Source organism: Aliivibrio finisterrensis (genome assembly GCF_008933155.1).
Taxonomy (GTDB): Bacteria; Pseudomonadota; Gammaproteobacteria; order Enterobacterales; family Vibrionaceae; genus Aliivibrio; species Aliivibrio finisterrensis.
Map to the genome: position 1 here is coordinate 57672 of NZ_WBVP01000010.1, position 57671 is coordinate 115342.

Sequence of the window (57671 nt, forward strand, 5' to 3'; positions counted from 1 at the left end):
GTTGAGCGTTTTGGTATTTTACGTCCCTTCAATAACATAACAACACGTTCAATTTCCGTTTGTTTTTCTGGGTAATACTCTAAAAATTTTCTTGCACATAATATAGGGTGATCATACCAACCTTTATCCTTATGCATAACCAAAGAATAACAACTACGTAATAGCTTTTTAGCGATCGTTTTTTGCAGCTCAACTTGAAGTTCAATGTCTTGGCTAGCTAAGATTTTTTTCGTGTAAGCATCTAACCACTCTTCAATATCCATATTCATATTCTTAGCAATTTCCCAACTTGGTTCAAAATCACCAAATCGAGTCGATAAATCATCGCCAAAAATACATACACAGCAATGACGAAGCCAAAAACCCCAACTAAAAATAGATTCAAGTTGTAATACATCGTTTGTTTCACCGATATTAAATGTCACGCCAGTAATTTGTGGATATTTAGATTGAAAACGTATTTTTATTGTATTTATTAAGGTTTGCTCTTTATTTGTTAATGGTACGGTAGTTATTAAGGTTACGTCTAAATTTGAACGCGTTGGAATTGCTTCACGTCGTGCCACACTGCCATATAGGTAAATACTATGAACCGATTTAGGGGCTGCTGAGCGAATATGCAGAATGAGATCTCGAATGACAGGTTCAAACTCTATTTGAAAAGGAGAATGTTTATCAATAATAGGTAAAGTATAACGAGACACAAAGAACTCCAATCATAAATAACTTAATGTAATGATCGCGACTTCATGAATAAAAAGCAATAAAAAGCAATAAAAAGCAATAAAAAACCGGCCATATAGACCGGTTTGTTTATATAATAATTAACACTATGCTGTAACTGCACGTTTTTTGGACAGAACCATTAAGCCACCACATACACAGATGAATGCGGCTGTTGCTGCTATAAAGGCAATTAACACAGAAGCGGTAAAGCCAAGAGCAATATAACCAACAGCAGAAACCCCTGCAATTGAAAGCGCATAAGGTAATTGTGTAGCTACGTGGTCAATATGGCTACAACGAGCACCAGTAGAAGACAGAATCGTTGTATCTGAAATTGGAGAACAATGATCACCAAATACAGAACCCGCTAATACCGCACCTAGCATTGGTAAAATAAGAGCAATGTCTGTCGCACCAGCCATGTCACCTGCAATTGGTAACATGATACCGAATGTGCCCCATGATGTACCTGTACTAAATGCCATCAAACCTGATAGTAAAAATAGGATAACTGGGATCCAGTGAATACCAATGCTGCCCTGCGCTAGACTAGATAAGTAAGAACCAGTTTGCATATCACCAATTACAGAACCAATTGTCCATGCAAAGAAAAGGATCAAAATAGCACCGAACATTGACTTCGCACCAATCCACATTGTCATACCAATGTCTCTTAGAGCGATACCTTGACGGAAAACAGTAATAAGCGCAGAGCCTAGACCGATTAATCCACCGTAACACAATGACGCGCCAACATTCGTATTTTCAAAAGCACCAAGAATATTAAATTCTTTACCGTCAGCAATTAATGCTTGTCCGCCGGTATAAATCATAAAGAATACCGTTGCGACAATTAACGTAATGATAGGGAAAATAAGATCAGACACTTTACCCGTTTCACTTTCCGTAATATTCAGCTCTTCGTTTAAACCTTTAGATTCTTTATTAACTGTTTCATCATCAAAACCATTACCGCGAGCGGCTTCATTTTCATGATCGCGCATTGGTCCTACATCTAGTTGGAACCAAACTACCGCAAATACCATCAATAAAGCAAAGACTGCATAGAAGTTCATTGGAATTAAACGAACATACGCACCTAGTGCTGAGTATTCAGTGACACCATGCGACACCAAAATACCACCAATAATAGTAATGATGTACGCACCCCAACTTGATGCTGGCATTAATACACACATAGGGGCAGCAGTTGAGTCAAGGATATAAGCTAGCTTTGCTCTTGATACATAAAAACGGTCAGTTACAGGGCGAGATATTGAACCAACAGCTAAACTATTAAAATAATCATCAACAAAAATGAAAACACCAAGGAAAGCGGCAAGAAGTTTCGCACCACGCTTGCTTTTAATTCTAGTCTGAGCCCACTCAGCAAAAGCGCGAGTACCACCAGAAAGAGTCAGAAGCGCTGTTGTCATTCCCAATAAAATAAGGAAAGCAACGATACTCATGTTCCAGCTATTAATTGCGCCATCATCGATGAATACGCCTTTAACAGAAGTAAATACATAAGAAGCAGTACCAGAAATAGAATAATTAGACAACAAAATTGCGCCTAAGACGATACCAACTCCAAGAGAAAGTAAAACTCGGCGAGTTAAAATTGCTAAACCTAATGCGATTAATGGGGGCAATATTGATATCGGAGAATTTGAAAAATCAGCTAAGTTCATGATCTACAACAACCAGTTTGGTTGGAGATCTACTGTTGATACGGCAATGCCGTTAAAGGAAGTGAATGTTAAAACAATTCCCCACAGTAGCGCTCCATAGTTAAAAAATAAAATTGACTATGGCAGTGTTATTCCTTTTCGAAATAACCCCAGCTAACACGTCTGATTAACGTAATTAACTTCGGCACTGACTCCTTTCGATTGCTGTCATCAGAATCACCCTCTAACAATCTACTCTTAGGCAATGCGCCTCTACCCGTTTAGGTGAATGTCATTGTACGGACTGAACACAATTATGCAATACTATATTTGAGTATTTTAACATTAACCCATCGCCACAATAAAAATGAGATACTCTATCTTGGCAAATAGTCTACAAATGTATTATTCAATCTTGCTATTAATATTCCTATCATTATCAAATTCTTATTTATTTATTATAAAGTTTGTTATATTATTTTCTTGTTATATAATAAATTTATTATCAAAATAATTATGGAATCAATCATGTCTGATACAATTAAAACACTATTAAACCTACGTAGCCTTCGTGTATTATCTCGTGAAATGACACTAGAGCAACTAGAAGAAGCTCTTGAGAAATTACAATCAGTTGTTACTGAACGCCAAGAATCTGAAGCTGAAGAACGTTCTCAAATTGCTGAAAAACAAGCGAAACTTGAAGAGTTTCGTCAAATGATGCTTGAAAGTGGTATCGCTCCAGAAGACCTACTAGAGACTATGTCTTCTACTCCTATTAAAACAAAACAAAAACGTGCACCTCGCCCTGCAAAATACAAATTCTTAGATCATGCTGGCGCAGAAAAAACGTGGACAGGCCAAGGTCGTACTCCATCAGCACTACAAACTCAACTAGATGCAGGTAAAGCACTAGAAGATTTCTTAATCTAAAATTAATATACTTTTGATTCAAAAAAGCCACTTATTGAAGTGGCTTTTTTTATTACTACTTACTTTTTTCATAAAAGCATTCGATTAAATTGTTTCAAAATTTTAATCATATTAATACTTTTAATTAAAATACTTCGTTATTGGTATTTAACATGTTACTTACTCTAAAATACATACGCGATACCAACATTACCCGTCGTACTTGCCGTATGCTCTATCATTGAACTCTTTTCTAAATTACCTTCTAGATTTACATATCTAAGACCACCAGTCACACGAATATTCGGTGTTAGATGGAAGTAAGTAGATAAACCGACAAAAAATTGCCCATCCCAATCAGCATCAAACTCGCTAATTACTCCCTTAGTTCTCAGTGATTCTTCAGCAGACACACCATATAAATGGTTATTTAAACGCTCACTATTATATGAGTAACCTATTGACGGAGTTATTGCCCAGCCTTTTCTACGAATTGGTAATTTCCAAACCGCTTCAGCATATAAGCCATTATGTGTATTACCAATATCTGTACCACCGCCAATTTCAAATAAACCAATATGCGTAATGGCTTGGTAAGTCACACCACCTAATATTGAAGCTTTACGTTCATCCAACTGTTGCATTGCTGCATTATCGGAATCTTCAGGTTTAAATGTTCGAGGATCATAAATAAAACGGAAAATGATATTCTGTGGTGTTCCTACTGGATATAAACGATAACCACCGCTAAAGCCACGTAAGAAGAGGTGCTCACCTTCGTAACCAACTGCTGGTATAACCGTAGTATTTGAGGGTGTTTCTTTATAAAAAGAAGGTGAATAGGCAGCTGCAGCACCAATCGACCATTGAGAAATATTTGCACTTACGTTGTTAGCAGCCACTAATGCCGCTCCAACAATCAATCCATTTACGAGTTTATTCACGATAAAAACCTTTTTTCTTTGTATATTTTAAACACTCTAGAACATAACAAAGATACCATACAGCATGACGTACTATTTTGACAGTTTTTTAGGTTTCTTTTGCGTATTAATCGTCAAAAGTCTAATGGCTGAGTTCAAATAAAATATCTATCCGCATTAATTATTCCTTCATTTACCTTAAAATTTCAGATATAAAAAAAGCAGGCTTTTATGGCCTGCTTTTATTTATTTTTAGCGAATAAATTAATTATCATCTTCTCTAAAGTTACTTGGTAAATTCAGTTTCATCTCATTCCAAATAAGATTACCGTCCATACCATATTGACGCATTCTTGGCATTACTGCATCTTTTCTTTCTTCTTCACAAATTTGTTTTAAATCACGGTAAAATTGTAAAGCAAGTTGACGTGCTTCTGGGTTTGAAAAGTAATAACTACCAACCCGAGCATATAGCTTTTTAAGTCCGTTAAAAATTAGCCCATAAATTTGGTTTCCTGATTTAAAAGCCACGCCTTGAAATAACATGTAGTCATAATAGTTAAACGTTTTCGCAATTAATATCTCTTCGCGTTTTTCTGGATCTTTTTCATTATCTTCTTTTACTTCAGCCTTAATTTTAACGCCAAAAGGAGACTCTTCAATAAATGCATTCCAACTTTCAGCCGCTAAAAGTTGCTCGCATGAATCAATAACACGGTCAAGAGTACGCAATGAACCTTCTTTATTAGCTTTAAAGGCTTGTCTCATGAATATACAACTAATATTAGTTCGAGCGGCTAATAAGTCTTCTACGATTGACGTCGCATTGTTTGCATCAACCAATGTCATTAACGTATCTAAAATATGAAGACCCGATGTCTCCATATAATTATTTACCTTCGTTGGCTTACCATGTTGAATTGTTAACCAACCATCACGAGCTAAACGCTGAAGAACTTCACGCAATGTTGTTCTAGTCACACCTATAAGCTCAGAAAGCTCACGCTCAGCGGGCAAAATCGACCCTGGTGGGAAACGACCGTTCCAAATACTTTCAATAATGTATTTTTCAGCAAATGCTGCTGGACTTTTAGCCTTAATAACCATACAAGTTTACAATCCAATCTTTATATAAAATAACTTCACTCATCATACCACCAGTTCAATAAATTCTTAACCACTTATTAATTTAACTCTCAATGTAGAAACATTTGCTCTATTTCTTAACCCTTACTTACCTTGAACAATCAAGCAGTAGCTATCTTTTTTTTATCGCTTTCTATCAGTTTTACTCATAAAACCGAGCAAAGGCACATTTTGATCAATTTACCTCTTTTCGAATATTGACTATTAATGATTTAAGAGTAAAGTTCAGGCGTTTGGTATAAGGGCGGATTTATATAGGTAGTTATTTGGCAAAGCAGTAAGGTATTTTTTGTTGTTTTTCTAAATAGTTGTTTATCTTTCAAAAAAAATAATACGTTAGGCGATTATTATCAACTTCCTACACCTCCTTATGTTTATAGAATCAATGTAATAATCTAGAGAGCATCACATGTCTATTTCACTAGGGAATGCATTTATCAAAAACTTTCTTGGTAAAGCCCCCGACTGGTACAAAATTGCAATACTGTCATTTTTAGTTATTAACCCTTTTGTATTTTTCCTAATCGACCCATTTACTGCTGGTTGGTTATTGGTTATTGAGTTCATTTTCACACTGGCAATGGCTCTTAAATGTTACCCATTACAGCCAGGTGGTCTACTTGCCATCGAAGCGATTGCAATAGGAATGACAAGCCCTGAACAAGTAAAACATGAACTTGTGGCTAATATTGAAGTATTACTTTTACTTGTCTTTATGGTTGCTGGTATTTATTTCATGAAGCAATTGCTTCTATTTATCTTTACCAAAATTTTGATTGGCATAAAATCGAAAGCAGCTCTTTCTGTTGCATTCTGCTTTACTGCTGCTTTCTTATCCGCGTTCCTTGATGCTTTAACCGTTATTGCTGTTGTTATCAGTGTTGCTGTTGGCTTCTATGCTATTTATCACCGAGTGGCTTCTGGTCAAGGTGGTACTCCAAGCCACGATCATACATGTGATTCAAATGTAACCGATGAACTGACTCGTGATGATCTTGAAAACTACCGTGCTTTTTTACGAAGTCTTCTTATGCATGCAGGTGTGGGTACTGCACTTGGTGGCGTAATGACCATGGTAGGCGAACCTCAAAACTTAATCATTGCCGATCAAGCCGGTTGGATGTTTGGTGAATTCATTATTCGCATGCTACCAATCACTGCCCCTGTATTTATTTGTGGTATGTTAACGTGTTTTGTTGTCGAGAAATTAGGCATCTGTGGTTACGGTGCAAAACTGCCAGCAAATGTTCGTAATATTCTTGAAGAATATGAAGCGGAAGAACGTAAAAACCGTACTAATATTGATAATGCAAAACTTATCATCCAAGCACTAATTGCGGTATGGTTAATTGTTGGTCTTGCTATGCATCTTGCTGCAGTAGGACTTATTGGCCTTTCTGTTATTATTCTTGCAACAGCATTTACGGGGGTTATCGAAGAACACTCAATGGGTAAGGCCTTTGAAGAAGCACTTCCATTTACCGCTCTACTGGCTGTATTCTTTGCCGTTGTTGCCGTAATTATTGACCAAGAATTATTCAAACCAATTATTGATGCTGTACTTGCCGTAGAAGATAAAGGCTCACAATTGGCTTTATTCTATGTCGCAAATGGCTTGCTATCTATGGTTTCTGATAACGTATTCGTTGGTACCGTTTATATTAATGAAGTAAAAACAGCACTATTAGATGGCGTAATTACTCGTGACCAATTCGACTTACTGGCTGTTGCAATCAATACAGGTACAAACTTACCATCTGTAGCAACACCTAATGGGCAAGCTGCCTTCCTATTCTTATTAACCTCAGCATTGGCGCCGTTAATTCAATTATCATACGGCCGTATGGTATGGATGGCATTGCCATACACGATTGTCTTGGCTCTTGTTGGCTTATTCGGTATTGTATTCTTCCTTGAACCAATGACTGCAATGTTCTACGATTTAGGCTGGATCACACCAGGTGTCATTGAAAATGCAACTTCTGCGATTTCTAGTGGTCATTAAGAAGGTATAAACACTTTTGATATGAAAGGCTCTGTTTATACGGAGCCTTTCTTTTTTTATTAAGGAATAATTAATGCAAGCCCTCAACCATTTTTCCTGCATTCGCTTATCTTGGCTGCTATTGCTTCTTTGTATCGCTGCTTTTGAAGCTGCAGCTCTTACTTTTCAACACGTCATGAAATTACCACCTTGTGTAATGTGTATTTATGAACGTGTTGCCATGATGGGAATTGGTGGTGCCGCAATTATTGGATTATTAAACCCAAATAATCTCATTATTCGCTGGTGTGGTTTTGTTGCTTGGGGGATCAGTGCAGGATGGGGATTAAAGCTCGCTCTTCAACATGTGGATTTCCAATTAAACCCATCACCTTTCGCTACCTGCGATTTATTCGTCACCTTCCCTTCATGGGCACCACTCAACAAATGGGCACCCTGGATGTTTGAAGCGTATGGTGACTGCAGTAAGATTGTATGGCAATTCTTAACGCTAACGATGCCTCAATGGTTAGTTATTATCTTTGCTGGTAACTTAATGGCTTTGGCTATTTTTGTTGTTGCTCAATTTTTTAATAAGAAATCAGCCTAACAACCTTTTGATTTAACACAAAAAAGCCATCAATCAGTTGATGGCTTTTTTATTCTATTTTTACTAAGAAATAGCTTCGTGTTTATTTACCACAACACTTCTTAAACTTCTTACCGCTTTCGCACGGGCAAGCATCATTACGGCCCACATCTTTATATGGATTTACCTTTTGGCCTTTATAGCCAATTTGGTATTCATCCGCAGCCATTGCTACTTCTTGTATCATAAAATCAATTTTCGGCAACATCTGCTCTAGCGTTGGTGGCGTATCAATTCCTGTTTCAGCCATTTGACGATGAGTTTCTTTTTCATCAACGGCAAGCATCATAGTCGTCAGTAATGCAGACAGCATTCGCATCGTGCCATCCGCTACTTGAAGGTCAGCCCATAACTCTTCAACCGTTGGCCATAGCGTCATAAAGCCTTCGGCAAATTCTGCTACATCATCAAGATTATCAAAATTTACAACCTCAGTGACTTCATATTCATGGCGCTTAAGTAACGTATATTGATGTTCAATTTGTTGAGAAACTGGTTTTATCATTTCAAGCGCACTATCATTACCTAGAAGATCTTTTAACCATACTTCAGGATCTAACGGTTTGGTTGCCATGTTAGCAGCAAGAATAGCCCCTTCTAAAAAGAGGCTAGAACAAGGTAATTCGACGCCATTTGATCCAATTAATTGATACTTCATGATTTATTCACTTCTGAAATTAAGTTTCAGCGTAGTATAGCGTAAATAATTATTAGAACCTAAGTGCCGTTATTATTAATTTTTTGCTGTCGAGAAATATTATGGAAAAAAACCGAGGATTTACCCTAATTGAATTAATTGTTGTTATTGTTATTTTAGGAATTTTAGCTGTAACAGCCGCGCCAAAGTTTTTAAACCTGCAAGATGATGCTCATGAGTCTAGAATTGCTGGTGTTTTTTCTGCCTTTACTGCCGCAGTGACTATGTACCATGGTGCTTGGATATTACAAGGAGAACCTTCTGCAAGCTCAGGTGTTGGCGTTATTTTTTCTGATGAAACTATTTATCCATCAAATGAAGGATTTCCATTAGGTACAACTTATCATGGTAAAATTACAGGTGAAGGTTGTGGTGAGCTTTGGAATGCATTATTAAATCAAGACTTAACTATCGAACCTTATAATTCTTTTACTAATATTAACGCTGATATTCAATATGGCTATACAGCCTCTGATGAATGTTTCTATTCATATGTTAGTGATTATAATAATGGAACCTCTACCGGAAATGAGCTTTTCTATTCTCCAAGTACAGGGGAAACATATGTCAAACCATATAACAAATCAAAATAAGTGACATAGTTCCCCTTTCCCCCTACAATCCAACCTCCAATAAAAGAGGTGGGATATGCAAGTAATACTAGGCCCGATGGAGGGCGTACTCGATCATTTAATGCGTGAACTATTAACTGAAATTAATGACTATGATTTCTGCGTTACAGAGTTTGTTCGCATCGTAGACCAGTTGTTACCTCCACACGTATTCCACCGTATCAGTCCAGAACTACTCAATGGCAGTAAAACACAATCAGGCACTCCTATCCGCGTACAACTATTAGGACAAGAGCCTAATTGGATGGCAGAAAATGCCGTACGTGCTATTGAACTCGGCTCTGATGGTATTGATCTTAACTTTGGTTGCCCAGCAAAAGCGGTAAACAAAAGTCGAGGTGGTGCTGCGCTATTAAAAGATCCTGAATTAATTTATCAGATCGTAAAATCGTGTCGTGATGCCGTTCCAAGTGATAAAAAAGTCACAGCGAAGATCCGCTTAGGCTGGGAAAACCCAGAAGAGTGCTTTGCTATTTCTGATGCGATAAAACAAGCTGGCGCAAGCGAACTAACCATTCATGCCAGAACTAAAGTTGATGGTTACCGCGCAGAAGAAATAAAGTGGGATTACATTAACCAAGTTCGTCAAAAAGTTGATATCCCAATTATCGCAAACGGTGAGATTTGGAACTATGAAGATGGACAACGTTGTATTGCAGCAACAGGTATTGATTCATTAATGGTGTGTCGTGGCGCATTCAACATTCCTAACTTAGGTAATGTTGTAAAACACAATCACACTAAGATGCCATGGCCAGAAGTGATCGCACTTTTAATTCATTATTCAAAATTACAAATGGCAGGTGACAAAGGCCAGTATTATTCAAACCGAGTAAAACAATGGTTAGTTTATCTTCGCCAAGAATACACTGAGGCAAAGGACATTTTTATGGATATTCGAAGCCATAAAAAATCAGACCCTATCGTTGCAAGACTACACCAAGAGCTAGAAAAAGTAAGCTAACTCTTTAAAACAAATATAAACCGAGTTTATGAAAAATACACTCGGTTTTTACCATCTTGTTTTGCTTTATAAAGAAGATCATCTGCTTTTTTGATGACATGCTCAAATGAGAAGTCTTGTTGAGAATCAATTACTGCAACACCACCAGAGACAGTAAAGCCACCTTTCACCACTTTACCAGAAGAGTCTTGAATAGATTTTCTCACTCTCTCGCAAATATTTTCCAAACTGGCTCTTGATTCTGCATTAATACAAATCACAAACTCTTCACCGCCAAATCGTGAAACAATGTCGCTATCACGCACACTTTTATTCAGAATTTTGGCGACATATATAATCGCCTCATCGCCCACATCATGACCAAATACATCATTAATTTGTTTAAAATCATCAATATCATACAAAGCAAAACCAACATACTTCTTAACCACCCGATCTTGTAAGCTCATTTCAAAGCCTCGACGGTTGTACAAGCCCGTCATTGGATCTTGCTTTGCTAAGTCGCGATAATAGCGCTGAGATAAATGAGTTTGATAATAAAACATCGATAAAACAGCAAGAATATAGGTTACAAATATCAAGGTTAACAATTTAATATCGTGGGTCAAAAAACTAATTAGTTCTTCTTTTATTGAGCTTTTGTAATATAGAAAGTAGGTAAAATTAGTATCCGCAAGTGTCACTGGCTGCATAAAACGATACTGTTCAAATCGTTCATATTGATCACTCTCTAATAGCTGAATATGCTTTGAAACATCATTATTTGAACGTAACAACTCCTCAACCGACAAATCAATAGCTAATACCCCCTTAAAGAAGTCTTTATAGTAGATCGGTGTAGAAAAAGTGAGAACTTCTAAACCATCAAAAAAAGCATCGGTATAAGGTGGTGTAAAGGTGACATACTTTTGATTTTTATTCTTCATACTGTTTTTCCAGTATGGTCGAGAATAGATAGTGTCTAATGTTTGTTTCGTTAAATTTTCTGCGATTTGCTTTGGTGAAGAAATAATATAATCGAACTTAGAGATAAAGTAGATACCATGAAGGTACTTTTCATAATCATGGATAAAAGAAATAACGGGGGCAAGAATCACTTTCTTAGAGGCAATCTCATGAAGCTCAGAGTCTGGCTCACACAATGCTTCAGAACCTGCAATACTGTAATCTAAACGGCTATTTGGTACAGAAACATCTTGATTCGCCATTACTGCACTTTGATCATTACTCGGACGAATAACACAAAGACCAGCCTGTTCATCTAATTCAAAATTATGATTATAAAAACCACCTGAGCTTTGTTTGTAAAGCTGAGATAAGTTGTAATCAAGCGAAATCATTACTTTAATTGAACGCTGTAGAGAATCAATAATACGATCATACTCTCGGTTTACTTGTCGTTGAACCGACCCAATATGATTATCTAAAACAATGCTTAGCAACAACACTAAAAATAGTGTTGGTATAATAAAGATATGTTTTAAATTAGATTTCGGCATATATAAATTATTTAACAGAAAATGAACAGACCATATTACCTATTTCTTTGCTGAATATCTCGCAAAAACACTTCTTTTTACATTTAACTGACAGTGATACCAATACCAATAATTAGATGATTTATTTATGCTTGGTATTGGAATTAATTTCCAAAAGAAACATTCAGTTACTAACGAACCATTTGAGAAAGTACAGAAATGCCAGACTTAGAAAATGCTTTTGAAGTCACCATATTTTCAATCTCTTGTGAGCCATAGCGTTCACCGTCATAAACAATAACAATACTTTCATCTCCTGATTGTAAGAAGTTAGTTTCGCCAAACTCCGTGTATCGTGTCGCTCCAATACTAATAATCGCTTGTTCTGGATAATTTGCATTAAATAAATATAAAGCTAGATTTTCAGCGGGACCTTCATCTTTCTGGTTATTCATTCGGTCAATCATCCACTCACTCAATTGTTCATGAAAATAGCTGTAATCAATCGCAGCGCTGTCTTCTCCATATCGATTCATTTGACCGTTACGAATATGAAAACTTGCAATACGGTAGGAGTCTAGCTCACATCCTTTAGTAAACGAAGTTAACTCAATAAAATCGTGCGAGATCCCTTTGGTATTTTCACCCCAGTTTTTCTTCTCACTTATCTTTTTTGCATTGGGCTTTCTAATTGAACAATCATTGTATGCCGCAAACTTCACCGGAGTTAACGCCACGACTTTGTTGTCTTGATAAGTGATATCAAACACAATCGCAACTTCTGGTTCAATTTGCAGGTTATCAGCATCATTAGGTGGGATAATAGAGTCAGACGACAAAGGATATTGAGATAAGAATCCTGCTTGTTGTGATGGGATATAAAATGGAAACAGTGCTTTGGGTTGAATGGCATTTTCAACTTTTACACTTAAAAAGTCAGTCGCTTCCCCTGCTTGCTCCAGATGCCCAGCAAAGTTACCTGCTACACCAAAACCCACTGCATGTTTAAATGTCATATTGCCTTCTTAATTATTCTAAAAGTAACGTTAAGAAGGCACCTTAATTTATTCTTTAATTCTGTTCGATGATACGGATCTAATTTTATGATTTCTTTGCTTTTCTACGACGTTTAAATTGCGGTTTTGTCGGGCTTTTCAACGTTTTTAATGATTCTGGTACCGGACCTTGTTGAACTCTTTGCATAAAATTTAGGACTTTGGTTTCTAATTCAGACATAAAGGGACGATATGCGCAGGTTCTTTCTGTCATTCCTTGTAGCTGAAACTCCCAATGTGCCGTCATATCTGGGTAAGTCGCCTCATTCGGTAACGCATGAATCAAGCCTTTACCTGCCTCACTGGCATGAATGTTTTTACCATTTCGAGTTAATAGTTGGCGTTTAAATAAAGTATCTAATATCCCTGCTCGCGTGGCTTCTGTTCCTAATCCATCGGTATCTCTTAATATCTTTTTTAACTCTTTATCTTCAACAAAGCGTGCAATACCCGTCATGGCTTGCAGCAACGTAGCCTCAGTAAAATACTTAGGAGGCTCCGTCATCTTGTGTTTTATTTCACCTTCACGGCACGTATGTACTTCGCCTTTTTTAAGCGGAGGAACTTTATTCGCTACATCATCATCGCTATTTTGTGCTTGAGCTTTGCCCAGTAATACTCGCCAGCCTGCAAACAACATCTGCTTGCCTTTGGCTGCAAAGCCCCCCCCTGCAATATCAAACACCAACTCAGCTTCGGCGTAAACAGCAGCAGGATAAAACTGCATTAAATACTGACGGGCAATTAAGTGATAAACCTTCTCTTCAAACCCAGAAAGCCCTGCCGAACCACTCGATTTTGGGGTTGGAATAATCGCATGGTGAGCATCTACTTTACTGTCATTCCAAGCGCGTGATTTCAACGTTAAGTCGGCATTGGTTACTGCGCTAGATAATTGCTTATCGTTATTACCAATTGCAGCGCATACTTGTTCACGCTGCTTATAATGATCTTTGGGTAAGTGACGACTGTCTGAGCGTGGATAAGTGATTAATTTGTGCTTTTCATACAACGCCTGACACGCATCTAATACTTGCTGTGCACTTAGGTTGTAACGTTTTGAAGCATCTATTTGTAATGACGATAACGAATAAGGCAAAGGCGCATTTTGCTTGGTTTCTTTATTTTCAGCTTTAGTGACGGTTGCTGGTTGATTCGCAATTCTTTGAGCCACGTTTTCTACCAATTTCAGACTGAGCACGCGCCCTTCTTCGTCTTGCCACTGCTGACACGCTTCACTTGGCTTCCACTTCGCTCGAATATCAAACGCTTGTCCGTCATTCAACTGAGGATTTTGATAAGGAATTAATGCTTCTAAGGTGAAATACGCTTTAGGAATAAAATTAGCAATCTCTTCATCACGGCGAGTCACTAAACCTAATACAGGCGTTTGTACACGGCCTACAGATAATACACCTTGATAACCACCACGTTGACCTAATAAGGTATAAGCGCGTGTCATGTTCATGCCATACAGCCAATCGGCACGAGAGCGCGCTAAAGCTGAAATAGAGAGAGGAATAAACTCTTGGTTACTTCGCATTGACGTTAATGCACGTTTTACTGCCGGTAAATTTAAATCGCTAATTAATAACCGTTGAGTCGCCGCTTTTTTCGTTTTTGACAGTTTTAAATAATCCAAAACTTCATCAACTAACAGCTGCCCTTCTCTATCAGGATCACCCGCGTGAACCACTTGAGAAGCGGTTTTCAGTAACTTTCGGATCACCGTTAATTGTTTGCTCGACGACTTTCTTGGACGAAGTTGCCACTGCTCAGGAACAATAGGTAAATGCTCCATACGCCACGATTTGTATTTATCATCATATGCATCAGGCTCAACTTGCTCTAATAGGTGACCAATACACCAAGTTACAATGTCGCCATTGCCACATTCTATGTAGCCTTGTTGATTCTTCTGTGGCTTTGCTAGACCGGCGGCAATCGCTCGACCTAAACTCGGTTTTTCTGCAATAAATAATCGTGACATAAAAAAGTGCTGATGTTGTGAATAACATCAGCACTATACCTGTATGAATAGACAGTTATCAAGTTTTGTTGCCTAACTTGTTGGAATTTTAGCTTAAAGTTTGGCGGCTAGTTCAACCCCTTGACGAATTGCTCGCTTCGCATCTAATTCACCTGCATGTTCTGCACCGCCAATAACGTGATGTTCAATCTTCGCTAAGGTTAGCGTTTCAACTAAGTCATTGACTGATACTTGGCCTGCACACATTAAGACATGATCAACATCCAGCAGCTTAACTTCTTCATTTTGACGAATGTATAGACCTTCATCATTCACTTTTAAGTATTCAACACCCGCTAGCATATGTACTCCACGTTTTTGTAATATCCGTTTATGGATCCAGCCCGTAGTTTTCCCTGGGCCTTTCCCTATGCTGCCCTTCCTACGCTGCATCAACCATACTTCGCGGGTGGTTTGATATGTTTCTTGTGGCTTTAAACCGCCTTCGAACTCAATATTTTTATCGATATCCCAATCTTTTAGCCATGCATCAAGAGTGTGATCTTCTGGCTCGGTGATCATGGTTGCGACATCAACGCCAATACCACCAGCACCAATCACCGCCACTTTTTGACCAAGCTTAGGTTGATTCTTAATGTAAGTTTGATAATCAATTACTTTTGGATGATCACTGCCTTCTAGCTGTACTGCTCTTGGCTTAACGCCTGTCGCCACAACCACCTCATCAAACTGGCGTAGTTCATCCATTTCAACGGTATAATTCAGCTTAACGATAATATTCTTATGATCTAATTTATTGGAGAAATAACGAATGGTTTCTTTAAACTCTTCTTTTCCTGGGATCTGCATGGCTAAATTAAACTGCCCACCAATGCGATCACTTCGCTCAAATACCGTTACTTGATAACCACGCTCAGCCGCTGAGGTAGCACAAGACAAACCAGCCATTCCCGCGCCAATTATCGCAATGGTTTTCTTTTTCTCAGCAGGTGTAATTACTAATTCGGTTTCATAACACGCCTGAGGGTTAACCAAACACGTGGCTCGCTTAGCTTTAAATACATGATCCAAACAGGCTTGATTACAGCCAATACAGGTATTAATTAATTTTGATTTGCCTTGTTCTGCTTTATTTACAAATTCTGCATCTGCTAAAAATGGTCGTGCCATCGATACCATATCAGCTTGTCCTGATGCCAATATATCTTCAGCGACTTCGGGGGTATTTATACGGTTACAAGTAACTAATGGGATAGATACTTTACCTTTTAGTTTTTCAGTTACCCAACTAAAGGCCGCTCGCGGTACTTGAGTCGCTATGGTTGGTATTCTTGCTTCATGCCAACCAATTCCTGTATTTAGTATCGTGACTCCTGCTTTTTCTAATGCTTGAGCAAGCTCCACCACCTCATCAAACGTGCTGCCTTGCTCAACTAAATCAAGCATAGATAAGCGGAAGATAATAATAAAATCTGAACCTACTTTTTCACGAATGGCTTTAATTATCTCTACTGGAAAACGCATACGGTTTTGATAATTCCCACCCCAATCGTCATACCTCATGTTTGTTCTAGCACAGATAAATTGATTAATGAGGTATCCCTCAGAACCCATCACTTCAATGCCATCATAATTAGCTTGTTTTGCATAATGAGCACTATTAGCAAAATCATGGATAGTTTTTTGAATTTGACGCTCACTCATTTGGCTTGGAGTAAACATACCTATCGGTGCTCTAATGTCAGAAGCACTCACCGCTAAAGGATGCATCGCATAACGACCCGCATGAAGAAGTTGAAGTGCAATTTTTCCGCCATTATCATGCACAGCACGAGTTAACGCTTTATGTTTATCCGCTGCACGAGAAGAGCTAAATTGCGCACTAAATGGTGTTAAACGCCCACGAAAATTAGGCGCAAATCCACCAGTTACAATAAGCCCAACCCCACCTTTTGCCCGCGCAGCATAAAAGGCTGAGAGTTTTTTAAATCCATCATTACTCTCTTCTAATCCAGTATGCATAGAGCCCATTAATACTCGATTTTTTAATTGGGTAAATCCCAAATCTAACGGCTGAAAAAGGTGTGGGTACGTCATAACAATCCATCGCTTTGTAATTATTGTGGTCTGACCAGAATAGTAGTTATAAGCTTATGCCACAATTAACCATTTACAAATATGCAACATCCGTCAATGTTTTTATTAAAACTCAGTAATAAAAATAATTCTCATTTAGACTAATTTAGTCTAGTTACTTTCTAGCTCAGTTAGCGTAGGATAGTGACAGAGTTCAAACTAATAATAAGGTACAATATGAAAGGGTTATTCCACTTCATAGGAAATTTTTTTAAAGCTATATGGAAGTTACTTTCCTTTACCCGTCAACTGGTATTAAACCTATTTTTTCTTGCTTTTGTTGGAGTGATTGCATTCACTTTCCTAGCCAGTGATGAGTCTAACGTTGAAACTCAACAAGTTGAGAAGAAGGCGTTAATCCTTAATTTATCAGGTCCCATTGTTGAAGAGAGTAAATTTCGCGAGCCATTAGAGCGTGTTAGCTCTGATTTATTAGGCAGCCAAAAATCACAAGCAAATGTCTTATTTGATATTGTCGATACTATTCGCTTTGCGGCTCATGATGACAATGTTTCGGGCTTAGTACTTCATTTAAAAGAAATGAATGAAACCAGCTTAACTAAACTCCGTTATATCGCTAAAGCCATCAATACCTTCAAAGCCGCAGGTAAACCGGTTTATGCCATTGGTGATTACTACAATCAAAGCCAATACTATTTAGCAAGTTACGCTGATAAAGTTTTCATGGCACCTGATGGTACGGTTCTATTACGTGGCTACGGCGCTTATACGCTGTACTACAAAGACCTACTTGAAAACCTGAATGTCTCTACGCATGTTTTCCGTGTTGGAACCTATAAATCGGCGGTAGAACCGTATCTTAGAAATGACATGTCTGATGCTGCAAAAGAATCAACGTCAGTATGGTTAACTCAATTATGGGATGCCTATTTAGATGATGTTGCTACTAACCGTCAAATTGATGCAAAAACGTTAACCATGCCAATAGAGCAATTCATTGCAAAATTGAAGACGGTTAATGGTGATTTATCACAAATGACAGTAGAGCTCGGTTTGGTGGATAAACTGGCTACACGACAGGAAGTTCGTAAAGATCTCATTGAGCAATTTGGTTCAAATGGCTACGACAGCTTTAAACAGATCAGCTATTACGATTATCGCCCGCAAGTTCGCCCTGCGATCATTCCTAATGCTCAAGATATTGCGGTTGTTGTCGCAAGTGGAGCTATCATGGATGGCACGCAACGCCAAGGGACTGTTGGTGGAGACTCTACAGCAGCGCTACTTCGTCAGGCTCGTGGTGATAACAACGTAAAAGCCGTCGTTCTTCGTGTTGATAGCCCTGGTGGCAGTGCTTTTGCTTCTGAAGTGATCCGCAATGAAGTCGACGCACTAAAAGAAGCAGGTAAACCGGTGGTTGTTTCAATGTCGAGTGTTGCTGCCTCTGGTGGCTATTGGATCTCTGCAAGTGCTGATAAAATCATTGCTCAACCAACCACTATTACGGGTTCAATTGGTATCTTTGGTATTTTAACCACCTTTGAAAAAGGCTTAAATAGGATGGGGATCCACAGCGATGGGATATCAACATCTCCATTTAATGGCGTTGGCTTAACTCGCCCGTTAAATGATGATGTTGCTCAAGTAATGCAGTTAGGTATCGAACATGGCTATCACCGCTTTATTAAACTGGTGAGTGATCATCGTGATCTATCCTTAGAAGCGGTTGATAACGTAGCACAAGGTCGTGTTTGGACAGGTAAAGATGCGCTAAAGCATGGTTTAGTTGACCAATTAGGTGATTTTGATGATGCAGTACAAGCCGCAGCTCAATTAGCCAATATGGAGTCATATAACCTCTACTGGGTTAAAGAGCCTCTATCTCCAATGGAACAATTGCTTGAAGAGTTAAGTATGAGCTTTAACGCTAATATCAAGACAGAATTATTTTCACTTGCTCCTGAAGCATTGCAACCAACCATCCGCAAAGTTGCAACAGACATCAACATGTTGAATAACTTTAATGATCCAAAAGGGCAATATCTCTTCTGTTTGAACTGTAGTAATCTTTAAAAGCATGACGAGCCCGACACATGTCGGGCTTTCTTTATGTCAAATGCACAGTATAATCGCACCACCTCCCATAACTCTGTACCGTTGTTATTATGGAAAGAAAACACATTTACATCGCCTACACTGGCGGCACAATCGGCATGTTAAAATCAGATGATCATGGCTATGTTCCTGCCGCAGGGTTCATGCAACATCAATTAAAACAAATGCCTGAGTTCCATCGTGCAGAAATGCCTATTTTCACCATTCACGAATATGAGCCACTGATTGACTCATCTGATATGACGCCTGAAGATTGGCAACGCATTGCGGATGATATTCGTGCTAACTACGATAAATACGACGGATTTGTAATACTTCATGGTACGGATACCATGGCCTATACTGCCTCAGCACTGTCATTTATGCTTGAGAACCTTGGAAAACCAGTGATCGTAACTGGCTCTCAAATTCCTCTTGCTGAGCTACGCTCTGATGGCCAAAGCAACTTATTAAATGCCTTACACATTGCAGCTAATTACCCAATTAACGAAGTCACTTTATTCTTTAATAACAAGTTAATTCGTGGCAATCGCAGTACAAAATCACATGCTGATGGCTTTGATGCCTTTTCATCACCAAACCTGCCACCACTATTGGAAGCGGGCATTAATATTCAAATCAATGGTGCCGAAATAAATAAACAGCCTGAAGGTGCATTCACGGTTAATGACATTACCCCACAGCCTATTGGTGTAGTAACCATGTATCCAGGAATTTCAGCGGAAGTGATTAAAAACACATTACGCCAGCCAGTTAATGCCATGATCCTTCTGACTTTTGGGGTAGGTAATGCACCACAAAACCCAGAGCTTCTTGCGCAATTAAAAGAGGCTTCTGAGCGTGGTGTTGTGGTTGTTAATTTAACTCAATGTCTATCAGGAAAGGTAAACATGGGAGGGTATGCAACAGGCTGTGCACTTGCTGAAGCCGGCGTTATCAGTGGTTATGATATGACTCCTGAAGCGGCTTTAGCGAAGCTGCATTATATTTTAAGTAAAGATCTGCCTTATGAGACCATGCGTACCATGATGCAGCAAAATTTACGTGGTGAGTTAACTCACTGATCTTCTAGTAACAATGATTGATTCTAATAAAAAGGCTTCCCTGATATTCTCATGGGAAGCTTTTTTTGTTCTATTAACTAATGCAATTAACGCTATTTCTTTTCGTTAAGAATTATACGTAATGTACGACGAAGTGGCTCTGCGGCACCCCACAGTAATTGGTCACCAACCGTAAAGGCATTTAAGAAATCATTACCCATCGACATTTTACGTAAACGACCAACAGGAACAGATAGCGTACCGGTCACTTTTGCAGGTGTTAGCTCTTGTGCCGTAATATCACGCTCATTTGGGATCACTTTAACCCAATCATTGTGCGTAGCGATGATCTCTTCAATCTCATCCATTGGCACATCTTGTTTCAGCTTAATCGTTAATGCTTGTGAATGGCAACGCATTGCCCCAATACGCACACAAGTACCATCAATCGCAATTGGAGAATCTTGTAGGCCTAGGATCTTATTGGTTTCAACCGTTGCTTTCCATTCTTCTTTGCTTTGACCATTTTCACGCTTCACATCGATCCAAGGGATCAGTGAACCGGCCAATGGCGCTCCAAATTCCGACGTTGGGAATGAATCAGAACGAATTGTTTCTGCTACTTTTCTATCAATATCTAAAATAGAGCTAGAAGGGTTTGCCAATTCAGACGTTACACAGTCATTTACTACACCCATTTGAGAAATCAGTTCACGCATATTCTTCGCACCAGCACCAGAGGCTGCTTGATACGTCATTGCACTCACCCACTCAACTAAGCCAGCTTTATATAGCCCGCCCAAGCCCATTAACATTAAGCTAACCGTACAGTTACCACCAACATAAGTATTTGTGCCTGCATGAATGCCTTGTTGAATTTGCTCAAAGTTCACTGGATCAAGCGTAATAATCGCATCCTCTTTCATACGTAATGTAGATGCAGCATCAATCCAATAGCCTTTCCAACCTGCTTGACGAAGTGCTGGGTATACTTTTTCAGTATAGCTACCACCTTGACAGGTAATAATTGCATCTAATTTTAGTAAAGATTGAATATCAAATGCATCTTGCAGTAAACCGGCATCCTTTCCAAGGTTTGGTGCTGGGATACCTACTTGTGATGTGGTGTAAAATACAGGCTCAATGTGGTCAAAATCACGTTCTTCAACCATACGTTGCATTAAAACTGAACCAACCATTCCACGCCAGCCGACTAAACCTACTCTCATTATACTCTCCCTGTTAATACTAAAAATATGAAATCTCTACCCCATCTATATGATGAACAGAAGAAAATCTCAAGCACTATTTGCCTTACTCTCTCCATTTTACGCTGAAAATTTCATTTACATTTTAATTTATCCTTCAAGATAAAAGTGCAAAAAAACAGCACATTTAAAATTAACTTCTCTAGTCATCAAATTAAAACTTAACATAAATAATACTTTTAATTACTTGAGTTAACTTAACAACCTAACACCTTATAAATCAACAATTAATAAAATTTACATCGCGTTACACTTCGCAAAGCTTCATGAATTAACCATTAAGCAAACGAATACCCTAAATTTATGTTAAATATCCCGAATCAAATCATTACAGTAGCTAAATTTACAATATAAAATAAAAAATTCAATTGATTGGAAATAAAAACAAAGATAAATTAAAACGTAAATTTAACCATTAAATTACCTTTAACTTAGTCCAGTAACATAGCTAGAGATAAGAATCACAAATAAGCCAGAGTTAATCGACCTCTTGTTGATCATAAGGTAAAGTGCACCTCGTTTAGAAAACACAATCCCTGATCGTATGAATATTATTCATACATACAAAAAAGAGGCTTTTTACATGAAGCAAGCAACGACAAAGTTACCTTCGCTGACGCAGGTAATTATATCTTTAGGGCTATTTCTACTACTTGCCTTTTCTTTCACGGCACAACTTGATCTACCTATCCAATTAGCACTTTATATTGGTTGGTTCATTATCATTACTTTAGGTATCAAGTTAGGTCATGATTATAAATCTTTAGAAAAAGCAGCTCTAAACGGCATCTCCAATGGACTAGGAGCGGTATTAATTCTCTTGGCTGTAGGTGCTTTAGTAGGTACTTGGATTTCTGGTGGTATTGTTCCAACCATTATTTATTATGGTTTGAAAGCCATTCATCCTTCTATCTTCCTTCTTGCAACAATGATCATCTGTTCATTAACCGCTCTTGCTACAGGTACCTCATGGGGTGCTGCTGGTACTGCTGGTATTGCCATGATGGGGATTGGACAAGGTCTTGGGGTTCCTGCACCAATTACTGCTGGTGCGGTTCTGTCTGGTTGTTACTTCGGTGATAAAATGTCACCGCTTTCAGATTCGGTAATCCTTGCTTCTTCAATGTCTAACGTTGAAGTAATGGAACACATTAAGGGCATGCTTCCAGTTGCACTTATCAGTTACATCATTACTGGTATCATGTTTACCGCTTTTGGTTTCCACTTTGCTGGTAACGTTGACATGAGCCAAGTAGATTCTGTTATCTTAGCAATGGAAAAGCAATTTGTTATCTCTCCATTCTCATTTGTTCCTGTGGTTATTGTTCTTGGCCTACTGGCAATGCGTATGCCTTCTTTCCCAGTAATCAGCTTTGGTTCACTGCTGGGTATTATTTGGGCGGTAATGGTTCAAGACATTGACTTCTTAACAGCATTTAACACAGCATGGGCTCCGTACTCAATTTCATCAGGTGTTGAGTTTATTGATGCGATCCTAAATCGCGGCGGTATGTCTTCAATGCTTGGGTCTGTAGCTGTTATCGTATTTGGTTTAGGTTTTGGTGGTTTGCTAGATAAAGTTGGCGTACTAGAAACGGTTGCGAAACTATTCGAAAAACGCGTTCAAGGTCCTGGTTCTCTAGCAACAAGTACTATTACTACCGCTTTCTTTGGTAACATCTTTGGCTCTGCGATGTATGTGTCACTTATTCTTACTCCAAAAATCTGTGCGAAAAACTACGACCGTTTAGGCTACAAACGTAAGAACCTTTCTCGTAACGCGGAATTTGGTGGTACGTTAACCTCGGGTATGGTTCCCTGGAGTGATAACGGTATTTATATGGCAAGTATCCTAGGCGTTGCTACCTTGTCTTACGCACCATTCATGTGGTTAAGCTTCGTATGTATCATCGTAACGATTGTGACATCTTACATGGGCTGGTTTGTTGATAAATGTGAACCTACTATCACAGCAGAAGACACAGATGAAGCCATTGCTGTAGAAACAAAAACAGCATAATTACCTCATCTCGCTCCAATAAAAAATGCCAGTGATTACGTCACTGGCATTTTTGTATCTAACGGTTTAATTCTTATGTAGCTAATTAATGATGCTTATTGAAATTGATGTAATTAAATAACCGTTTTCTTTATTGCAGCTCGTTTACCAAGGAAATAACCCAGACCTAAAGGGGCAAAGAAAATCGCTAAGATAAACAAGATAAAGTAAATGATGGTACTTTTAATCAAATCAATCACTTTATCTACCGCCAATGTCAGCACATCTTGTGATACTTTATCTAGGTCTTGAGTAAATTTTTCACGCTCTTGAGACACAATAATGGCAATAGCCTTACGCTCTCTCTCAACCATATTTACGAGCTCTTGGCGTTCACGAGCGACCATAATTTCTAAAGCAACACGTTCTGCACTAAGCTGATTTAATTTGTCATCAGTTTTCATGTCTAAATCATCAAGCAGTGGTTGTAATTGCACACTCATTTGTTCTACTAGATTTTGCATATACTCAGGATTATTTTTCACAAAGTCTTGGAATGACTCAGAGGTATGACGCAAACTCTCCATCGTTTTATTTATATCATTCGCATTCACATTACTATTTATGGCGATTAATTGTGCTTTCCATGTCATTATCTTTGGCATTTGCTCAGAAACTAAACCTAAACGATCAGACACATCACCTAATGCCTCTGGCATTGTTCCTAACGTTGCTACCGCTTCTGTTTCATCGATATTTTGATGTGCTAACCATGCTTTTAAAGCGGGTGTTCTACGCATCATTAAGCTATCAAAAGGGTGCTCTGCAACGAACCCTTTAATAAAATCTTGAGCATCACTAAACTCTGAACTCGGCAATAACTTTTCTGCCATATTCTCTATGTCATTGTTCAATAATTGGCTTGTTTGAAAATCCACATCCCCCTCAAATAAACCCGAACCTTTTCCTTGTGGTGAGAAGAATTGTTTCATTTGTGCCGCAAAGATCCAAGTATCGATTAACGCAATTTTTGGAGAGACTTGATATGCAGCTTGTTGAAGCCCTTCTTCTGCATGGATTTTCCATAACAAAACATACGATTGATGCAAGCTGTCCTCTTTAGGGTACGTCGCTGAGATTTCATCCGCAGCTGATTCCACCTCACTAAAGAAGTGTTTACTGTACTCACGGGTTAAAATACGAGTATTAAGTTCTACCGTTGTTAACGGTTCTGATTGAGACTCTATTTTAAGCTCAAGTAGAGAACACCCATTAAGTAGCAAAAGAGACAAAACGATAGAAAAGAATTTAGAAGCAAAAAGCTGAGAGGTGTATTTCATGGACAACCCTACCTAAACCAAAATTTTATAACTAAAGGATAGATAGGGTATCATCTTACAAAAATCAAGTTATCAAATATTTGAGAACAAATCGCCAATTATGATTCAGAAGAACCTAAACGTCGTGTTAATTGATCTTTTAAGTTAGGTGGCGTGCCCTTAATGGTCAAAGTATCTGTTTCTGGATCATAAAAAACACGCTCACCCAGTAACATCGCGTCAAAGTTTAATGATAAACCGCCACCGGCACCAACAAACTTCGTTAACTTACGCATTGCAGTACGATCAACAGGGAAAGACTCTTCAAGTTCATACCCTTGCTCTTCCGCAAATTGATAAAAGTTAGCGCCTGATTCAGACGTTGGTAACTCGCCTGATAATTCTTTAAGTGTTAACTCTTCACCAGCTTGAAGTTGACCATTACAGTAATCATAAACTTGTTTGCGGTATTGTTGTTTTTCGTCTTTTTCTAAACGTTCGTCAGCACAGAAATCTTCAACCGCTTGCATTAATACTTGGTTTTGAACCTTAGTATCCATACCTACATCAGCTTGTAAAAAATCTAAGAAGAAATCAGAAACTTTACGCCCAACACGTCCTTTAATGAACGTCAGGTAACGATTAGAATCCGCATTAGTTTCCCACGTTGATAAATCAATACGCGCTGCAATATCCATTTTCGCGATATCAAGGTAATCCGTAGAACTAATGTCTAGTTGTTCCGTTACCTTCATACTTTCGTTTGATGGTAATACCGCAACAAATAGATACTCTGTTGCCAATGATTGATACTCTGCAATCACTAAAATACCTTCTTCAGCAAATGGGTATTTAATCAGCTCTGATTTTAATTTTTCTGCCGATTTATTGCTGAATTCTAAAAATGGCATTTCATTCTTACGAACGGAACCTAGCCAATGCCCAAACTCGCTCTCAGTCTTGAATACACCGAAGCCTTTGCCTGCTTTAGAGTTAAAAACACGATGCAACTCAGAAACTAATGCTTCAGTGAACTCTTCGTTCTCAAGAATTTGATTTCGTAGACAAACTTCGAGTTCATCTTGCTCATTTTTTACTAATTTATGTAAAATTACGTTTGAAAGGGTTAAACTCATAATAGAAAAGGTTTTTAGTTGACGTACATAGTAGGTTATCATAAGCCGCTTTCACTATCATTAACTGAAAAGACTTATGGCTATTAATACTTCGAAATACAGCAACAAACAAATTGAACAAATGTTAACAGAGATGGTCGATGTACTTGATAAACATCGTGCACCAGCAGATCTATCTCTAATGTTAGTTGGTAACATTGCGACAAATGTTCTAAACCAAGAAGTGCCTGCAGAACAGCGTAAAATTATCGCTGAAAAATTTGCTCAAGCACTACTTAGCTCATTAGATATACCAAAAACTCACTAAGAGCGGGAATTCAATTATCATGGTTGATAGCGGAAATACCTACGGCGAAAAAGTCTCCAAGTTAATTACTTGGGGTCACTGGTTTAGCTTTTTCAATATCATTGCTGCAATGCTTATTGGCTCTCGTTATATCGCGCAATCACCATGGCCTGAAACGCTACTTGGACAGACCTATCTGGTATTAAACTGGGTAGGTCACTTTGGCTTTTTGGTCTTTGGGTTTTACATTCTTGTACTCTTCCCTCTGACCTTTATTACACCATCCCAACGCTTAATGCGAATTTTAAGTGTCATTATAGCAACTGCCGGTATGACATTACTGCTGCTAGATACTTACGCCTATCAAACTCTTCACTTGCATATTACCCCACTGGTTTGGGATATGCTGTTGAACAACGATAAATCCAATTTAAACACCCAATGGCAATATTTGTTCATTCTGGTTCCCGTAATTTTCCTACTTCAACTCTCTCTCTCTGAATGGGTATGGAATAAATTACGCAAACTTGCACATAAACATGTTGGTCGCCCTTTTGCGATCACCTTTGCTATTGCGTTTATTGGTAGTCATTTAATTCATACATGGGCTGACGCTTCAGCTTATGGACCAGTAACGGCTCAACGCGCGACATTTCCACTCTCTTATCCAATGACCGCTCGTTCGTTTTTAGAAAAACACGGTTTTATTGATCGCGATGCATTGGCGAAACAAATTCAAGAAGAAGGAACTGGCGGCGCAAAAGAAGCAATCCGTTACCCACTTGAACCAATTAGATTCAAAACAAAACAAACGGGGTATAACTTACAAATCATTATGATCGATAGCCTTCGTGGGGACACTTTAAATCATATAGATACCCCAAACCTGACTCGCTTTGCTCAAAACAATCTAAATTACAACAATCATTACAGTGCCAGTAACAACCCAAGCAGTTTATTTGGCTTATTTTATGGTTTACCTGGTAATTACGTTGATAACTTTAGAAACTCAGAAATTGAATCACCAATATTAACAGAATTACATAAACGTAATTATCAGTTTGGCTTGTTCAGTGGTGATGATTTTACTTCATCAATCTATCAACAAATTATCTTTACTAAAGGTGAGATTGGCAAATCTAAAGAAAAAATGTCGGATAGCAAAGCTATTACTCAGTGGCATGATTGGTTTAGAGCTCAAACGCCTAATAAACCATGGTTTAGCTATTTAGAATTAACGTCAGTCTCTGAATATGATGCGACCAGCCCAATTTCAACAGAAAACTCAGATCAAAGTGCTTTTGAAGTTAACTACCGTAAAGCGGTTAAAAAAACTGATCAGCAACTTAAAACAGTATTGAGCGCATTAAAACAATCTCCTGATTGGGAAAAGACCATTGTTATCATTACATCAAATCACGGTATGGAATTTGATGAGACCAATACTAATAGCTGGGGCTCAAGCACTAACTTCAGTCAATATCAGCTTCGTGTTCCTATGTTAATTCACTGGCCAAACGTTGAGCCTGAATTAATTATGTCTCGTTCAAGTCACTTAGATTTAGCGCCAACATTGATGGAGTCGTTTTTAAAAACAACAACATCACCAGAGAGCTACAGCAGTGGTTTAAATTTATTAAATCAAGACAATGAGCGTAATTGGTTATTAGCTGGCGACAGAAAGAATATCGCCTTAATAACAGATACAAACACTGTCGTTATCGATACGTTTGGTAATTATAAAGTCTATGACGAAAACTATAATCGCCTAACAGATGAGAAACCAAAGCTCTCCTTACTCATGCAAGGTATTTCAGAGTTGAAGCGGTTTTACCATCCTAAAAAATAAATAATAAAAAATCCCTTTCCCATAAAGGGATTTTTTATATCTGCCATTTAAGAAAAATAGCGTCTAATGCCCACTGTTTTAAATAGAAAAAACAACTTAATGAGTTAAAAACAAAGCACAATGCACAAAAATAACGCAGTCAGTCGTTTTTTTTAATTTTATCCTTTACAAGAAGTAAGGATATTACTATTATTCACCGCACTGGAGGGATGGCTGAGTGGTCGAAAGCACCGGTCTTGAAAACCGGCAACCGTTAATAGCGGTTCTAGGGTTCAAATCCCTATCCCTCCACCACTTTTGAAAATTCAGATAGAGTCTGGGTTTTAAAAATTGGAGCGGTAGTTCAGTTGGTTAGAATACCGGCCTGTCACGCCGGGGGTCGCGGGTTCGAGTCCCGTCCGCTCCGCCAACATCAACGAAGCCTCGTCAGAAATGACGAGGCTTTTTTGTATCTGTTGAATATCAGATCCCCGTAAATTTCATTAAACTACTAACTCTAGAATTCAAACCCTTATCACTACACCACTTTTTAAAATTCAGATAAAGTCTGGGTTTTAAAAATTGGAGCGGTAGTTCAGTTATACCATTCTGGATAAGTAGTTGTTCAAATAATTGCGCAGGAAAAATCGATTAGATCAAGGCATAAATTACAGTAACTAGTGGTTCTAATTACAAAATTTATAACGCAGATATAATCGATTTTAACGAGCAAGAATGATCAAATACTTATGTAGATTGGTATTACCCTTTATGTGTTATCTAATTTACTCACCATTATTTCTACCTATATCTAGCTACAGTATACTTATTTTAATGACTAAACCTTCAACATTGCTTTAAATGCCCTCAAATTGTTTAAAATTAAATCAAAAAGAATCTTTTTTAAAATTAGTACTTTACAATAAAAGTGGTTCAGCATATTATGCTCGGCATTGGAGGGATGGCTGAGTGGTCGAAAGCACCGGTCTTGAAAACCGGCAACCGTTAATAGCGGTTCTAGGGTTCAAATCCCTATCCCTCCACCACTTTTCAAAATTCAGATAGAGTCTGGGTTTTAAAAATTGGAGCGGTAGTTCAGTTGGTTAGAATACCGGCCTGTCACGCCGGGGGTCGCGGGTTCGAGTCCCGTCCGCTCCGCCAACATCAACGAAGCCTTGTCAGAAATGATGAGGCTTTTTTGTATCTGTTGAATATGAGTTCCCAATACATTTCATTAAACTACTAACTCTAGAATTCAAACCCTTATCACTACACCACTTTTCAAAATTCAGATAGAGTCTGGGTTTTAAAAATTGGAGCGGTAGTTCTGTTGGTTAGACTTTTTATTGGAGAGCTTAGCGGCCTGACACACCGGGGGACGTGCTGCTCTCAAGGTGAGATAGAAAGTCCCGTCCGCTCCGCCAACATCAACGAAGCCTCGTCAGAAATGACGAGGCTTTTTTGTATCTATGGAATATGAGATCTCATCAAACGACTAACTCTAGAATTCAAACCCTATCCCCCCACCACTTTTCAAAATTCAGATAGAGTCTGTTTTTTAAAAATTGGAACGGTAGTTCTGTTGCGCTATCTCATAATTTCCAGCAATAATATCTTAGAAATAAAACATATTTTTAAAGATTTTTTGATTAAAACTCATCTGCCCTAGTCTAATGTCATATTTTATAAAACAAAAAAACTAGAAAACATGTCACTTCTTACAACTTTATTTCCATGGCCCAAGAGAAAACCTGACTGCAGGTCATTCATATCCATTAGAAATGCATTTAGTGCATGCTGATAAAGATGGAAACCTAGCAGTGGTCGGCGTGATGTTTAAAGAGGGTAAAGCAAATCCTGAATTAACAAAATTTTGGGCTCAAATGCCAAGCTCAGGAGAAGTAGCACTTAATAATAAGTTACGCCTTATCGACTTACTTCCTAGCGATCAAGCTTATTACCGATTCAATGGCTCGCTAACAACTCCACCATGTACAGAAGGGGTTACATGGTTAGTAATGAAAAAACCTATTACTATATCAACAGAGCAACTGACTCAATTTAGATCGTTATACAAAGGCAATAATCGCCCAGTTCAGTCAATTAATGCTCGCCCTGTATTAAAATAAACAGCTACACCGCCAGCTCTGCTCTAACTTTCATCAACATGATCAAATTTAGAGCAAACGGTTTTTATATTAGAAAGAATCCTTTACAAGTAGAAGGGTTACCCCTATTATACGCGGCATCGGAGGGATGGCTGAGTGGTCGAAAGCACCGGTCTTGAAAACCGGCAACCGTTAATAGCGGTTCTAGGGTTCAAATCCCTATCCCTCCACCAAATTAAAAGATTAAACCGCTGTTTTTACAGCGGTTTTTTTGTATCTGTACTATCGAAAATCACCTTGCACAGAAAGGTGGCACAGATGTACTTATTAAGACTCCCCAATAGCGTGTACTATACTCGTATCGCTACTCCCTTACCTGTTATTACCTCAGTTACGCTCACTAATTTTATTCAATCTAAAAAATTAGAAGGAGTCACGCAGCTCACTCTTAATCAATTAGAGCAACGATGTAATGATTTTCTAGGCTATCTAAAAGAGCTAAATACAGATAAGCCCACCAATAGTATTGCAATGCACTATCGAGACCGATTACTCAAACGTAAATTAAGCAGTAAGACCTTAAAAGATTATATTGCGGCAAATAGACAGTTTTTTAATTGGTGTTTAGCTCATGAGCTTATTACGGCTAATCCATTTGCTGTCGTCAAAACATCCTCTAAAAATGCAAAGAGTGCTCAAGAGCAACGACAACGTTGGAAAAATGAGGATTTACAGAAGCTATTCTCAAGCGACGCTTATCGCAAACAAAACACAGACTTTAAGTGGATAACCTTATTGATGCTTTATCAAGGCTTTAGACCATCAGAAGCTTGTCAGCTTCAAGTTCGGGATATCAAGCAAGGCGAACTACCTTGCATCCAGTTCTCGGACTCAGGTGACGCTCATGAAGCTGAAAAACCAGTTATCCAATCGAACCGTACCCATTCATCAAACATTGTTAGATATGGGCTTCTTAGCCTTTGTGAAAGCTCGCCAGTGAGCAAAAGAGACGCAGCTCTTTATGTAACGCCTCGCGGTGCAGATAATGATTAGTCAAAGGATTATAGAGAGACCTTCGGCAACATTCTTAATGACGTGGGCTTTAAAGCAGGACAACGAGCTACTGCCTATTCATTCCGTCATACCTTTATTGATGAGTTAAAATGAGCGAATATCGAAGAACATATGATTTCTGAAATTGTAGGCCATAAGCATCAAAACATGACCTACGGAAAATATGGTAAACGATTGGAGCCTAAGCAGCTTGTAGAGGCTGTAAATTTATTCCGCTTAGACGACATAGATATCACCTTAAGTGCATAGACAAGTATTGAGGACAACCTCGAAATAGGCGTTCACTGAAAGTGTGATGACAATGCAACCCGCAGCTAACGCCTTGCAGGAGCTAACTATGTCGCATTAAGCCCCCTTATTTGTTTGTAATGTTTGTTACTAACAAACAAACTCCAATAACTATAAAAATAATCATACTTATCCCAAAATGAAGTCGACGATAATCTAAACTACGTCCAAAAAGAGCTAGACGATATAAGAAAGACCAAGTAAGTATTAGAAAAATCATCTTGAAGCCTTAAATGTTTATGTAACTATCCCGCCGAATTTTAAGGCTACCCAATGTGCCGTTAGCTTCGACGTACCAAACCTAATCAATTACGAATACGTTTCTTGAATAAAACTCACATAACTGTCTTTTGTTGAGATCTTTCTACTTTACTTTTTTTCTTTATTCTTCAAAATCAGCCACTTATTAGATATTCAAATGCCCTACACAATAGCATATTCATTAACTGTAACTTACCTACTGTTTAATGCACGGCTAATAACCTAAACAAGATTAATAACAAAGGATATTCCATGAAAAAAATATTAGGATCAACATTGCTTCTTGTCGCGGGGTTTAGTTTAAGCCCTGTTGCTGCAGCTATTGCTGAAACTGTAAATATTGAGACTTCAGCAAATGAAAGTCAGTGGTGGAGCACTTATAGCGTTGAAATTCAAAATACTTCAAATCAAGCTATTGATATGAAAGGGTCTACCATTGAGTTTCTACTACCTAATGCTATCAACGATGTGAATTTTGTCTCTTCAGCGCTCTCATATCCGAGCTGGACGATTGAACATGAATTCACATCGGAAGGTGTTTATCACACTATCACTTATAAATTTGATGACGATGTATGGGTTAAAAATACACTTCCTCATGATGGTTCATTCAGTTTCACCTTTGGACTAAATAGCCAACTTCCAGATTTCCAATCGTTTGAAAATTCCATCAAATTCAATGGTTCAGGTGGTGGACAACCGCCAACACCAGAGCCAGAATTAGAATTGTCAATTCTTTCTCCTGTTGATGGACAAAAATTGGTATCCAATGAAGTAACCGATATTACGATTTCTATTGCTGGAGAAACCGCGTCTAAAATCGAATTCTGGGTCGATGGCAGTAAAATTGCAGAACAGAATGTCGAGCAAGATAAAACAGATTACTCGCAATCTTGGACACCAAGTGAACTCGGTTCTGCAACCATCAACGTGCTTGTGTTTGATGAGAAAAACCAACAACTCAAACAGCAATCTGTTACGGTTGAAGTGGAATCTGATCATAATTTCTCAGCACCAGAAGTTCGTTTCATTACACCAGAAAATGACGCCATTTTTAATAAAACAGAAACAGTATCAATCTCTATTGATGCGTTCGATTCTGATGATGACTTAACCTCTGTTGTCATCAAAGCCAATAACGCTCAAATTTGTGAATTTGATGCTAAGCAAACCGATCAATTTGCTTGTGATTGGCAACCATCACAAGCAGGCTCAGTGACACTGAGCGCGATTGCCACCGATGAACAGAACCTAACGAACACGACAAGTGTACAAATCACCGTTACCGAATCGAGCAACAGCTGTGGTGATGTTGCACCTTATCAAGATGGGATCAGCTACCAAGTTGGCGATCGCGTTTCGAATATTGGTGAAATATTCTCATGTACAGTATCTGGTTGGTGTGGTAACCCAGTATGGGCACCAGGAACTGGACATCCTAGCTACCCTGATGCTTGGAAAGACGCTTGGCAATCAGAGGGAGAATGTGATCCAAACGCGTTACCTAAAATTGGTTTAGAAACACCTTCTAACGGTGACCGCCTATCTCCGAATAAACCTTTTGACGTCATTATCAATGCGATTGATGAAGATGGCGAAATCGTAAAACTAGAAGCTCTGCTTAACGGTAAGGTTGTCGCAACAGCTACGCAACCAACATCAAGCAATCAATATAAACTAACAGTTCCAGGTCAGGCAGAAGGTGCTTATGAATTAGTCACAGCAGCTTATGACGACAAAGGTGCATCAGCGGCAACTGCACCAATTACATTGGCGATTACCGATCAAGATCTTGTCGTCGGACTGACATCTCCAGTTGATGGTTCAAAATTCACGCAGGGGCGTAGCATTAAACTTGCCGCTGACGCAGAAAGCTTCGTTGGCTCAATTCAGTCAGTGACTTTCAAAGTAAATGGAACGGAGTTAATCACACTCAATAAAGCACCATACGAATATGAGTGGGTTGGTGCACAAGAAGGAACCCACACTATTGAAGCTATTGCCATCAATACTGAAGGTGACACGCTAGCAAGCCCAGTGTCGACGATTGAAGTACAGGAAGCGAAACCAGAAACAGGTTTACGTGATAACCCTGACCGTTCAATTACTTATTTGACGTCGTGGGGACTGACTAATATTGAAGAACTACAAAAATCTCAAGGTGATGCATACTTCTTGTCTTTTGGTAAGTGGGACTCGAACGGAAACATTCAAGTAACGGATTCAATGATTGAACCAAGTTACAACGACTCTTGGATGGCTCCAGGCTACCAATCATGGACAGAGCTAAAACATAGCCACCCAAATAAAACCATGATGGTTGCATTTGGTGGTCAAACACATGAAAGTATGTGGGCTTATATGGCCTCTCCTGCTGCACGCGAGTCGATTGCCAATGGTCTTGTTGAAATGATGAACAAGCCTTATCCAGTGTATAAGAAAAACCTTAAACCAGAAGAAATGGTTGGAGAATGTCTTGCGACGAACTGGTCTGGCGAGTGTGATTACAGCAAGTATCAACTGGCTGGCTATGTAAGTCTTGATGGCATCGATTTCGACTACGAAAAAGCGGCGCGCCTTACTGAACAAGAGAACCGTAACCTAGAAGCGTTGATTGAACTGATTCGCACCAAAGTCAGTAAGAGCAAGATTATCTCTTTGACAACTTACCATGTAGGTGCTGACCCTGTAGAATGTGCAAATCCAAGCGTTACTGAAAACTGTTCATTCATCGAACCCGATCGTTCTAGCCACCATGGTGAAGTTATAACACTACTTCAAAATACGAAAGATAGTGTTGATTTCTTCAACGTAATGACATACGACGCAGGTAAAAACTTCAAGTACGATGTTGCTATGGCAAACTATGCTAAACACGTAGGTGACCCATCAAAAATTGTGCTTGGTGCAACCATCAATAGCCAATGGGGGCCAGATGGTCGTTTTGTTGAAACTCGTGAAAATAATATTGAACGAGCAAAATGGCAGAAAGCTCAAGGATACGGCGGTTTCTTTATTTGGACGTTAGGCTCAAATACTGAAAGCCTTTCTATGCAAGAGCAAGTTGAATACTTCAACGACATGATTTCTCATAACTAAACCATCACTAAGAGGCGCTGTCTAAACGCAGTGCCTCGTCTTTGCTACTCGCTGGACACATTGCTAATGTGAAATTAAGCATAAACTTCGTTGTAGTGATCGATTCAAAGCAATTGCATATTGTGTACGAATTTAAGAGGTCTGAATCGTCAGCTTCTTTTTCATTATCTAACGCGCAACTAAGGGTCCCTTACTTTTTTTAGCACATTTCAGCGTAAATCTATGTTACATTTTTATATAACTATAGCCATTACTATGACTCACTTTCTTTTTTAGTCAGTAAAAGCTTCCATCTTCGTTCTGAATCCAAATGGCGCTATCGCCAGCCTGCCAGTCAAGTTCCGCTATATACTCATCTGGAATTTCGAAGTAATGCTCACCTTGGTTGGTAACTTTAATTGGGTTCTGTCGTTTCATGGTTGATTTTGATATTTTCTTTAGTAGCTATTATCAGATCATAAATGAAGCTTTTTTTCTATCTAAAATAAGCACTTATTGCTTAAATTCCTGTCTATGCTCAGGAAGTAATTGATGATATAAAGGCTCAAGGTTTGAGGTTATTACTCTTGAACAATATCAAGAAATTTATTTTAGACTTTAGCCATAATGAAAACCGAATAGTTCCATAATCAATTCAATAATTAAATATTGAGACTTTCTGGTATCTACTTGTTTAAATCCTTCATCATCCACACATCACAGCCATTATGAACGGTACCATCAAGTGGCTTTGATAAATGACTAAAACCCAAGTCTTCATATAGATGAATGGCTGACTTCATACTTGACAAGGTATCCAAGTAACACTGAGTATAACCAAAATTTACCGCATGCTTGAGTACCTTTTGAGCAATTGTTTTACCAAACCCCCTTCCTCTAGCCTCCGGTAATAAAAACAATTTACGTAACTCACATACTGTTTTACTGCCATTAAATGCCGCTAAACCACAGCCACCAACGACCCTACCATCAAGCAATAAAATCAGATATTTACTCTTAAATGCTGGGTTATAGTATTTACTCATCTCCAATACTTCATCGTCTGATGGACCAAAACCTTCCCCTACCGCACCAAACTCAACTCCAACGTTTTTTATGATGTAGCAGATATCATTATCGTGCTCACTGCTAATTGGAACAATTCGATATTCCATACCCTGACTCTCCACAAATTTCCTTATTTCATTATAGAAAAACAAATTAGACAAAATATTATCGATATTATAGAGTGAGCGCTTAATACAAACCTTGATCACAGAGATAACTATTTTTTTGTAACAAAAAAACCAACCAAACAGTGCAATTAATTACCAGAAATGCACATAAATATACGTAATTTAATTCATATTTAATGTTTTCTTAGAAAAAAACTATAAATTGCAGTAAAGATCACATTTCTAATCAATCAACGAATTTCCACATATAAATACTCATTATAAATTTTATCTATTGAGACCCTTTTGTTACCTATGAATAATATCGTTAATCGTTTTTTTCTAGTGTTAGTCCTATCCTACTCTCCATCTCTAATGGCTGAATGGGGAGTGCATGCTTATAACTCTGTATCTATATCTGAATCTGCTCAAAATATCGCAACGGATATAAAACAGCTCCCAGAGCAACATTTTTTTTCAAACCAAGAATACGGACAAGTCAAAAGACTAATGTCTCGTACTTTGCTGGCACAAAAGAAACAGGCTCAAGAATTCAAAGACTCATTATCAAATTATCAAGATAATGCCACTGATGACACCTGGGCTCGTGTAGAAAAAGACCACCGTTCATTGACCTCTTTAAATACGAGTAAAGAATCACTTCTGCACCTAACAGAAACAAGAAATCGAGATCAATTAACCGGGTTTGGCCCTCGTGGGGTTACTCAATTTTATGCCGAACTGCAAATAGCTAACCTTAACATTAAATACTATACCTATTATCAAATTCGCAGTTTTAAAAAATTACTTAATGACCTTGCTATATCGCCAGTGCCAGTGATCAGTGTCCTGCTCAAAGTATTAGGTATTTTCTTTATTTTTAATTGGTGGATGCGAAACAGCGACCGACTAATCCATGATTTTAAAGCATCAAAGCTAAAGAGTACCTCAAACCCTAGCTTATTCGTTCGTACTATTTGGTATTGTAGCCGCGCACATAAAGCTATCGCGTATTTATTATTAATTACAGCGACATTACGTATTATTTCAACACTTCCGAGTTTGCAGCATTTGATCTTTCTAGAGATATTTACTTGGTGGATACTTGGGGGTTCTATTGCTGTTAGTTTCATTTTGGAATTTGCTTATAGAAACAGTAAACATAATAAAAAAGACACTATCGCTTTAAGACTATCAACCATTCGCCGATATGTTTGGGGTATAATTGTTGCTGGCGTAGTTTTACAAATTTCATCAAGAACGTTAGGTGAAGGGACTATTTATGCTTGGATTAACTCTATTGTTTATCTATTTTTTGTCTTACTAACAGTCATTACGCTAAAACGATGGAACCAGACCATTTTTAACCGTATAGAGCAGTTAGAAACGCATCCATTATCAGTTCAATGGGCAATAAGAAATAAGAATACTGTATTGATGTCTATTCCTGCTACTGCCTGTGGTTCGGCATGGTTACTTGGACGAACAATTCAGCATCAAGTCATTTCTATACTTTCTCAATATGCCGCCTTTAGTCATGTACTCGCCTATCTCTTCAGAATAGAAGTAGCAAAACAAACTGAAGTCTCACGTGAGCAATCAAATCTAGTCCGAATAAAGGGAGAGAATGCATTTAATTATATCGCTCCTGGCTCAGAGACATCTGAATTACTAGAAGAGTATGCGGAAGAAGAAATCGTTTCATTATCCCGTTACTTATTAACAGATAGCCCTGCTGTATGTGTGTTATCTGGCGAGCGAGGCATTGGTACAACAACCGTATTGAATCGTATTTTAAATAAAGCAAAACACGTAATACCACTATATATAAACTGCCCTTACGATGGCTACTCGGCACTATTACCTGAATTTTCACAATTATTAGGATTAGAGGAGGGGGCAACAGAGAAGGATATCCTACAGCATCTTAGAAACAGCGAACAATGCTATCTAATTGCATTTGATAATACGCAAAGATTAGTAAAACCAAAAGTGAATGGATTAGTTGATTTAATGAAACTAACCAATTTACTTAGACGTGCAAGAAAAAGTCATCGCGTTGTCTTATCTATTGATAAATCAAGCTGGCGCTTTATCGATCGTGCCCGTGGGGAGCGGCTATTATTTGATCTTGTTACTTTTATGCCCAAGTGGAATGAAAAACAAATTGGCCAACTATTAGATTCTCGTATCATTGAAAAAAATGGAGAGAGCTCAATTTCTTTTGATGGATTAGTTCTCCCAAGACAATGGGATGAAGATACCTTAACTGATGAAGAACGAGCTAAGAATGGGTTCTATCGTATCTTGTGGGACTATTCAGATGGTAACCCTACTGTTGCATTACGTTTCTTTAGACTTTCTTTATACAGAGATAAAGAAACAGATACGGTACTAGTTCGCTTATTCCGAGCTCCTCAATCTGATGATCTAGAAACGATGCCAAAGCCTATGCTTGCTGTACTGCGTTCAATTGTACAACTTGAAGTTGCTTCACCTATCGATCTTTGTGATTGTAGTCGACTCAGCATTGCTGAAGTAATCAGTACGTTACGCTACTTTCAAAGTCGTGGTTATATTGAGTGGAATGATGAAAAAGCACGTATATCAGATCATTGGTATCGTCATATTACTAACGCTCTTCACCGTCAACATCTATTGGTAAAATAATATGATTCGTTTATTCATACTTTGTTTCTCTCTATTTTCAGGTAGTTTTGCATTTGCAGAAGATCCTCAATCTATCGATAATTTACAACAATTTACTAGCTTAATCCGTTGGAGTGGCGTTGTTTTCTCCTTCTTTATTATTGTAGGCGCATGGCTATTTCTACGCTTTATTCAGTCCATTGTTGATGGCGTAAGTAGTCAATTTGCACAACGTCGTATGTTAATGCAAAAGTTGCAATCCTTCTTTCAATTTTTCATTTATATGTCGACAGCTGTTGCCGTATTCATGCTCAGTTTCAGAGTTGATGAGCGTGTACTCGCTCTGATCGGTGGTACGATCGCAGTTTCTGTTGGTTTTGCATTAAAAGATCTTACCGCCTCATTTATCGCGGGTTTGACCGTCATGATCGACCGACCATTCCAAGTTGGAGATCGAGTAACGTTTGAAGGGCATTATGGGGATATCATTGCCATTGGTTTACGCTCGGTACGAATGCAAACTCTTAATGATGATATTATTACGATACCTAACAATAAATTTTTAAATGACGTAGTGGTGAGTGGAAACTATGGCGGACTTGATATGCAGGTTGTTATTCCTTTTTATATAGGAATGGACCAAGACATTAATAAAGCTCGTGATATTATCCAAGAAGCGGCATCTTCAAGTCGTTATATCCACTTACCAAAGCCTGTAGTAGTTCTAGTTAAACAAACGATAACCGATAACTATCTAGCTATACAATTAACCTGTAAAGCCTATGTCGTGGATATTAAATTCGAAAAATTATTTGAAACTGATATTACATTGCGAGTAATGCAGGAATTTAGAAAAGATGCTATTACTCCTCCAACCATTGCTATACAAAGTAAATAAATCTTCTTTTTCTTACTGACAAAAAATAGGTAGAGAACTGCTCTCTACCTATTTAGATCTACTTTAAATCACACCTAACTCGCGTAGACGTTCCATTAAGTAACTATTCGCAGTATGACGATCAGACAATACAACTTCAGGTTTTGGATGTAAAAACAACGGTAATGAGATACGAGATTTCGTTTTATCTGCACCTTCTGGGTTAATCACTCGGTGCGTTGTTGATGGGTAATAACCCCCTGACGCTTCTTGCAACATATCACCAATATTAATGATTAGGTGACCAAAATCACAAGGTACATCTAACCAATCACCTTCTTTAGTCTTAACTTGTAAACCCGGCTCATTCGCGGCAGGAAGCACGGTTAATAAGTTAATGTCTTCATGTGCACCAGCTCGGATAGCACCAAGCTCCTCATCGCCTTCTAACGGTGGGTAATGCAGAACACGAAGCAATGTCTTATCACTTTGCTCTACCATGCTAGACAGTGATTGAGAGTACAGTGCAGAAACATCTTCCGGAGAGTGTACTTCAACCCAAGATAATAACTCACTAGCAAGTACATTAGCGTTATCGTAATACTCTTGAATTTGAGCTTTCAATTGAGCAGGACATTGGCCTGTTGGGTAATAATGATAGTACTCTTTAATGTCTTTTTTAGTATGCCCTTTTGCGACTTCTGATACCGATGCAGGGAAAAAGCCATCTTGAGTGTCTACATTAAACTGGAAGTTTTCTTTTTCTTCGCTGTTAAAGAATGCATACCAATTGTCGTAGATACTTTGTACAAGCTCTTGTTGAATCGGATGATTTTTTAACACGCCAAATCCTGTTTCACGCAGTGATTTAACAAACTGCTCCGCTGCATTCTCAGCAGTGTAATCAATTGCTTCTAATTTCATAATTATTATCTTATCGTTGGCTGACTGGTTTTTATAATGTGTTTTTATAATGTACTGTTAAATTGTATTAAGATGAGCAGAGAGCCTCAAGCGCTAATGTCTAAAAACAGACAACAATTCGTTTACACATAGAAACACAACTATTCCATGCAACAACAATAAAGAGAAAAAGAAGAATATTTATGGTGGGATATTACCCAGCTATCGATTTAACAATAGCGGGTAATTTTTAAATTTCGTTAGCGCTGGGTTACCTTGGTAGTGGCTCTAAAATTCCATTTCTAACTAAGCCACGGCGAACGTTTTTGCACAGTTTAGCGAACTTGTCGATCTCAGAGAAATTGGGCGTTTCACCGCGCTCAATATAAGATTCCCAATACAATAATTCACTTTCAACTAGCTCTATCAATTTACGTGGGCAACCAACACAGGTATCACCGCATATCTGAGCTTCAGGCGCATCAAATGGAAAGTCAGCTTTTACTAATTCAATGATATTTAGCATCGCAGTTTTACGATCAGGCTTTTGTGTTTTTGGTTTATTGGTCATTAGCTTCTATGAGGGTGGTTTGTAATGTGGTCTTCCCAGTTTTTCACATCAATCGCATAAACAACCTTGTTTCTTACGCTTTCGCCAGCAGCATGCATTGCTGATTTAGACCCAGTGAGCAACGGGTGCCACTTAGGAAGTGTATTTCCTTCAGCCAATAGACGGTATGCACACGTCACTGGTAACCAGTTAAATTCAGCGATATTTTCACGGCTTAGTTTTAGGCAGTTTTCACCTGAAGTAAAACGCTTAGCGTAATCTTTACATGAACACGTTTTGCTGTTTAACCAGCTACATGCCACGTTAGTGTAGTAAACTTCGTCTGTATCTTCATCCATTAACTTGTGTAAACAGCACTTACCACAGCCGTCACAAAGAGATTCCCACTCTTGCTCTGTCATTTCTTCTAATTTTTTTTGTTGCCAAAATTGCTCTGTCATTGCTTTACACTCGTTATGGGAAGAGGCGGTTTTATACCCATCTTGAGCTAAAAGTGCAAGTGGTTTACAGATCAGTAAAGAGATAATCCTGAGTTGTTTTGACCTGAAAGGGGAAGAGTGCTATTTTGCGCATCCTTTAATTGATGCAATGAGATAGTGTTATGGACTGTAGATTATATTGCGGTGCTTGCTGTATAGCCCCAAGTATTACGTCATTTATTCCTGGAATGCCAAATGGAAAGCCTGCTGGAGTACGCTGCGTGCAATTAAACGATGAGAATCTATGTGATTTGTTTGGTAAGGCTCAACGTCCGCAGGTATGTCATCAATTTAAAGCTTGCCCTAATGTATGTGGGACAACCCCAGAACAAGCCATTAAAATCATCACTGAACTTGAGTCAATGACGCTATAATTTTTTACAGAAACATTCGATTACGATAAGACGCGAATTACGTTTTGTACTTGCTCTGCTGTTTCAATGCCGTGGTTTGTTAAATAACCACCATCATTCTGTGTTACCAATCCTTTATTGAATAGACGCTTCATTGCTTCGATGGCTTCGGGTGCTGCGTCAGAATGTACTTTTAAACCCGCTTGAGTGCTTTCTAGTGGGAATTGCTTGAGAAGGTTCATTTCTTCAACGATGTCTTTATTGAATGGCATAATATATCTCTCTTATTTATTAACTGAATTCAGCATAGACTGTCTTTGAAATATTAAAACAGAGCTAGATCACACCTATAAAAAATCCCCATAGGATTACTCTCTATGAGGATGTTTTTTAATCAGATTATTATGTATTTAGACAGTTAAGCTTGAATACCAATAATTAACCACGGTGCATTTGGTTGCGTAAGATCACGCTCCAAGTGCCAAATATCAGTAATGTCTTCTTCAACACCTTCAACCGAATCACGGTAGCGACCAGAAAACTGCAAACTAAGCTGGGCGCGGTTTGCATCATGATCAGCACGAACGACTTCAGCATCAACAAACATTACATCTGTATGTTGCTCACCTTCTAGATTTGCACGTTCTTGTACTAAATCATTATATAGGCTGATTGATACGTACTCTTGAATCGTTTCTAGTTGGTTGTGGTTCCAAGCACCTTGTAGAATACGGTAATGCTCACGTGAACCATTAATGAATCCTGCCACATCAAAACCCGGTGGGTAGTTATGCGGGATCTCATCAGCTGCAGGTGCACCAAAACCGCCTGTTGCTTGTGGCTGTGGCTGCGCTTGCTCTCCTTGGAAGTATTGCTGGTTATCACGGAAGCTTGGCTGTTCGTTATTCGACGCTTGTGGGCTTGCGTATGCCGTCCCTTGCCTCTGATTTATGCTGCTTGCCTTTGATGCCATAAACATACGGAATAGCTTAAATAGCATAAATGCCACACCAGCAATAATAAGGATATCCATGAACTGAATACCTTCAAAACCGCCACCAGCAAAGATTGATGCTAAAAGACCGCCCATAAGAAGACCACCAAGCAAACCACCCATTAGGCCCTTTTTACTTGATGCGCCTTTTGCTGTGTCTTGTTTACCAATGGTATTGGTATTTTGTTGTTTTTGTTTTGGCGCTGGTGCTGTTTTAAAGCTTTTGCCAAATGATTTACCACCACCAAATTTCTTTGCTTCTGCATGAGGAGCAGAAAGTACAAAAACAAACATTAGGGCAGCAATAGATAAAAGACGTTTCATTGCCTGTTCCTTTACTGTATTAAAATAATATGAACTGATAATAGCCTGCATCGCTTCATATTGGGAGTATTAAAACGCACGACTGTGTTTCAGAGTGTTAAAAACGCCTCTTTTATTCTCAACATTGTGCTTTGCGCCCTAATTGACAAAACTCTTACTTGAAGAATAATGGGATGCAATTAAAATTAAGAACAATGTTCACAATTTTTTAAATCAGGCTTATATGGCGCGCAGAAACGACCATACTCATCAAGAAATACGTGATATGGCATTAAATAATGTGAAGGTATTTCTCAACGAGCATAGTCATCACGAACTCAGCTTAAGAAAGCTAGCAAAAAGCATTGGCTATGTACCCAGTACATTGGTCAATATTTTTGGTAGCTATAATTTGTTGTTACTGCGCTCTATCGCTCAAACGTTAGATGAACTAATGCAGCAAGTAAATCAAGGGTTGGACAATAGCACGACACCAGAAGAAGCACTTAAAGCCATCGCCTATTGCTATTATGACTTCGCGCAACGGCATCCTAATCGCTGGAAATTAGTGTTCCAACACAACATGAATGGTGAGGCCTTACCTGATTGGCAAGAGAACCGCATTAGTCAAATGATGGGTGTGCTTGAAGAAATAATTAAAACCATTAACTCACATAAAAGCGACTCTGACGTAGAAAAAAGCAGTCGTGTTATTTGGGCTAGTGTCCATGGTATTACGTTATTAAGTCTGGATGATTTGTTATTTTCATCAACACCTATTGATGGTCATCTCCTCATTGATAATCTACTATTGAACTATATCAACCAATGGAAGCAGCACTAGCTTTGTAATTAAAGGATTATTCATGGCAAAGCAAGCCAAGCTATTAACCCAACGTCGTTTTCTGCCTTACTTTTTAACTCAATCTTTAGGTGCATTTAACGACAACATTTATAAAAACACACTGCTACTTTTTGTTGCCTTTGCCAGTGTGGATAGCTTGCCTATTTCATCTAATTTATTTATTAACCTTGCTGCTGGTTTATTTATTCTTCCTTTCTTTCTTTTCTCAGCTCCTGCTGGCGTTTTGGCTGATAAATATGAAAAATCAGCCTTTATTCGCAAAGTAAAACTTGTTGAAATCGTGATCATGCTCTTTGGCGCGATGGCCTTTATTCTTAAAGATTACACTTTATTATTAATTCTTCTTTTTTTGATGGGTACACAATCGGCTTTTTTTGGTCCGGTCAAATACGCTCTGCTTCCTCAGCAATTAAAAAAAGAAGAGTTAGTAACGGGTAATGCCTTAGTTGAGACAGGAACTTTCCTTGCTATTTTATTCGGAACCATTGGTGCAGGTTTCATTGCTTCACAAGATAATGCGGAGTACATTGCAGCGGGTGCGGTTGTTCTTTTTGCCGTGCTTGGTTATCTTTCAAGCCGCCATATTCCTCACACAAAAGCCATTGCTCCTAATTTGGTTTTTAAATGGCAGCCTATCCAACAAACAAAACAGACGCTTAATATTGCCAAAGAAGATCCCTCGGTATTTTTAGCTATCATGGGGATCAGTTGGTTCTGGTTTTTAGGCGCAAGTTATTTAACTCAGTTCCCAAATTATAGTCATCTACACCTTAACGATAATGCCATTACTGTAACGGTATTATTAGCTTTATTTTCTATTGGTATTGCAATAGGCTCTCTGGCTTGTGATATGTTGTCTAAACACAGAGTTGAAATTGGAATTATCCCATTAGGCTGCTTAGGCATCTCTCTATTTGGGATGAATCTTTATCTTTCAACACCAAGCTCATCGATTGACGCCACTGGCTTTATAGCTACACTTTTAAGCCCAGAATTTCTGCCTGTTTTTATTAATCTGTTATTTTTAGGCATTTGTGGCGGACTTTATATCGTTCCTTTGTATACTTTAATCCAACAACGACCAAAGCCAGAACACCGCTCCCAAATCATTGCAGCCAATAACATCTACAATGCGCTATTTATGGTCGCTAGTGCCATTTTAGGCATTGTGTGTTTATCTGTTCTTGAATTATCTATTCCTCAGTTCTTTGCCCTTCTCGCTATTATGAATGGCGTTGTTGCCTTATTTTTACTCTGTAAAGTTCCTGTTTTTGTGATCCGATTTTTATTGTGGATAATAACTCACACTTTATACCGCGTTAAACATAAAAACTTACATCATCTTCCTGAAGAAGGTGGCGCTTTACTGGTTTGTAATCATATTACTTATATGGATGCCTTTATTCTAAGTGGTGCGTGTCCACGCCCCATTCGCTTTGTTATGGAAGAGGAGTACGCTGAACTGCCTTTAGTTAAATACTTCTTTCGCTTAACCAAGGTAATTCCCATTAATGCCACAAAGAGCAGCTCTATTCGTCGTGCTTTTTTAGAGGTTGAAGCGGCGTTATCTAACGGTGAAATCGTCTTGATTTTCCCAGAAGGGGTATTAACTCACGATGGTGACGTGGGGTCATTTTTACGAGGAATAGACATCATCCTGAAACGCTCACCCGTACCTGTAATTCCAATGGCGCTGCGTGGTTTATGGGGCAGTTTCTTTAGTCGTCATGGTGGGAAAGCGATATTAAAACGACCAAGCCGCTGTTGGTCAAAAATAGAAGTGGTAGCCGGAGAGCCCGTACCACCACATCTAGCAACATCAAGCGTAATGCGTGAAAAAGTAATTCAATTACGCGGTGATTGGCAGTGAGTTAACCCACTCTTTTACTTGTGGACGTGAAATTTTAAGGCCTGTTCCAAATAAGTGTTCAGGCATAGTTTCATAGCGAATTGGACATTCAAACTGAGTTAACTTCTCTTTTAAGAAAGAATGCAGCTCGTCATGGCTAATCGGTTGTGTCATTTTAATAACGGCAACAGGACGTTGTCCAAATTCGTCATCTGCCACATCAACAACAATCGCTTGCTCTATTTCGTTATGCGTTAGCAAAGCGAGCTCTATCTTTTCTGGATGAATATTCTCGCCGCCGGAAATGAACATATTGTCAGCTCGGCCTTGAATATGCAGCTCTGCGCCCATCACATAACCAAGATCGCTAGTTTGATACCAACCCTCTTCGTTAGTGATATTCATAATGCCAGATGAACGATAATAACCTAGCGCTAAGCACTCACCACGAACAAGAACTTCACCTTTTTCAATACGTAATTCACGATAATGAAGTACATTACCCACACCCGGCTCTCCATCTGCCAGTTTTGCGGTTACCGTAGAAGCCATTTCTGTCATGCCATAACCTAACCAACACTCAATGCCATTTTCTCTTGCGGCATCAGTTAATTCAGTCGGTATAACAGCACCGCCAAGTAACACGCGTTTTAACGCCAGACGAGAGACATCACCACAGTCTAAAATTCGCTGCAGCTGAGTAGGAACCAATGAGGCATGAGTAACACCACATAAGTCATTTAACAAACCATCTTCGGTTGGCATCACAATGGTTGCGCCCGTTAATAACCAACGCCATACAATCGCTAGTCCCGAAACATGGAATAAAGGCAAAGATAATAGCCACGAATCACAATTATCAAACTCCATCGTGCTAAGTAAGCCAGCAGCTGAGTACAAATGGTTATTTATGCTGTGTGCAACCGCCTTTGGTAACCCTGTTGATCCAGAGGTAAAGGTCAAGGTCGCTAATCTATTTGGTTGCCATGTCGCAGCAATCACACTGTAGTCAGCGTTGATTAATTGCAGATGATGCCAAGTGCCTGAAATGCTCTCTTGCCCTTCACCAAACCATATATGTTGAGCAGAAATACTCGTCACTAACTGATGAAGTTGAGCTTTCGGTGTTTTTGGATTAATTGCTGAAAAGCGAGCACCAATACGAATACTGGCTAATTGCAGCCAAATGAGATCAACACCACTTTTTGCGACCCCAACAACTACATCATCACGTTTGACGCCTTGTTGAATAAGACCATTGGCGTATCGATTCACTTGAATTGATACTTCAGCCCAAGTCCACACTTTGTTGCCATCACGAAGCGCGATTTCCACTTCTCGCTCTTCACTCCATTTTGCCCAAGGCCAAGTAGTAAAAAGCGGTGAGATTAATTTTCCCATATAAGTGTCAGCTCTGATAACTCATTCATTGGTAACTCACAATTAGGCCAAGGTGTGTCTAATTGCATTTTAAACAGATCAATCGTATCTAAACCAGGGATCGTCTCTGGTGTTTTCCAGGCTGCCAATCGTGCTAGTTGGGTTAAAGCAAGGCTAGATTCTAGGCTTGAGCTAATCACGGCCTGCATACCTAACTTATGCGCATTTTCAACAAGGGAAAGACACTTATCAATAGAGCCAACCATGGTTGGTTTAATGACAATCGCTTTTACGCCGTCTTGAACCGTAATTTCAAAGCCATCATCACGCACCGTTTCATCCCAAGCAATGGCGATGCCTGTAGCTTGAGAGAATGCCAAACTCTCTTCTGGCGTATGGCAAGGCTCTTCTAAAAACTCAATACGAGAACGAAATTCTGGATTAACATAATTAGCAAATTGTTCGGCTTTCTTTGGAGTCCAATTACGGTTAGCGTCAAGGCGTAAAGACAGATCGGGAATAAGCTCTAAGAACATATTTACAACCATGCCATCACGAATCGGTTCATATAAGCCAACTTTGATTTTCGCAATTTTTTTGCCACTCATCTCGTTCAGCTTAACGACTAAATCGTCTGGGTCACCTGAGCATAATGGCGCAACTTGATAGTTACCTTCTTGTGGTAAACCATTCTCTAGCTCTAATAGTGCCATACTAAAACCAAAGGCTACCGATGGGCAATTAGCATCAAGATCCAGCTCTTCATTATTGAGCCACGCTTGAGTTAAAGACAATAAATCTTCACGTGCCTGCTCTAACGTCTCTTGGCTAAACTCAGGAAGAGGAGAAATTTCACCTTTACCACAATGTGTTCCATCACTTAATTCAATGACCAATCCATCTCGTTGTTGAAGACGTTGTTCACGAAGAATAACTCCACTGTCCATAGGGAGTTGGTATTGATATATCTTGGCTGTTTTCATTTGTTACTCCAACCAATAAAAAGAAAAAAGAGACTCATAAAGAGCCTCTAATACTTAATTGAATCAGTGATAGGTGCTTATGGATTACGAGGGAATTTATCGAAATCAGGACGACGTTTTTCATTAAACGCGTTGCGACCTTCTTGACCTTCTTCTGTCATGTAGAACATCATAGTTGCGTTACCCGCCAACTCTTGAAGACCTGCTTGACCATCACAGTCTGCATTTAATGCCGCTTTTAGGCAACGTAGTGCCATTGGGCTGTGTTGTAATGTTTCACGACACCAACGAACCGTCTCTTTTTCTAAGTCAGCAACAGGAACAACCGTGTTTACTAGCCCCATATCCAATGCTTCTTGAGCATCGTAGAAACGGCAAAGGAACCAGATTTCACGCGCTTTCTTTTGACCAACGATACGAGCCATGTAAGAAGCACCCCATCCACCATCAAAAGAACCCACTTTAGGACCTGTTTGACCAAATTGTGCATTTTCAGCGGCAATGGTTAAGTCACACATCATATGTAAAACGTGACCACCACCAACAGCGTAGCCTGCTACTGCTGCGATAACTGGTTTTGGACAAGTACGGATCTGACGTTGGAAATCCAACACATTTAAGTGGTGTGTGCCGCTATCATCACGGTAACCGCCGTAATCGCCACGGATCTTCTGATCACCACCTGAACAGAACGCATCTTCGCCTAAACCGGTAAGAATGATAACACCCACTTTCTCGTCATAACGAGCATCTGCTAGTGCATCAATCATCTCTTTAACCGTACCAGGGCGGAAAGCGTTACGTACTTGCGGGCGTGCGATAGTGATTTTCGCAATGCCATCTGCTGATTTATGGTACTGAATGTCTTCGTATTGCGCTGTGCAATCTGTCCAATTTACTGGAGCGTAAAGTTCTTCTTCTGAAATGCCAACAGTTCTTGCCATGGGTTTTATTTCCATTGTTGTAAGAATGTATTAAGTACATGTGTAAAGCGTTCGGGCTGTTCCACATGAGCGTTATGTCCCGCCTGAGCAATGATTTGATATGATAATTGACTTTGCTTAGCCAGGTGTTGAAATTTTTTATCTGCTTCTCCGCAAATATATAACATGGGGATGGTGCTAAGATGTAAGGCTTCAAGCAAATGCGGTTGCTTAGCCAATGATGTAGTTCTCAACATCATCCCAATTGACTTACCAAGATTATCACTTCTTTTTACTACTAAATCTTGTCTTTGCTCAGGGTTTAGTGAAGAAAACACCTGTTGTTGATACCAATCGTCTAAAACATCAACAATCGGTTGTTGTTCAAATCGCTCAGCCCAAGCGATATCGTTTTTTAGTCGAGCGTGTTTCTCTTCTGCGTTAAGTAATCCAAAATTACCCCCTTCAATACATAAACCACGTAAAACAATATTTTCTGGTAATTTAAAGCAGGCATTTAGGTACATGGCAATTCGACCACCTAAAGAGTAACCCACAAAAATAAACTCTTGATAAGGGCTATTTTCAAGTTGTTCGACTATCAAGCCGCAAGTTTCTTCAAATCCATCGTCTTCTAAAACATGAATTGCGCTGCTCTTACCATGCCCAGGAAGATCGATTAGTAACGCAGGATAAGTATTTGTGACTTCCTGTGAGATCTTATCCCAATCAGCTATTGTCCCTAATAATCCATGTAAAAAGACCACACAAGGGCGAGTTGTATTTTCTTTGGGTACACTTAATTTAGAATAAAGTGGCATGCTGAATCGTTTGGAGCAACCGCGTTAATTCTTCACCCACTTGGCCAGCTGGGGTGTTAATTTCGACTAAATGCACCCCAGACTCTAATCCTTCATTAATCATTGATACCGCACAGCTTAGTGTTTCTGGCCTATGATAGGCTAAACCAAACATCGCTGCGGCATGACTAAACTCTAATGTATGAGGCATACGGTAATAATCATCTTTTTTCTTTTCATCAACAGGCAATAAATCAAAGATACCACCGCCATCATTGTTCATCACAACAAGAACAAATGGAGCTGTTGCTTGCTTTAATAATGCCAATGAATTCAAATCATAAAGTAATGACGTATCGCCAACTAATGCTAATAACGGCTTTTGATTTTCTTTTTGAACCCCTACTGCTGTAGCAACAAGTCCGTCAATACCTGAAGCACCACGATTGGTATAAGTATGTTGTTGATTAAGCTCGCCAACCATATCTAACAAACGAACAATTAAACTATTGCCAACAAACCAATCACACGATTCGACCTTTTGGCCTACCGTGAGCGCAAAGCTTAATTCAGATAAGGTTTCACTGTTGCATGCCATTGAACGAGCTAACGCCAACGCATTAAGGGAGGCCACTTTTAACGACTCGCTCCATAACAATGAAGGAGCATGATCAAAATAACAATCACGCTCGACTAAGCTATCAATATGCGCCTGACACCATGACATGATATTGGCACGGTAACGGACATGAGAGTGACTGCTTACATCCAATAATTCTGAGTGAGGATCTATCAAATAATAATCGTTCTGATAGTTATCTAACCATCCCGTTAAACGTTTAGACACTAATCGAGCACCAAACTGGAGTACGCATTCAACATCAGACAGTAACTCTATACAGCCACTATTTTGCAACCATAAATCGTAGTGCGCCCACTCTGAGTAATAACCCGACTGTGGATCCGCCAATACTGGCCACCCTAACTCTTTCGCTAATTCCGCAGCGGCTTGTGCCTCTTCCAATGAGACTTTACCAATGATGACAATGCCTTTTTTTTGGGCTGTTTTCATCCATTGAGGAGAAACGGTCATTATTGAAGAGTAACGAGGTTGTTGAATATAGGCTGAGAAGGCCTCTTTCCATTCTTGAATTGGCGCAAGATACTCTCGTACAAATGTATTATCTTTCTTGCCATAAAAGGGTTCAGGAAAAGGACAATTAATATGAATAGCGCCACCTTGTTCTTGCTGAATAAAGCAGGCTTGATCCAATCGACTCAATAGCCATTGTGCGGGAACGTTAATAGTTGGTGATGGCAATTGGAGAGAATGGCAGGCATGTGAAGAAAATATTCCCTGCTGATTAATCGCTTGGTTTGCACCGCAATTAATCAACTCTACAGGGCGATCTGCCGTAAGTAGGATTAACTTCTCTTTGGTTAATCCGGACTCTACAACTGCAGGCAATAAGTTTGCTACTGCAGTGCCAGAAGTAACAATTACAGCAACCGCTTCATTTGACGCTTTGGCAATGCCCAGAGCTAAAAATCCTAAGCCTCGCTCATCAAAATGCCTATGAATAGATAAATATTGATGTTCTGAAGCGGCAAGCGTTAATGGTGTTGAACGAGATCCTGGAGCAATACAAACATGCTTTACTCCATTTCGAACTAACTCTTCAATAATCAACTCAGCCCAAACTTGATTTAGCATTACTTGCTGCTCTGGTTGCATCATGCGACTTGCGACTCCTTGATCTCTGCGCTCACGGCAGGATCCGATTCTAATAAGGTACATAGGGTTGAGGTTTTCTTATCTAACTCTTCCCATTCACTGCTCGGTTGAGAGCCAGGTACAATCCCTGCCCCTGCGAATAAATGCAATTTATTTCCCATGACTAATGCGCTACGAATCGCGACACAAAACTCACTGCGTTGTTGGCTTAAAAAACCAACGGCACCACTGTACCAACCACGGGCAAACGGTTCGTTATCAATAATGAAATCCAATGCGGACATGCGGGGCAAGCCAGCAATTGCTGCGGTTGGCTGTAAATTGTCCAATAATTGTGAATCACAACACTCAGCGTTGATCTCTGCAGAAATTGGACGCTTCAAGTGTTGAACTTTACGTAACTTCACTAGTTCTGAGCTTTCCGCTACCGTCATTGATAAGCTAAATTTAGATAAGCGATTGATAATATCATCGACCACAAGACGGTTTTCATATTGATTTTTCTTATCCGCAATAAGCCAAGAGGCAAGCTGGTTATCCTCTTCTTCATCGTGACCACGACCAATGGTTCCCGCTAAAGCCTCTGTTTTTAAGGCATAACCATTACGAACATATAAGCGCTCTGGTGTAGAGCCGATAAAGCAATGTTCGTTATCGAGCGCCATCATAAAATGAAAGCTATGGCTGTTTGCTTTACGGCTTGCTTTTAAAAATTGAGCTGAAGATAAAGTTTGATCAAGTGTTAAAGTTGTTTTACGCGCAAGCACTACTTTCGCAAATTGTTTGTTTGAAATTGCCGTCAACGCTTTATTGACCATGTTAGTCCAATCGGATTTTTCTGGTGTATTAATTCGTTGTGTTACGCGACAATGCAATTCGGAAAGTGATGAAAAATGCTCCACCAGTTTATCCAACGTCGATAGCAAACGTGAATTATCGTCAGATAGATTAACCATTATCTGCCAAGATGAGGCTAAACGGCTGATTTCAACTTGTGGTAAAAAGAAAAAAGACGACATACAACGTCGATTACGCTCAGTACGCCCATCAAAAGAACGCCCCCCCCAGATACGCTGCTTTGGTGCTAATACTTTCTGCGCGGCGCTTGGGTCTATAAATGTCTTAACTTGCCCGATAACCGCGACTTCTTCTTGGCCATTACGAGACTGCCAATAAAATTTAGGGAATACGGATTGAGCTTCTAGCCAATCAATCAGTTGATCGCCAATCGACCAATCTAATTTAAGACAAATAGTATGACGTGACGTTGCCTGCGTAATTTGATGACGAATCGATTCAATGGCATTTTGAAAAGTGGGCAAATTAACCTCTCTTGATCGTTTTCAGCCATCATGGCAACCGTATTGCGCAAGCGGAATTGCTTGCTATTTCCTTGTATGAACTAGTGATTCTAGCAAAAGGTTTGAAAATAAAAAATAATTCACATCAATTGTATGTATAAAAAATAAAACTCTTATCAAATTTTTCTGATTTATGTAAATCTAAAACAATGTAAAATCCCCTTTATTGCCCACATATTAATCAACACACACAAAAGCCATAAGAAAAGAGAATACGTCCAATCCCAGTAGGAAATATTGCAGACACAAATTTGGCGTGATTATTTTCTAAAAATTGTTTCTCACTCCTATAGAAATAGTGTAATTTGAACCTATAACGTATTTTTTTCATCAGGGTTCACCATGCAAAATATTGGAATGTCATCAAAACTTAGCAGTGTATGCTACGACATCCGCGGTCCAGTTCTTAAACATGCTAAAAGAATGGAAGAGGAAGGCCACAAGATTCTTAAATTAAACATTGGGAATCCCGCCCCATTTGGTTTTGACGCCCCTGATGAAATCCTAGTTGATGTGATTAAAAACCTACCAACGTCGCAAGGTTACTGTGACTCAAAGGGTATCTACTCTGCTCGTAAAGCGGTGGTTCAACATTATCAACGTCGTGGTTTATTAGATTTAGATGTAGAAGATGTTTACATTGGTAATGGCGCATCTGAGCTAATCGTAATGGCAATGCAAGCGCTATTAAATAATGGCGATGAAATGCTAGTTCCTGCTCCTGATTACCCATTATGGACGGCTGCAGTGTCACTTTCAGGTGGTAAACCTGTGCATTACATCTGTGATGAAGGGGCAGATTGGTACCCAGATCTAGACGACATTAAAAAGAAAATCACACCAAACACAAAAGGCATCGTGTTAATTAACCCGAATAACCCAACCGGTGCGGTATACAGTCGTGATTTCTTATTACAAGTTGTCGAAATTGCACGTCAAAACAACCTAATCATCTTTGCTGATGAAATTTATGACAAAGTACTTTATGACGGTGCGGTTCATACTACATTGGCAACATTAGCGCCTGATATTTTAACGGTAACATTCAACGGCCTATCTAAAGCGTATCGTGTATGTGGTTTCCGTGGTGGTTGGATGTTCTTAAACGGTCCAAAAGATCACGCTCAAGGTTATATCGCAGGCCTAGATATGCTTGCTTCGATGCGTTTATGTGCAAACGTACCTATGCAACATGCAATTCAAACGGCACTAGGTGGTTACCAAAGCATTAATGAACTTCTGCTTCCGGGTGGCCGTTTATTAGAGCAACGTGATAAAGCGTATGATTTGATCACTCAGATCCCAGGTGTAAGCTGCGTGAAACCAAAAGGCGCGATGTACCTGTTCCCTAAACTTGATCCTAAGATGTACAAGATTAAAGATGATCAGAAGTTTGTGCTGGATTTCTTAATCAAAGAGAAGGTTCTACTTGTTCAAGGCACAGGCTTTAACTGGCCAACGCCTGATCACTTCCGTATCGTGACATTACCACGAGTTGATGATCTAGAAACCGCGATTGGTCGCCTAGAGCGCTTCTTGCATACTTACAAACAATAGTCTTTCTGGTTATAAAAATTCAAAAGCCTGCTCACTTCACTTGTAGGCTTTTTACTATTCGTAGCACTAAATTTTAATGACTAACGCTCACGCACAAAATGGTTCTGATCAATCGCACCAAGGAAGGTTTCGCTCTTCACAAACTTAAAGTTTAGCGGCTGCTCTAAATCACCAAATAATGGTGAACCTCCACCTAAAAGTACAGGAATAGTGGTAATAATAAGCTCATCAATCAAATCTTCTTTTAAGAAATTTTGGATCGTCACACCACCATCGATATACAGATCTTTAAAACCTTTCGCATGAATATCGTTAAGAACTTCTTTTAACTCACCCTTAACTAAAAAGACTTTATCTTCATACCCTTCAGGTACTGATGTCATGGTATTACTCAGAACAAAAACGGGTTTGGAATACGGCCAATCAACACCAAAACTTAATACCATATCAAGCGTGTTACGCCCCATGACCATCGCATCAATACGATCAAAATGTTCAACAAACCCCATCGAATCTTGTTCTGGGTTTGGAATGGCATGTAACCAATCAAGGCCTCCATTTTTATCAGCAATATAACCATCTAAACTTGTTGCTATAAATACACTGTTTGACATTAAAAGCTCCGATATATCTAAATTTACTCTATTCTTTGGTAAAAATTATTACGCAATACTGCCCTTAGGCGTCATATTAAAATGACGCTTAAACTCGCGACTAAATTGTGAAGTACTGGTATATCCAACTAAATGCGCGGCATCAGTTACTCGTCGCCCTTCTAGTTGAATTAATTCTTTGGCTTTATTCAAGCGTACTTTTTTTAAATACTGCAATGGGGATTCAAATGTTACTTTACGAAAAGCAGAATGAAAGGCAGAAACACTCATGTTCGCCTCTTCCGCTAAATGTTTCACGGTTAATCCATCCGCATAAGATTGATGCATCTTATTCATCGCTTTAGCAACTCGTGCATATTGGCTGTCATGATGAGCCAAATTAAATAAAACGTGCCCTTCAGGACCTGTAAGTGCTCGATACACAATTTCTGCAAGTAATGACTCGCCTAGCATTCTTGTATCTAATTCAGAATGCAATGCAATCATTAATCGTTTACAGCTTTCAAGCATCTCGTCTGCCATTTTAACTGACGTTAAACCAAAACCATCTTGTTGCGACTGTCTACTTGGCTGAAAATCAGCCTCTTCTAATTCATTAACTAAGCGATGAAGCAACGACGAATCAACATCAATACTGAGCCCTAATAGCGGCTCTCCATTTTCAGGAAATGCTTCACACTCTAATGGCATAGGTACACCAACAACCAGATAATCATCAGGTCCATAACTGACAGGCTGATTGCCAATATGTATGTGTTTATGGCCTTTTCCCATCACTATGATGCCTGATTGATAAACAAAAGGCTGACGCTGGTTACCTTTACTGCTGCGATAAAACCATACACCAGGAATAGCCGTCTCTCTAATCCCTTCAAGATCATTAAAACCATAATGATCAGCATAGCTTTGCATTAATTCACCAAGAGAGCTCATCCTATTTCCTTTATCTAATCAAGACCACATCTATAACTTTCTTTTTTGAAAATACATGTAATTGTAGAAATAGGCAATAAAAAAGCAGAAATCCACCTTTCTAATGTCACAATTGAATACTAATATGCACTTATTGAAATGATAAGTTCTAGAAAATAGAACATCACCTTTTGGAAAAAATGAGGTACAGCAATGAAATTCTCTTACGTTAACCCGACACAAATTCATTTTGGCCAAGGTCAAATCGCGGCAATTGCTACATCAATCCCACAAGACCAAAAAGTATTAGTCATTTATGGCGGTGGTTCAATTAAAACAAATGGGGTTTATGACCAAGTTGTTACAGCACTGGCTAACCATTCTTGGATCGAGTTTTCAGGCGTTGAGCCAAACCCAACAGTTGAGACACTAGACAAAGCGGTTGCTATCGTTAAAGCAGAAAACGTAGATTATATTCTTGCTGTTGGTGGCGGATCTGTTATTGATGGTTCTAAGTACGTTGCTGCTGCAGCGAAATATGACGGTAATGGTTGGGATATCCTAATTGGTCAGCATACCGTGACAGAAGCTGTGCCACTGGGCGCAATTTTAACGCTACCGGCAACAGGCTCTGAATCTAATTCTGGTGCAGTAATCACTCAAAAATCGACACAAACTAAACTGCCTTTCATGGCGGCAGCAGTACAACCTAAATTTGCGGTTCTTGATCCTGATTCAATGAAAACATTACCTGAGCGCCAACTGATTAATGGTCTAGTCGATGCTTGGGTTCATACCTGTGAGCAATACTTAACAATGCCAACAGGTGCAATGGTTCAAGATGGCTACGCAGAAACGCTGTTACGTAATTTACTAACGCTTGGCGCTCAATACGACAACCGTGACAGCAATGAATGGCGCTCAAACCTAATGTGGACAGCAAACCAAGCTTTAAACGGCCTTATTGGTACTGGTGTTCCTCATGATTGGGCTACGCACATGATTGGTCACGAACTGACTGCGCTTTATCATGTTGATCACGCTCGTTCTTTATCTATCATTCAGCCATCTTTACTTCGTAACCAAATCGAAGCAAAACGCGCTAAACTAGAGCAAATGGGTAAAAACGTATTTGGTTTAGAGATGTCAGATGATTTAGCAGAGCGCACTATTGTTGAAATCGAAACCTTCTACCATAGCTTAAACTCGCCAACAGAGTTAACGGAACATGGCGATGATAAAGCAACAGCGATTGATGCCATCATCAAGCAACTTGAAGCTCACGGAATGGTTGCATTAGGTGAACATCAAGCGATTACCCTTGAAGTGTCACGTGAGATTCTAGAAGACGCTGTGAAGTAATATCGCATCTCCATCGTTCTAGATACAAAATAAAAAGCCGATTTAGCACACTGTAATGCTAAATCGGCTTTTCTTATTCTTAATAAATTAAAATAATGAATAGATCACTTAATCACAGGCTTCTTTTTACGCTCCCATTGAGTAATGAAAGCAACAGAAGCTATGATTATTGCCGCACCTAACCATAAGCGTCCTGGAGGTGCCCAACCAAATACTACCCACCCAGCTAACACATTTAATGGCAATTTAGCGTGATCAAACGGCTGCACAAACGACGCATCAGCAACAGCATAGGCTTTT

General features: G+C 39.0%; 46 protein-coding genes, 5 tRNA genes, 1 pseudogene and 1 riboswitch (2 of these 53 cut by a window edge). Of the genes and pseudogenes, 25 read left to right on the forward strand and 27 right to left on the reverse strand.

Annotation, left to right across the window (positions count from 1 at the left end):
- Both F8B77_RS10455 and F8B77_RS10460 read right to left on the reverse strand, forming a co-directional pair.
- Window positions 1-704, reverse strand: the 5' portion of a protein-coding gene (locus F8B77_RS10455) for a nucleotidyltransferase domain-containing protein (protein ID WP_151655298.1). 73 nt of this gene lie to the left of the window's left edge; the window shows 704 of its 777 coding nt (coding positions 1-704); it begins with the start codon at window positions 702-704; its stop codon lies beyond the left edge, outside the window.
- Between the two features lie 126 nt (window positions 705-830).
- Window positions 831-2417, reverse strand: coding sequence for a Na+/H+ antiporter NhaC family protein (locus F8B77_RS10460; RefSeq protein WP_151655299.1), 1587 nt, complete (start codon window positions 2415-2417; stop codon window positions 831-833).
- Window positions 2418-2496: 79 nt separating this feature from the next.
- Window positions 2497-2680, reverse strand: a riboswitch (Lysine riboswitch).
- A gap of 244 nt (window positions 2681-2924) precedes the next feature.
- Here F8B77_RS10460 and F8B77_RS10465 point away from each other — a divergent pair.
- Complete coding sequence (locus tag F8B77_RS10465) at window positions 2925-3329, forward strand: H-NS family histone-like protein (protein WP_167512804.1); 405 nt, start codon at window positions 2925-2927, stop codon at window positions 3327-3329.
- 164 nt (window positions 3330-3493) lie between these two features.
- On the opposite strand, the gene F8B77_RS10470 is transcribed toward F8B77_RS10465, so the two are convergent.
- Together F8B77_RS10470 and fadR are read right to left on the reverse strand one after the other, a co-directional pair.
- Window positions 3494-4252, reverse strand: coding sequence for a MipA/OmpV family protein (locus F8B77_RS10470; protein ID WP_151655301.1), 759 nt, complete (start codon window positions 4250-4252; stop codon window positions 3494-3496).
- A gap of 243 nt (window positions 4253-4495) precedes the next feature.
- Complete coding sequence (gene fadR / locus F8B77_RS10475; protein ID WP_151655302.1) at window positions 4496-5338, reverse strand: fatty acid metabolism transcriptional regulator FadR; 843 nt, start codon at window positions 5336-5338, stop codon at window positions 4496-4498.
- 448 nt (window positions 5339-5786) lie between these two features.
- Between fadR and nhaB the strand changes: the two genes are divergently transcribed.
- Window positions 5787-7382 (forward strand): Na(+)/H(+) antiporter NhaB, encoded by a 1596-nt coding sequence (gene nhaB, locus F8B77_RS10480; protein ID WP_151655303.1) that lies wholly within the window; start codon window positions 5787-5789, stop codon window positions 7380-7382.
- Between the two features lie 73 nt (window positions 7383-7455).
- Window positions 7456-7971, forward strand: a complete 516-nt coding sequence (gene dsbB, locus F8B77_RS10485) for a disulfide bond formation protein DsbB (protein ID WP_151655304.1) — start codon at window positions 7456-7458, stop codon at window positions 7969-7971.
- An 82-nt stretch (window positions 7972-8053) separates the two neighbouring features.
- Here dsbB and F8B77_RS10490 read toward each other — a convergent pair whose 3' ends face one another.
- Window positions 8054-8668 carry an SEC-C metal-binding domain-containing protein gene (locus F8B77_RS10490; protein ID WP_151655305.1) on the reverse strand — a complete coding sequence of 205 codons (615 nt, stop codon included), beginning with the start codon at window positions 8666-8668 and terminating at the stop codon, window positions 8054-8056.
- A gap of 101 nt (window positions 8669-8769) precedes the next feature.
- Here F8B77_RS10490 and F8B77_RS10495 point away from each other — a divergent pair, with 101 nt between their 5' ends.
- The gene (locus F8B77_RS10495; RefSeq protein ID WP_151655306.1) at window positions 8770-9300 is read left to right on the forward strand and encodes a type II secretion system protein; all 531 of its coding nucleotides are present in this window, start codon (window positions 8770-8772) and stop codon (window positions 9298-9300) included.
- Window positions 9301-9355: 55 nt separating this feature from the next.
- A complete protein-coding gene (dusC, locus tag F8B77_RS10500; protein ID WP_130047405.1) occupies window positions 9356-10303 on the forward strand; it encodes a tRNA dihydrouridine(16) synthase DusC in 948 nt (315 codons plus the stop codon).
- A gap of 26 nt (window positions 10304-10329) precedes the next feature.
- Here dusC and F8B77_RS10505 read toward each other — a convergent pair whose 3' ends face one another.
- The 4 genes from F8B77_RS10505 to F8B77_RS10520 all read right to left on the reverse strand — a co-directional run bounded on the left by F8B77_RS10505 (window position 10330) and on the right by F8B77_RS10520 (window position 16923).
- Window positions 10330-11802 (reverse strand): sensor domain-containing diguanylate cyclase, encoded by a 1473-nt coding sequence (locus tag F8B77_RS10505; RefSeq protein ID WP_151655307.1) that lies wholly within the window; start codon window positions 11800-11802, stop codon window positions 10330-10332.
- Between the two features lie 170 nt (window positions 11803-11972).
- Complete coding sequence (locus F8B77_RS10510) at window positions 11973-12797, reverse strand: DUF5718 family protein (protein WP_151655308.1); 825 nt, start codon at window positions 12795-12797, stop codon at window positions 11973-11975.
- Between the two features lie 85 nt (window positions 12798-12882).
- Complete coding sequence (locus F8B77_RS10515; protein ID WP_151655309.1) at window positions 12883-14826, reverse strand: DNA topoisomerase III; 1944 nt, start codon at window positions 14824-14826, stop codon at window positions 12883-12885.
- 93 nt (window positions 14827-14919) lie between these two features.
- A complete protein-coding gene (locus F8B77_RS10520; RefSeq protein ID WP_151655310.1) occupies window positions 14920-16923 on the reverse strand; it encodes an NADPH-dependent 2,4-dienoyl-CoA reductase in 2004 nt (667 codons plus the stop codon).
- 216 nt (window positions 16924-17139) lie between these two features.
- Here F8B77_RS10520 and sppA point away from each other — a divergent pair, with 216 nt between their 5' ends.
- Both sppA and ansA read left to right on the forward strand, forming a co-directional pair.
- Window positions 17140-18996 (forward strand): signal peptide peptidase SppA, encoded by a 1857-nt coding sequence (gene sppA / locus F8B77_RS10525; RefSeq protein ID WP_151655311.1) that lies wholly within the window; start codon window positions 17140-17142, stop codon window positions 18994-18996.
- Window positions 18997-19088: 92 nt separating this feature from the next.
- A complete protein-coding gene (gene ansA / locus F8B77_RS10530) occupies window positions 19089-20102 on the forward strand; it encodes an asparaginase (protein ID WP_130046044.1) in 1014 nt (337 codons plus the stop codon).
- A 92-nt stretch (window positions 20103-20194) separates the two neighbouring features.
- Here the strand turns inward: ansA and asd are convergent, their stop codons facing one another.
- Window positions 20195-21310, reverse strand: a complete 1116-nt coding sequence (gene asd, locus F8B77_RS10535; RefSeq protein ID WP_151655312.1) for an aspartate-semialdehyde dehydrogenase — start codon at window positions 21308-21310, stop codon at window positions 20195-20197.
- A gap of 622 nt (window positions 21311-21932) precedes the next feature.
- Between asd and nhaC the strand changes: the two genes are divergently transcribed.
- Complete coding sequence (gene nhaC / locus F8B77_RS10540) at window positions 21933-23369, forward strand: Na+/H+ antiporter NhaC (RefSeq protein WP_151655313.1); 1437 nt, start codon at window positions 21933-21935, stop codon at window positions 23367-23369.
- Between the two features lie 113 nt (window positions 23370-23482).
- On the opposite strand, the gene F8B77_RS10545 is transcribed toward nhaC, so the two are convergent.
- Window positions 23483-24688 carry a chemotaxis protein gene (locus tag F8B77_RS10545; protein WP_151655314.1) on the reverse strand — a complete coding sequence of 402 codons (1206 nt, stop codon included), beginning with the start codon at window positions 24686-24688 and terminating at the stop codon, window positions 23483-23485.
- A gap of 98 nt (window positions 24689-24786) precedes the next feature.
- On the reverse strand, window positions 24787-25803 hold the full coding sequence (gene yejK, locus F8B77_RS10550; RefSeq protein ID WP_167512805.1) for a nucleoid-associated protein YejK: 1017 nt from the start codon (window positions 25801-25803) through the stop codon (window positions 24787-24789).
- A 76-nt stretch (window positions 25804-25879) separates the two neighbouring features.
- Between yejK and F8B77_RS10555 the strand changes: the two genes are divergently transcribed.
- The 10 genes and pseudogenes from F8B77_RS10555 (at window position 25880) to F8B77_RS10600 (ending at window position 34747) form a co-directional block, all read left to right on the forward strand.
- Window positions 25880-26110 (forward strand): YejL family protein, encoded by a 231-nt coding sequence (locus F8B77_RS10555; RefSeq protein ID WP_151655316.1) that lies wholly within the window; start codon window positions 25880-25882, stop codon window positions 26108-26110.
- Window positions 26111-26129: 19 nt separating this feature from the next.
- Entirely contained in the window at window positions 26130-27938 is a 1809-nt protein-coding gene (locus F8B77_RS10560) for a DUF3413 domain-containing protein (RefSeq protein ID WP_151655317.1), read from the forward strand.
- 203 nt (window positions 27939-28141) lie between these two features.
- Window positions 28142-28232: transfer RNA gene (locus F8B77_RS10565), tRNA-Ser, on the forward strand.
- Between the two features lie 38 nt (window positions 28233-28270).
- A tRNA-Asp gene (locus tag F8B77_RS10570) sits at window positions 28271-28347 on the forward strand.
- A 525-nt stretch (window positions 28348-28872) separates the two neighbouring features.
- Window positions 28873-28963, forward strand: a tRNA-Ser gene (locus F8B77_RS10575).
- A gap of 38 nt (window positions 28964-29001) precedes the next feature.
- Window positions 29002-29078 (forward strand) — tRNA-Asp (locus tag F8B77_RS10580).
- 542 nt (window positions 29079-29620) lie between these two features.
- Window positions 29621-30046, forward strand: a pseudogene (locus F8B77_RS10585) (carbonic anhydrase family protein); the annotation flags it as partial.
- A gap of 121 nt (window positions 30047-30167) precedes the next feature.
- Window positions 30168-30258: transfer RNA gene (locus tag F8B77_RS10590), tRNA-Ser, on the forward strand.
- Window positions 30259-30343: 85 nt separating this feature from the next.
- A complete protein-coding gene (locus F8B77_RS10595) occupies window positions 30344-31078 on the forward strand; it encodes a hypothetical protein (protein WP_244298249.1) in 735 nt (244 codons plus the stop codon).
- An 822-nt stretch (window positions 31079-31900) separates the two neighbouring features.
- Window positions 31901-34747, forward strand: a complete 2847-nt coding sequence (locus F8B77_RS10600; protein WP_151655318.1) for an Ig-like domain-containing protein — start codon at window positions 31901-31903, stop codon at window positions 34745-34747.
- Window positions 34748-35412: 665 nt separating this feature from the next.
- Here F8B77_RS10600 and F8B77_RS10605 read toward each other — a convergent pair.
- Complete coding sequence (locus F8B77_RS10605; protein WP_130086122.1) at window positions 35413-35901, reverse strand: GNAT family N-acetyltransferase; 489 nt, start codon at window positions 35899-35901, stop codon at window positions 35413-35415.
- Window positions 35902-36216: 315 nt separating this feature from the next.
- On the opposite strand from F8B77_RS10605, the gene F8B77_RS10610 reads away from it, so the two are divergent.
- Both F8B77_RS10610 and F8B77_RS10615 read left to right on the forward strand, forming a co-directional pair.
- Window positions 36217-38571: an AAA family ATPase gene (locus tag F8B77_RS10610; protein WP_151655319.1), complete on the forward strand. Its 2355-nt coding sequence runs from the start codon at window positions 36217-36219 to the stop codon at window positions 38569-38571.
- A 1-nt stretch (window position 38572) separates the two neighbouring features.
- Window positions 38573-39448 carry a mechanosensitive ion channel family protein gene (locus tag F8B77_RS10615; protein WP_151655320.1) on the forward strand — a complete coding sequence of 292 codons (876 nt, stop codon included), beginning with the start codon at window positions 38573-38575 and terminating at the stop codon, window positions 39446-39448.
- A gap of 63 nt (window positions 39449-39511) precedes the next feature.
- Here F8B77_RS10615 and F8B77_RS10620 read toward each other — a convergent pair whose 3' ends face one another.
- The 3 genes from F8B77_RS10620 to F8B77_RS10630 form a co-directional block, all read right to left on the reverse strand.
- On the reverse strand, window positions 39512-40351 hold the full coding sequence (locus tag F8B77_RS10620; protein WP_151655321.1) for an isopenicillin N synthase family dioxygenase: 840 nt from the start codon (window positions 40349-40351) through the stop codon (window positions 39512-39514).
- Window positions 40352-40601: 250 nt separating this feature from the next.
- Window positions 40602-40901 carry a hypothetical protein gene (locus F8B77_RS10625; RefSeq protein ID WP_151655322.1) on the reverse strand — a complete coding sequence of 100 codons (300 nt, stop codon included), beginning with the start codon at window positions 40899-40901 and terminating at the stop codon, window positions 40602-40604.
- On the reverse strand, window positions 40901-41341 hold the full coding sequence (locus F8B77_RS10630; RefSeq protein ID WP_151655323.1) for a YcgN family cysteine cluster protein: 441 nt from the start codon (window positions 41339-41341) through the stop codon (window positions 40901-40903). The genes F8B77_RS10625 and F8B77_RS10630 overlap by 1 nt, the downstream gene beginning before the upstream one ends.
- A 161-nt stretch (window positions 41342-41502) precedes the next feature.
- On the opposite strand from F8B77_RS10630, the gene F8B77_RS10635 reads away from it, so the two are divergent.
- The gene (locus F8B77_RS10635) at window positions 41503-41754 is read left to right on the forward strand and encodes a YkgJ family cysteine cluster protein (RefSeq protein ID WP_151655324.1); all 252 of its coding nucleotides are present in this window, start codon (window positions 41503-41505) and stop codon (window positions 41752-41754) included.
- A 20-nt stretch (window positions 41755-41774) separates the two neighbouring features.
- Here F8B77_RS10635 and F8B77_RS10640 read toward each other — a convergent pair whose 3' ends face one another.
- Both F8B77_RS10640 and F8B77_RS10645 read right to left on the reverse strand, forming a co-directional pair.
- Window positions 41775-42005 (reverse strand): TIGR02647 family protein, encoded by a 231-nt coding sequence (locus F8B77_RS10640; protein ID WP_151655325.1) that lies wholly within the window; start codon window positions 42003-42005, stop codon window positions 41775-41777.
- 146 nt (window positions 42006-42151) lie between these two features.
- Entirely contained in the window at window positions 42152-43051 is a 900-nt protein-coding gene (locus tag F8B77_RS10645; protein ID WP_151655326.1) for a Tim44 domain-containing protein, read from the reverse strand.
- A 223-nt stretch (window positions 43052-43274) separates the two neighbouring features.
- Here F8B77_RS10645 and F8B77_RS10650 point away from each other — a divergent pair, with 223 nt between their 5' ends.
- Both F8B77_RS10650 and F8B77_RS10655 read left to right on the forward strand, forming a co-directional pair.
- Window positions 43275-43874 carry a TetR/AcrR family transcriptional regulator gene (locus F8B77_RS10650; protein WP_151655327.1) on the forward strand — a complete coding sequence of 200 codons (600 nt, stop codon included), beginning with the start codon at window positions 43275-43277 and terminating at the stop codon, window positions 43872-43874.
- A gap of 22 nt (window positions 43875-43896) precedes the next feature.
- Entirely contained in the window at window positions 43897-45765 is a 1869-nt protein-coding gene (locus F8B77_RS10655; protein ID WP_151655328.1) for an MFS transporter, read from the forward strand.
- On the opposite strand, the gene menE is transcribed toward F8B77_RS10655, so the two are convergent.
- From menE to F8B77_RS10685, 6 genes are all read right to left on the reverse strand, one after another.
- A complete protein-coding gene (menE, locus tag F8B77_RS10660) occupies window positions 45745-47145 on the reverse strand; it encodes an o-succinylbenzoate--CoA ligase (RefSeq protein WP_151655329.1) in 1401 nt (466 codons plus the stop codon). The two genes, F8B77_RS10655 and menE, sit on opposite strands and share 21 nt — an antisense overlap.
- Window positions 47133-48107, reverse strand: a complete 975-nt coding sequence (gene menC, locus F8B77_RS10665; protein WP_151655330.1) for an o-succinylbenzoate synthase — start codon at window positions 48105-48107, stop codon at window positions 47133-47135. The genes menE and menC overlap by 13 nt, the downstream gene beginning before the upstream one ends.
- 77 nt (window positions 48108-48184) lie before the next feature.
- Window positions 48185-49051 carry a 1,4-dihydroxy-2-naphthoyl-CoA synthase gene (gene menB / locus F8B77_RS10670; RefSeq protein ID WP_012533733.1) on the reverse strand — a complete coding sequence of 289 codons (867 nt, stop codon included), beginning with the start codon at window positions 49049-49051 and terminating at the stop codon, window positions 48185-48187.
- 5 nt (window positions 49052-49056) lie between these two features.
- Window positions 49057-49851 carry a 2-succinyl-6-hydroxy-2,4-cyclohexadiene-1-carboxylate synthase gene (menH, locus tag F8B77_RS10675; protein WP_151655331.1) on the reverse strand — a complete coding sequence of 265 codons (795 nt, stop codon included), beginning with the start codon at window positions 49849-49851 and terminating at the stop codon, window positions 49057-49059.
- Window positions 49835-51568 (reverse strand): 2-succinyl-5-enolpyruvyl-6-hydroxy-3-cyclohexene-1-carboxylic-acid synthase, encoded by a 1734-nt coding sequence (gene menD / locus F8B77_RS10680; protein WP_151655332.1) that lies wholly within the window; start codon window positions 51566-51568, stop codon window positions 49835-49837. The genes menH and menD overlap by 17 nt, the downstream gene beginning before the upstream one ends.
- A complete protein-coding gene (locus tag F8B77_RS10685; protein WP_151655333.1) occupies window positions 51565-52887 on the reverse strand; it encodes an isochorismate synthase in 1323 nt (440 codons plus the stop codon). Before F8B77_RS10685 ends, menD begins: the two co-directional genes overlap by 4 nt.
- A 381-nt stretch (window positions 52888-53268) precedes the next feature.
- Here F8B77_RS10685 and F8B77_RS10690 point away from each other — a divergent pair, with 381 nt between their 5' ends.
- Window positions 53269-54483, forward strand: coding sequence for a pyridoxal phosphate-dependent aminotransferase (locus tag F8B77_RS10690; RefSeq protein WP_130045469.1), 1215 nt, complete (start codon window positions 53269-53271; stop codon window positions 54481-54483).
- A gap of 80 nt (window positions 54484-54563) precedes the next feature.
- Here F8B77_RS10690 and F8B77_RS10695 read toward each other — a convergent pair whose 3' ends face one another.
- Complete coding sequence (locus F8B77_RS10695) at window positions 54564-55097, reverse strand: dihydrofolate reductase family protein (RefSeq protein WP_151655334.1); 534 nt, start codon at window positions 55095-55097, stop codon at window positions 54564-54566.
- A 48-nt stretch (window positions 55098-55145) separates the two neighbouring features.
- Window positions 55146-56030 carry an AraC family transcriptional regulator gene (locus F8B77_RS10700; RefSeq protein WP_151655335.1) on the reverse strand — a complete coding sequence of 295 codons (885 nt, stop codon included), beginning with the start codon at window positions 56028-56030 and terminating at the stop codon, window positions 55146-55148.
- A gap of 192 nt (window positions 56031-56222) precedes the next feature.
- Here F8B77_RS10700 and F8B77_RS10705 point away from each other — a divergent pair, with 192 nt between their 5' ends.
- The gene (locus F8B77_RS10705) at window positions 56223-57371 is read left to right on the forward strand and encodes an iron-containing alcohol dehydrogenase (protein ID WP_151655336.1); all 1149 of its coding nucleotides are present in this window, start codon (window positions 56223-56225) and stop codon (window positions 57369-57371) included.
- A gap of 104 nt (window positions 57372-57475) precedes the next feature.
- Here the strand turns inward: F8B77_RS10705 and F8B77_RS10710 are convergent, their stop codons facing one another.
- Window positions 57476-57671 carry the final stretch of a DMT family transporter gene (locus tag F8B77_RS10710; protein WP_151655337.1) on the reverse strand. It continues 689 nt past the right edge of the window, so the window shows 196 of its 885 coding nt (coding positions 690-885); the start codon falls outside the window, past its right edge; its stop codon occupies window positions 57476-57478.

Coding starts and splice junctions, on each gene's coding strand:
- F8B77_RS10460 (WP_151655299.1), bottom strand. CDS start 2,417: ATGAACTTAGCTGATTTTTCAAATTCTCCGATATCAATATTGCCCCCA.
- F8B77_RS10465 (WP_167512804.1), top strand. CDS start 2,925: ATGTCTGATACAATTAAAACACTATTAAACCTACGTAGCCTTCGTGTA.
- fadR (WP_151655302.1), bottom strand. CDS start 5,338: ATGGTTATTAAGGCTAAAAGTCCAGCAGCATTTGCTGAAAAATACATT.
- nhaB (WP_151655303.1), top strand. CDS start 5,787: ATGTCTATTTCACTAGGGAATGCATTTATCAAAAACTTTCTTGGTAAA.
- dsbB (WP_151655304.1), top strand. CDS start 7,456: ATGCAAGCCCTCAACCATTTTTCCTGCATTCGCTTATCTTGGCTGCTA.
- F8B77_RS10490 (WP_151655305.1), bottom strand. CDS start 8,668: ATGAAGTATCAATTAATTGGATCAAATGGCGTCGAATTACCTTGTTCT.
- F8B77_RS10495 (WP_151655306.1), top strand. CDS start 8,770: ATGGAAAAAAACCGAGGATTTACCCTAATTGAATTAATTGTTGTTATT.
- dusC (WP_130047405.1), top strand. CDS start 9,356: ATGCAAGTAATACTAGGCCCGATGGAGGGCGTACTCGATCATTTAATG.
- F8B77_RS10505 (WP_151655307.1), bottom strand. CDS start 11,802: ATGCCGAAATCTAATTTAAAACATATCTTTATTATACCAACACTATTT.
- F8B77_RS10510 (WP_151655308.1), bottom strand. CDS start 12,797: ATGACATTTAAACATGCAGTGGGTTTTGGTGTAGCAGGTAACTTTGCT.
- F8B77_RS10515 (WP_151655309.1), bottom strand. CDS start 14,826: ATGTCACGATTATTTATTGCAGAAAAACCGAGTTTAGGTCGAGCGATT.
- F8B77_RS10520 (WP_151655310.1), bottom strand. CDS start 16,923: ATGACGTACCCACACCTTTTTCAGCCGTTAGATTTGGGATTTACCCAA.
- sppA (WP_151655311.1), top strand. CDS start 17,140: ATGAAAGGGTTATTCCACTTCATAGGAAATTTTTTTAAAGCTATATGG.
- ansA (WP_130046044.1), top strand. CDS start 19,089: ATGGAAAGAAAACACATTTACATCGCCTACACTGGCGGCACAATCGGC.
- asd (WP_151655312.1), bottom strand. CDS start 21,310: ATGAGAGTAGGTTTAGTCGGCTGGCGTGGAATGGTTGGTTCAGTTTTA.
- nhaC (WP_151655313.1), top strand. CDS start 21,933: ATGAAGCAAGCAACGACAAAGTTACCTTCGCTGACGCAGGTAATTATA.
- F8B77_RS10545 (WP_151655314.1), bottom strand. CDS start 24,688: ATGAAATACACCTCTCAGCTTTTTGCTTCTAAATTCTTTTCTATCGTT.
- yejK (WP_167512805.1), bottom strand. CDS start 25,803: ATGAGTTTAACCCTTTCAAACGTAATTTTACATAAATTAGTAAAAAAT.
- F8B77_RS10555 (WP_151655316.1), top strand. CDS start 25,880: ATGGCTATTAATACTTCGAAATACAGCAACAAACAAATTGAACAAATG.
- F8B77_RS10560 (WP_151655317.1), top strand. CDS start 26,130: ATGGTTGATAGCGGAAATACCTACGGCGAAAAAGTCTCCAAGTTAATT.
- F8B77_RS10595 (WP_244298249.1), top strand. CDS start 30,344: ATGTACTTATTAAGACTCCCCAATAGCGTGTACTATACTCGTATCGCT.
- F8B77_RS10600 (WP_151655318.1), top strand. CDS start 31,901: ATGAAAAAAATATTAGGATCAACATTGCTTCTTGTCGCGGGGTTTAGT.
- F8B77_RS10605 (WP_130086122.1), bottom strand. CDS start 35,901: ATGGAATATCGAATTGTTCCAATTAGCAGTGAGCACGATAATGATATC.
- F8B77_RS10610 (WP_151655319.1), top strand. CDS start 36,217: ATGAATAATATCGTTAATCGTTTTTTTCTAGTGTTAGTCCTATCCTAC.
- F8B77_RS10615 (WP_151655320.1), top strand. CDS start 38,573: ATGATTCGTTTATTCATACTTTGTTTCTCTCTATTTTCAGGTAGTTTT.
- F8B77_RS10620 (WP_151655321.1), bottom strand. CDS start 40,351: ATGAAATTAGAAGCAATTGATTACACTGCTGAGAATGCAGCGGAGCAG.
- F8B77_RS10625 (WP_151655322.1), bottom strand. CDS start 40,901: ATGACCAATAAACCAAAAACACAAAAGCCTGATCGTAAAACTGCGATG.
- F8B77_RS10630 (WP_151655323.1), bottom strand. CDS start 41,341: ATGACAGAGCAATTTTGGCAACAAAAAAAATTAGAAGAAATGACAGAG.
- F8B77_RS10635 (WP_151655324.1), top strand. CDS start 41,503: ATGGACTGTAGATTATATTGCGGTGCTTGCTGTATAGCCCCAAGTATT.
- F8B77_RS10640 (WP_151655325.1), bottom strand. CDS start 42,005: ATGCCATTCAATAAAGACATCGTTGAAGAAATGAACCTTCTCAAGCAA.
- F8B77_RS10645 (WP_151655326.1), bottom strand. CDS start 43,051: ATGAAACGTCTTTTATCTATTGCTGCCCTAATGTTTGTTTTTGTACTT.
- F8B77_RS10650 (WP_151655327.1), top strand. CDS start 43,275: ATGGCGCGCAGAAACGACCATACTCATCAAGAAATACGTGATATGGCA.
- F8B77_RS10655 (WP_151655328.1), top strand. CDS start 43,897: ATGGCAAAGCAAGCCAAGCTATTAACCCAACGTCGTTTTCTGCCTTAC.
- menE (WP_151655329.1), bottom strand. CDS start 47,145: ATGGGAAAATTAATCTCACCGCTTTTTACTACTTGGCCTTGGGCAAAA.
- menC (WP_151655330.1), bottom strand. CDS start 48,107: ATGAAAACAGCCAAGATATATCAATACCAACTCCCTATGGACAGTGGA.
- menB (WP_012533733.1), bottom strand. CDS start 49,051: ATGGCAAGAACTGTTGGCATTTCAGAAGAAGAACTTTACGCTCCAGTA.
- menH (WP_151655331.1), bottom strand. CDS start 49,851: ATGCCACTTTATTCTAAATTAAGTGTACCCAAAGAAAATACAACTCGC.
- menD (WP_151655332.1), bottom strand. CDS start 51,568: ATGATGCAACCAGAGCAGCAAGTAATGCTAAATCAAGTTTGGGCTGAG.
- F8B77_RS10690 (WP_130045469.1), top strand. CDS start 53,269: ATGCAAAATATTGGAATGTCATCAAAACTTAGCAGTGTATGCTACGAC.
- F8B77_RS10695 (WP_151655334.1), bottom strand. CDS start 55,097: ATGTCAAACAGTGTATTTATAGCAACAAGTTTAGATGGTTATATTGCT.
- F8B77_RS10700 (WP_151655335.1), bottom strand. CDS start 56,030: ATGAGCTCTCTTGGTGAATTAATGCAAAGCTATGCTGATCATTATGGT.
- F8B77_RS10705 (WP_151655336.1), top strand. CDS start 56,223: ATGAAATTCTCTTACGTTAACCCGACACAAATTCATTTTGGCCAAGGT.